Origin of the sequence: Pseudomonas sp. EA_65y_Pfl2_P78, from assembly GCF_963970495.1 — a bacterium.
GTDB classification, from domain to species: Bacteria; Pseudomonadota; Gammaproteobacteria; order Pseudomonadales; family Pseudomonadaceae; genus Aquipseudomonas; species Aquipseudomonas baetica_A.
In genome coordinates this window covers 115,343-173,013 of sequence record NZ_CAXAON010000006.1, presented here as the reverse complement: position 1 = coordinate 173,013, position 57,671 = coordinate 115,343, and the positions used below count along the sequence as shown (strand labels likewise).

At 59.9% G+C, this 57,671-nt stretch carries 51 protein-coding genes and 2 pseudogenes (2 of these 53 running past the window's edge); 15 read left to right on the top strand and 38 right to left on the bottom strand.

Features of this window, described 5'->3' with window-relative positions; translation table 11 throughout:
* The 21 genes from AACY02_RS08405 to tssA all read right to left on the bottom strand — a co-directional run.
* A protein-coding gene (locus AACY02_RS08405) for a type VI secretion system Vgr family protein (RefSeq protein WP_339431531.1) crosses the window boundary here: on the bottom strand, positions 1-839 show its 5' portion. Its footprint begins 1,198 nt before the window's first position; the window shows 839 of its 2,037 coding nt (coding positions 1-839); its start codon is at positions 837-839; its stop codon lies off the left edge, out of view.
* A gap of 28 nt (positions 840-867) precedes the next feature.
* Complete coding sequence (locus AACY02_RS08400) at positions 868-1,869, bottom strand: serine/threonine-protein kinase (protein WP_339431530.1); 1,002 nt, start codon at positions 1,867-1,869, stop codon at positions 868-870.
* Positions 1,866-2,594 carry a PP2C family protein-serine/threonine phosphatase gene (locus AACY02_RS08395; protein WP_339431529.1) on the bottom strand — a complete coding sequence of 243 codons (729 nt, stop codon included), beginning with the start codon at positions 2,592-2,594 and terminating at the stop codon, positions 1,866-1,868. Before AACY02_RS08395 ends, AACY02_RS08400 begins: the two co-directional genes overlap by 4 nt.
* Positions 2,594-6,133, bottom strand: coding sequence for a type VI secretion system membrane subunit TssM (gene tssM, locus AACY02_RS08390; RefSeq protein WP_339431528.1), 3,540 nt, complete (start codon positions 6,131-6,133; stop codon positions 2,594-2,596). Before tssM ends, AACY02_RS08395 begins: the two co-directional genes overlap by 1 nt.
* Before the next feature lie 13 nt (positions 6,134-6,146).
* Positions 6,147-7,022, bottom strand: a complete 876-nt coding sequence (gene icmH, locus AACY02_RS08385; protein WP_221734220.1) for a type IVB secretion system protein IcmH/DotU — start codon at positions 7,020-7,022, stop codon at positions 6,147-6,149.
* 5 nt (positions 7,023-7,027) lie between these two features.
* Positions 7,028-8,359 (bottom strand): type VI secretion system baseplate subunit TssK, encoded by a 1,332-nt coding sequence (gene tssK, locus AACY02_RS08380; RefSeq protein WP_221734221.1) that lies wholly within the window; start codon positions 8,357-8,359, stop codon positions 7,028-7,030.
* Positions 8,360-8,361: 2 nt separating this feature from the next.
* Complete coding sequence (tssJ, locus tag AACY02_RS08375; RefSeq protein WP_221734222.1) at positions 8,362-8,862, bottom strand: type VI secretion system lipoprotein TssJ; 501 nt, start codon at positions 8,860-8,862, stop codon at positions 8,362-8,364.
* Positions 8,863-8,867: 5 nt separating this feature from the next.
* Positions 8,868-10,064 (bottom strand): type VI secretion system-associated FHA domain protein TagH, encoded by a 1,197-nt coding sequence (gene tagH, locus AACY02_RS08370; protein ID WP_221734223.1) that lies wholly within the window; start codon positions 10,062-10,064, stop codon positions 8,868-8,870.
* Between the two features lie 18 nt (positions 10,065-10,082).
* Complete coding sequence (locus AACY02_RS08365; RefSeq protein ID WP_003229566.1) at positions 10,083-10,223, bottom strand: hypothetical protein; 141 nt, start codon at positions 10,221-10,223, stop codon at positions 10,083-10,085.
* Between the two features lie 93 nt (positions 10,224-10,316).
* Positions 10,317-11,837, bottom strand: coding sequence for a sigma-54 interaction domain-containing protein (locus AACY02_RS08360; protein ID WP_339431527.1), 1,521 nt, complete (start codon positions 11,835-11,837; stop codon positions 10,317-10,319).
* A gap of 10 nt (positions 11,838-11,847) precedes the next feature.
* A complete protein-coding gene (gene tssH / locus AACY02_RS08355; RefSeq protein WP_339431526.1) occupies positions 11,848-14,505 on the bottom strand; it encodes a type VI secretion system ATPase TssH in 2,658 nt (885 codons plus the stop codon).
* An 11-nt stretch (positions 14,506-14,516) separates the two neighbouring features.
* Positions 14,517-15,524 carry a type VI secretion system baseplate subunit TssG gene (gene tssG, locus AACY02_RS08350; protein ID WP_221734226.1) on the bottom strand — a complete coding sequence of 336 codons (1,008 nt, stop codon included), beginning with the start codon at positions 15,522-15,524 and terminating at the stop codon, positions 14,517-14,519.
* Entirely contained in the window at positions 15,488-17,275 is a 1,788-nt protein-coding gene (gene tssF, locus AACY02_RS08345) for a type VI secretion system baseplate subunit TssF (protein WP_339431525.1), read from the bottom strand. The genes tssG and tssF overlap by 37 nt, the downstream gene beginning before the upstream one ends.
* A gap of 144 nt (positions 17,276-17,419) precedes the next feature.
* Complete coding sequence (locus AACY02_RS08340; protein ID WP_336347569.1) at positions 17,420-17,797, bottom strand: hypothetical protein; 378 nt, start codon at positions 17,795-17,797, stop codon at positions 17,420-17,422.
* Between the two features lie 100 nt (positions 17,798-17,897).
* The gene (locus AACY02_RS08335) at positions 17,898-18,275 is read right to left on the bottom strand and encodes a hypothetical protein (protein WP_336347657.1); all 378 of its coding nucleotides are present in this window, start codon (positions 18,273-18,275) and stop codon (positions 17,898-17,900) included.
* Positions 18,272-19,123, bottom strand: a complete 852-nt coding sequence (locus AACY02_RS08330) for a hypothetical protein (protein WP_339431524.1) — start codon at positions 19,121-19,123, stop codon at positions 18,272-18,274. The genes AACY02_RS08335 and AACY02_RS08330 overlap by 4 nt, the downstream gene beginning before the upstream one ends.
* A 4-nt stretch (positions 19,124-19,127) precedes the next feature.
* On the bottom strand, positions 19,128-19,634 hold the full coding sequence (locus AACY02_RS08325) for a PAAR domain-containing protein (RefSeq protein ID WP_095137725.1): 507 nt from the start codon (positions 19,632-19,634) through the stop codon (positions 19,128-19,130).
* A gap of 11 nt (positions 19,635-19,645) precedes the next feature.
* Positions 19,646-20,053 (bottom strand): type VI secretion system baseplate subunit TssE, encoded by a 408-nt coding sequence (gene tssE, locus AACY02_RS08320; RefSeq protein ID WP_339431523.1) that lies wholly within the window; start codon positions 20,051-20,053, stop codon positions 19,646-19,648.
* Between the two features lie 9 nt (positions 20,054-20,062).
* Positions 20,063-21,538, bottom strand: a complete 1,476-nt coding sequence (gene tssC, locus AACY02_RS08315) for a type VI secretion system contractile sheath large subunit (protein ID WP_025112673.1) — start codon at positions 21,536-21,538, stop codon at positions 20,063-20,065.
* A gap of 25 nt (positions 21,539-21,563) precedes the next feature.
* Complete coding sequence (gene tssB, locus AACY02_RS08310) at positions 21,564-22,067, bottom strand: type VI secretion system contractile sheath small subunit (RefSeq protein WP_003229587.1); 504 nt, start codon at positions 22,065-22,067, stop codon at positions 21,564-21,566.
* Between the two features lie 32 nt (positions 22,068-22,099).
* On the bottom strand, positions 22,100-23,662 hold the full coding sequence (tssA, locus tag AACY02_RS08305) for a type VI secretion system protein TssA (protein WP_339431522.1): 1,563 nt from the start codon (positions 23,660-23,662) through the stop codon (positions 22,100-22,102).
* 713 nt (positions 23,663-24,375) lie between these two features.
* On the opposite strand from tssA, the pseudogene tssI reads away from it, so the two are divergent.
* From tssI to AACY02_RS08290, 3 genes and pseudogenes are all read left to right on the top strand, one after another.
* Positions 24,376-25,118, top strand: a pseudogene (tssI, locus tag AACY02_RS08300) (type VI secretion system tip protein TssI/VgrG); the annotation flags it as partial.
* Positions 25,109-25,474, top strand: a pseudogene (locus tag AACY02_RS08295) (DUF2931 family protein); the annotation flags it as partial. The pseudogenes tssI and AACY02_RS08295, both read left to right, overlap by 10 nt.
* 13 nt (positions 25,475-25,487) lie before the next feature.
* Positions 25,488-26,567 carry a hypothetical protein gene (locus tag AACY02_RS08290; RefSeq protein ID WP_339431521.1) on the top strand — a complete coding sequence of 360 codons (1,080 nt, stop codon included), beginning with the start codon at positions 25,488-25,490 and terminating at the stop codon, positions 26,565-26,567.
* Between the two features lie 94 nt (positions 26,568-26,661).
* Here the strand turns inward: AACY02_RS08290 and AACY02_RS08285 are convergent, their stop codons facing one another.
* From AACY02_RS08285 to AACY02_RS08275, 3 genes are all read right to left on the bottom strand, one after another.
* Entirely contained in the window at positions 26,662-26,937 is a 276-nt protein-coding gene (locus AACY02_RS08285; protein ID WP_003213368.1) for an HU family DNA-binding protein, read from the bottom strand.
* Between the two features lie 189 nt (positions 26,938-27,126).
* Positions 27,127-28,275, bottom strand: a complete 1,149-nt coding sequence (locus AACY02_RS08280) for an NAD(P)/FAD-dependent oxidoreductase (protein ID WP_339431520.1) — start codon at positions 28,273-28,275, stop codon at positions 27,127-27,129.
* 21 nt (positions 28,276-28,296) lie between these two features.
* Positions 28,297-28,464 carry a rubredoxin gene (locus AACY02_RS08275; protein WP_339431519.1) on the bottom strand — a complete coding sequence of 56 codons (168 nt, stop codon included), beginning with the start codon at positions 28,462-28,464 and terminating at the stop codon, positions 28,297-28,299.
* 201 nt (positions 28,465-28,665) lie between these two features.
* On the opposite strand from AACY02_RS08275, the gene AACY02_RS08270 reads away from it, so the two are divergent.
* Together AACY02_RS08270 and ubiA are read left to right on the top strand one after the other, a co-directional pair.
* Positions 28,666-29,226, top strand: a complete 561-nt coding sequence (locus tag AACY02_RS08270) for a chorismate--pyruvate lyase family protein (protein ID WP_339431518.1) — start codon at positions 28,666-28,668, stop codon at positions 29,224-29,226.
* Positions 29,226-30,116 carry a 4-hydroxybenzoate octaprenyltransferase gene (ubiA, locus tag AACY02_RS08265; protein WP_339431517.1) on the top strand — a complete coding sequence of 297 codons (891 nt, stop codon included), beginning with the start codon at positions 29,226-29,228 and terminating at the stop codon, positions 30,114-30,116. Before AACY02_RS08270 ends, ubiA begins: the two co-directional genes overlap by 1 nt.
* A gap of 49 nt (positions 30,117-30,165) precedes the next feature.
* Here the strand turns inward: ubiA and AACY02_RS08260 are convergent, their stop codons facing one another.
* Positions 30,166-30,552, bottom strand: a complete 387-nt coding sequence (locus AACY02_RS08260; protein WP_339431516.1) for a COG4315 family predicted lipoprotein — start codon at positions 30,550-30,552, stop codon at positions 30,166-30,168.
* 151 nt (positions 30,553-30,703) lie between these two features.
* Between AACY02_RS08260 and phoB the strand changes: the two genes are divergently transcribed.
* The 3 genes from phoB (at position 30,704) to AACY02_RS08245 (ending at position 34,206) form a co-directional block, all read left to right on the top strand.
* Positions 30,704-31,393: a phosphate regulon transcriptional regulator PhoB gene (gene phoB, locus AACY02_RS08255; protein ID WP_007896474.1), complete on the top strand. Its 690-nt coding sequence runs from the start codon at positions 30,704-30,706 to the stop codon at positions 31,391-31,393.
* 74 nt (positions 31,394-31,467) lie between these two features.
* Positions 31,468-32,754: a phosphate regulon sensor histidine kinase PhoR gene (gene phoR / locus AACY02_RS08250; protein WP_260455826.1), complete on the top strand. Its 1,287-nt coding sequence runs from the start codon at positions 31,468-31,470 to the stop codon at positions 32,752-32,754.
* Between the two features lie 111 nt (positions 32,755-32,865).
* On the top strand, positions 32,866-34,206 hold the full coding sequence (locus AACY02_RS08245) for a hemolysin family protein (RefSeq protein ID WP_339431515.1): 1,341 nt from the start codon (positions 32,866-32,868) through the stop codon (positions 34,204-34,206).
* 36 nt (positions 34,207-34,242) lie between these two features.
* On the opposite strand, the gene AACY02_RS08240 is transcribed toward AACY02_RS08245, so the two are convergent.
* The 8 genes from AACY02_RS08240 to AACY02_RS08205 all read right to left on the bottom strand — a co-directional run bounded on the left by AACY02_RS08240 (position 34,243) and on the right by AACY02_RS08205 (position 45,027).
* Positions 34,243-35,139: a M23 family metallopeptidase gene (locus AACY02_RS08240; RefSeq protein ID WP_339431514.1), complete on the bottom strand. Its 897-nt coding sequence runs from the start codon at positions 35,137-35,139 to the stop codon at positions 34,243-34,245.
* A 202-nt stretch (positions 35,140-35,341) separates the two neighbouring features.
* Positions 35,342-36,298: a response regulator gene (locus AACY02_RS08235; protein ID WP_339431513.1), complete on the bottom strand. Its 957-nt coding sequence runs from the start codon at positions 36,296-36,298 to the stop codon at positions 35,342-35,344.
* A gap of 164 nt (positions 36,299-36,462) precedes the next feature.
* Positions 36,463-37,224, bottom strand: a complete 762-nt coding sequence (phoU, locus tag AACY02_RS08230) for a phosphate signaling complex protein PhoU (RefSeq protein WP_221731907.1) — start codon at positions 37,222-37,224, stop codon at positions 36,463-36,465.
* Between the two features lie 120 nt (positions 37,225-37,344).
* Positions 37,345-38,178, bottom strand: coding sequence for a phosphate ABC transporter ATP-binding protein PstB (gene pstB, locus AACY02_RS08225; RefSeq protein WP_221731906.1), 834 nt, complete (start codon positions 38,176-38,178; stop codon positions 37,345-37,347).
* A 161-nt stretch (positions 38,179-38,339) separates the two neighbouring features.
* The gene (gene pstA / locus AACY02_RS08220; RefSeq protein WP_339431512.1) at positions 38,340-40,010 is read right to left on the bottom strand and encodes a phosphate ABC transporter permease PstA; all 1,671 of its coding nucleotides are present in this window, start codon (positions 40,008-40,010) and stop codon (positions 38,340-38,342) included.
* A gap of 16 nt (positions 40,011-40,026) precedes the next feature.
* Complete coding sequence (locus AACY02_RS08215) at positions 40,027-42,312, bottom strand: ABC transporter permease subunit (RefSeq protein WP_221731904.1); 2,286 nt, start codon at positions 42,310-42,312, stop codon at positions 40,027-40,029.
* A 174-nt stretch (positions 42,313-42,486) separates the two neighbouring features.
* Positions 42,487-43,488: a phosphate ABC transporter substrate-binding protein PstS gene (locus AACY02_RS08210; protein WP_221731903.1), complete on the bottom strand. Its 1,002-nt coding sequence runs from the start codon at positions 43,486-43,488 to the stop codon at positions 42,487-42,489.
* A gap of 240 nt (positions 43,489-43,728) precedes the next feature.
* Positions 43,729-45,027, bottom strand: a complete 1,299-nt coding sequence (locus AACY02_RS08205; RefSeq protein WP_339431511.1) for an MFS transporter — start codon at positions 45,025-45,027, stop codon at positions 43,729-43,731.
* Between the two features lie 378 nt (positions 45,028-45,405).
* On the opposite strand from AACY02_RS08205, the gene AACY02_RS08200 reads away from it, so the two are divergent.
* Positions 45,406-45,810, top strand: a complete 405-nt coding sequence (locus AACY02_RS08200; RefSeq protein WP_003229628.1) for an acyl-CoA thioesterase — start codon at positions 45,406-45,408, stop codon at positions 45,808-45,810.
* A gap of 58 nt (positions 45,811-45,868) precedes the next feature.
* Positions 45,869-46,768, top strand: a complete 900-nt coding sequence (locus tag AACY02_RS08195) for a D-hexose-6-phosphate mutarotase (protein ID WP_339431510.1) — start codon at positions 45,869-45,871, stop codon at positions 46,766-46,768.
* Between the two features lie 111 nt (positions 46,769-46,879).
* Here AACY02_RS08195 and AACY02_RS08190 read toward each other — a convergent pair whose 3' ends face one another.
* The 5 genes from AACY02_RS08190 to AACY02_RS08170 all read right to left on the bottom strand — a co-directional run bounded on the left by AACY02_RS08190 (position 46,880) and on the right by AACY02_RS08170 (position 50,599).
* Positions 46,880-47,416 carry a DUF3299 domain-containing protein gene (locus AACY02_RS08190; RefSeq protein ID WP_221731900.1) on the bottom strand — a complete coding sequence of 179 codons (537 nt, stop codon included), beginning with the start codon at positions 47,414-47,416 and terminating at the stop codon, positions 46,880-46,882.
* Positions 47,417-47,502: 86 nt separating this feature from the next.
* The gene (locus AACY02_RS08185) at positions 47,503-47,748 is read right to left on the bottom strand and encodes a GlsB/YeaQ/YmgE family stress response membrane protein (RefSeq protein WP_217829170.1); all 246 of its coding nucleotides are present in this window, start codon (positions 47,746-47,748) and stop codon (positions 47,503-47,505) included.
* A 109-nt stretch (positions 47,749-47,857) separates the two neighbouring features.
* The gene (locus tag AACY02_RS08180; RefSeq protein WP_221731899.1) at positions 47,858-48,940 is read right to left on the bottom strand and encodes a 5-(carboxyamino)imidazole ribonucleotide synthase; all 1,083 of its coding nucleotides are present in this window, start codon (positions 48,938-48,940) and stop codon (positions 47,858-47,860) included.
* Positions 48,941-48,950: 10 nt separating this feature from the next.
* The gene (purE, locus tag AACY02_RS08175; protein ID WP_007920220.1) at positions 48,951-49,442 is read right to left on the bottom strand and encodes a 5-(carboxyamino)imidazole ribonucleotide mutase; all 492 of its coding nucleotides are present in this window, start codon (positions 49,440-49,442) and stop codon (positions 48,951-48,953) included.
* A gap of 248 nt (positions 49,443-49,690) precedes the next feature.
* Positions 49,691-50,599, bottom strand: a complete 909-nt coding sequence (locus tag AACY02_RS08170) for a LysR substrate-binding domain-containing protein (RefSeq protein ID WP_305440537.1) — start codon at positions 50,597-50,599, stop codon at positions 49,691-49,693.
* 180 nt (positions 50,600-50,779) lie between these two features.
* Here AACY02_RS08170 and aspA point away from each other — a divergent pair, with 180 nt between their 5' ends.
* The 5 genes from aspA to AACY02_RS08145 form a co-directional block, all read left to right on the top strand.
* The gene (gene aspA, locus AACY02_RS08165; RefSeq protein WP_221731897.1) at positions 50,780-52,204 is read left to right on the top strand and encodes an aspartate ammonia-lyase; all 1,425 of its coding nucleotides are present in this window, start codon (positions 50,780-50,782) and stop codon (positions 52,202-52,204) included.
* Positions 52,205-52,735: 531 nt separating this feature from the next.
* On the top strand, positions 52,736-54,187 hold the full coding sequence (locus AACY02_RS08160; RefSeq protein ID WP_339431509.1) for an alanine/glycine:cation symporter family protein: 1,452 nt from the start codon (positions 52,736-52,738) through the stop codon (positions 54,185-54,187).
* A gap of 90 nt (positions 54,188-54,277) precedes the next feature.
* Positions 54,278-55,282: an asparaginase gene (locus AACY02_RS08155; protein WP_339431508.1), complete on the top strand. Its 1,005-nt coding sequence runs from the start codon at positions 54,278-54,280 to the stop codon at positions 55,280-55,282.
* Between the two features lie 122 nt (positions 55,283-55,404).
* The gene (locus AACY02_RS08150) at positions 55,405-56,400 is read left to right on the top strand and encodes an AraC family transcriptional regulator (RefSeq protein ID WP_339431507.1); all 996 of its coding nucleotides are present in this window, start codon (positions 55,405-55,407) and stop codon (positions 56,398-56,400) included.
* Positions 56,401-56,728: 328 nt separating this feature from the next.
* Positions 56,729-57,671, top strand: partial view of a histone deacetylase family protein gene (locus AACY02_RS08145; protein ID WP_339431506.1) — the 5' portion only. It continues 83 nt past the right edge of the window; the window shows 943 of its 1,026 coding nt (coding positions 1-943); the start codon lies at positions 56,729-56,731; its stop codon lies off the right edge, out of view.

Genomic DNA, 57,671 nt, shown 5'->3' with positions numbered 1-57,671 from the left:
CGGTGGCGTTCGAGGGCGCGTTGGCTGAGGAACTTGCCGCGCGCGCGGTCGATGAAGCGGCCGGGGTAGTCGTAGTCTTCCAGATCCGGCTCAGTGCTGTCGCCTTCAGGCTTATAAGCAGCTTCCATTTGCAGGCGCGGTTTTTCGAAATCGTAATCGCGGCGGGTGACGCGGCGGGTGCGGGTTTCCAGGCGCAGCTTGAAGCTTTTGATCACCGGTTCGTCGGCGACCATGCCGCTGCCCTGCACGTAAGCGGTCGGCTGACCGAGCTTCGGGAACACGGTCTGGTCGTCGCCGAACACCAGCAGGTGGGCTTTTTCGCTGTGCTGGAAGTGGTAGTGAATGCCCTCCTCCTCGCACAGGCGCTGGACGAAATGCAGGTCGGTTTCGTCGTACTGCACGCAATAGTCGCGATCCGGGCACGGCTGGCTCAGCTGGAAGTTGTAAGCATTGCCCTTAATGCCGTGTTCTTCGAGGATCAGCGCGATGATTTTCGGCGCCGACATTTGCTGGTAGATGCGCTGGTTGGTGCGGTGATGCAGGTATTGCAGTTGCGGCACCATCGACACTTTGTAGCGGGTCAGGCGCTTGCCGGCATCGCCCTGGGCGACGCGGTAGATCTGGCCGTGGATGCCTGAGCCCTGCGGATCGAATGCGAGAAACGCCTGCTTGTGCAGAAGTTTTTCCAGGTCCAGATCCGGGTTCTCGCTGACCAGTTCGAGGTCGAAACGATACGGCTGGCTGATGCCTTCGGTGCCGACAAACGACAGCACTTGCAGGTCGCCCACGTAGTCTTCGACCTTGAGGCTGAAGTGGGTTTCGTTAGCTGAATTGAACATCGTGTGCTCCCTGTTCGAATGTCATCCGTTACGCCCGAAACCGCAGACGTTGTAGCCAGGACGAAGTGGCGCCCAAGGCGTCACGCAATTGGTCGGCAGTGATGGTGCGTGCTGCCGGATCAAAGCTCAGCGCGGTTCGCAGCGCTGGCCAGCCGTGTTTGGGTAAATTCGCCGGTGCTTGCAGTTCGCGCTCCAGGTGCTCGTCGCGGGCCTGGGTCGAGGGCAAGCGGCGGAACGGGTGTTTGCCGCTCGCCAGTTCATAAATCACACAGGCCACGCCGTACACGTCTGCGCTGGCCGACAAGGGTTGGCCCTCAAGCAGTTCGGGGGCGGCGTAGCCCGGGGTCCAGGCGTTGAAGCGTTCGCGGCTCAGGTGCGGCAGGCCGGGCAAGGTGCCCTCTTCTGCCTGGCCCAAACCGAAGTCGAAGAGGCGCAAGCCGTCTTCGCTGAGCATGACGTTGCTCGGTTTCATGTCGCCGTGCAGCACGCCGCGACGGTGGGCGTAGGCCAGCGTGTCGAGCAGCGGCAGGACGATGTCGCGCAGTTCTTTCCACGGCAGGCCCAGTGGCCGCTCGCAGAGCAATTTGTCCAGGGTCAGGCCACGCATGTATTCCATGGTGATGAAGGCCCGCTGGCAATCGGTGTCGACTTCAAAGGTGTGTGCGCGCACAACGTTGTCGTGGCGCAGGCGTCGGGTCAGGGCGAACTCGCCGTAGAGCAAGGCACTGGCGTCCGGCGATTCGGCAAATTCTTCGCTGAGGATTTTCAGCGCGATGTAAGGGTCGGGATCGCCGAACTGTTCGTGCAGCAGATCCCTGGCCCGGTAAACAGCGCCCATGCCGCCCGCCCCGAGCAGACGCTCGAGGTGGTAGCGACCGGCGAGTATGTCTGGCAGTGCACCGATGCTGGCCTTGGTTGGCGCTGGCAAAGGTTCTGCTTTGTGTTCCTTGGCGAAGGCAAAGTAGGTCAGGTTGTTGGCCTGTTCTTCGCTCATCAGCACGTCATCGATGGGTGATTCGATGTTGGTCATTGGCGGATCACCACGGCTGTCAGGTTGTCGCGAGCGGAGCCCCGCAGGGCGCCGTCGAACAAACGTTCCAGCGCCACATGTGGCGCGCTGAGGCTGAGGGCGTTGCCGAGGGCATCGCTGCTCAGGCCTTGGTACAAACCATCGCTGCACAGCAAAAACGCATCGCCCGGATACACCTCAAGTTCCAGTACATCCAGGGTCAGTGTTTCGGCGGCGCCGACGGCTCGGGTCAATGCCTGAGCCGCCGGGTGCGCTGCCGCCTGTTCGACGCTCATTTGCTGTTCGTCAATCAGTTGCTGTTGCAGCGAATGGTCTTTGGACAGTTGATACAAACGCTGCCCGCGCCACAGATAACAACGGCTGTCGCCAGCCCAAATGCAGGCCGCGCGATTGCCGTCCATCAGCAGCGCCACGACGGTGCTGCCCATGATGCTGTCGTGACGTCCGGCGGTGACGGTCAACTCTTGTCCCAAACGCCGATTCAACCAGTGCAGGCACTGGCGAATGGCTTTGAGGCGCTCGTCGAAGTCATCGTGTTGCGGCAAATCAGCCAGGCTGGCGACGATCAACTGGCTGGCGATGTCGCCACCCTGATGACCGCCCATGCCGTCCGCGACCACCCACAGCCCCTGCTGCGGATTGTCGAGGAAGGCATCTTCGTTGCGCGCCCGCACCTTGCCCGGGTCGGTACGGGCCGCGCTGCGCCAGGGACTGGCCACGAGCATCAGAGCTGCACCGGCATACGGAAGGTGCGCAGTACGCCCATGTCGAAAGGGTTCGGCGTGCGTTGGCTGGACAGCAGGTAGTTGGCACGCAGGCCACCCACATTGGCTTTGAGCACCAACACGTCACGACCGCTCAGGTACTCGGTCTGCATCAGGTCGAACAGACGGAACAGCGACCATGGGCCGGAGTTCTTCTCGATACCGATCGGGCGCCCCGCCATCTTGTCCATCACCAGGCTGGTGCGACCGTCTTCAGCATCGGTTGGCCATTTGAACGACATGGGCAGGATCGGGCCGTGACGGTATTCCATGGTCTGGTCGCCGAACTTGAATTCGGAACGGCTGACGGCAGGGTCGAGGGTGTACGGCTCCAGTTTGAACTGCACTTGCGGTTCGGCCGGGTTGATCGAGAAGAAGCTCTTGCGAATCGTCTGCGCAGCGGCCATCTGATCGAGGTAGACCTTGGACACCGGCAGGCTGTGGCCGTCGACGCTGCGCATCCGGTAGTTGCCCGGATCACCGCTGACAAACGGACGCATGTAGTTGTCGAAGAAGCGGTCAACAACGCCTTGCGCCTTGAAGAAATCGCGGAAGTCGCTGATCGCCACGTCGCTGGTGCTGCTGGCGCTGAACGGATAGCGCTTGCTGATGGTTTTGCCATACACGCTGTACAACTCGTTCTGATAACGGCCGTTCAGGTATTGGTAGGCATCGCTGAGCACCAGGCGCCAGGAGTCTTCGGCCAGCACGTTGAACCACACGCTGAGCGGACGCGGCAGACGACCGGAGGCATTGCGCAGGTTGGTCAGCGCATCACGCTGGCCGCCCATGCGGGTTTTCGCCAGTTCGAACGCGGCTTGTTCCGGCGTGCTGGAACGGGCCAGGCTGGCCAGTTGCAGTTGCAGGTCGTTGAGCGCGCTCAGTGCCGGGGTCAGATCAGCGGCCGGGCCGTTGTTGTCATCGAGCAAGCGATGCAGCGGTTCAAAGCGACGTTGCAGCGACTTCTTGGCAGTGTCCGGCAGGTTTTTCGCGACGTTCAGGGCCGAAGCCTTGTCGGCCACCGCCGACGCCAGTTTGCCGACTTTGCCCAGTTTGCCTTTCTGCCCAGCCAAGGCATCGGCAGCATCGCCGGCCTCGTCCACCGGATCAGCGGCCGCCGGGAAGCGGGTGTTTTCACGCACTTCGGTCAGCAATGCCAGCACCGGCGAGTTGGCCGAGGTCAGGCCCGCCAGTTGCTCGGCACCTTCACCGGCGTCGTTGATTGGCGGCAATGCCACCTGACCAACGGCTTCGCTCCAGTAGTTGGCGTAGTCGCGGAAGTACAGTTGCTCCAGTTCGACCATCAGGCGACGCAAGTCCATGTCGCTGATGCCCGCGCCTTCGCCCAGCACCCAGTTGTCACGCAGGATGTCGGTGACCAGTGCCGAGCCCTGCACTGAGAAGTACTGCTGATAGCCCTGTTGGGTGTAGAACCCCGGGATCACGTAGTCGGTGCCGATGAACAGCGAGCCCTGCGGGCCGAGGTGTTGGCTGAAACGGTATTCCGGCAGGTTGCGCGCCTGCTCGCGGAGCATGCGGTAGACCACGGTGGCCAACGATTCGCTGCGCAAGACCTGACGCGCCTGAGCCACCAACTGATCGTTCAGCGGGTAGATGAAAGGCTGTTTCAGCAGGCGTTCGAGGTGGTGGTTCAGGCCGTTCTGCACCGCGGTGTTGCCGGTGTAGCGCTGCGACCAGTCGGTGGCCACCCAGTCCTTGAGCCACGCCGCGTCGCGACGATCCTTCATGTTCAACATCAGGTACGCACGCAGGCTGTTGATCAGGCGTTCGCGGTCCTTCATGTTGGCGCGGATCTGGCCTTCGAGCAGGGTTGCGACGCGGGGCAGCAGTTGCGTTTCAAGCTCGCGTTCGTAAGCCTCCTTGACCACCGGATTAACGTCTTCGCCCTGATACAGGCCGCCACGCTCGTGGTACGACACGTCGCCCTTTTTCGGGAACGCCTGCGTCGCCGCGTAGCTGGTGTCGAGGGTTTTCAGCGCGCCCATCGCGTCATCACGCGGGGACAGCACCGAACGCTGCTGATTCCAGTTCTGCGCCAGATTGCGCAGGTTTTCCAGACGCTCGTAGTTGGCCGAGAAACCGCCCGCCCAGAGCATGCCGAACAACGCCAATGCCGCCAGTGCGCCGACGTACAGCGCACGTTGGCCCCAGTGGATGCGGCTGCGTTCGCGCTTGTCCAGACCGGCCAGATCGGCCTCGGGGAAAATCACCTGGCTGAACAAATGGTGGATGAATCGCGAGCGACCGCTGCGCAAGGTCGGCAATACACCGGCATTGATGCCCAGGTTGGCACCGATAGCGGCAGTGGTCGCATCCATCTCTTGGGTCAGGTGCGGTGCGCTGGTCAGGTAGAAACCACGCAGTTGCGTGGCACGCTGGTAACGGTTGCCGGTGAACGCCATGTCGACGAACAGGCACAGGCGCTCGCCGATCTGCCCCAATTGATGCGGGAAGTCGAGGATGCGGCCACGGCGCTGAGTGTCGCGCTCGGAGTGCATGCGCATGATCACTTGGCTGTTGAGGCGACGCAGCAGTTCTTCGAACTCGTTGCGCAACACCGCCACGTCGGTGCCCTGTTGATCCTTGCGGAAACTGGTACCCAGCACCTGATCGCTTTCTTCGCGGGTCAATTGATCGAAGAACTCGTCAAAACCCAGCAGCTTGTCGGCCTTGCTCAGTACCAGATACACCGGCACGTCGACGTGCAGCTTCTGATAGATCTCTTGCAGGCGACCACGCACCTGGCGCGCCAGGGTGTCGATGTCTTGCTCGCTACCACCGGTGAGGGTTTCCACCGGGATGGTCACCAGCACGCCGTTCAACGGACGACCGCGACGACGTTTGCGCAGCAGTTCCAGCAAGGTGGTCCAGGCACTGCCGTCGACGTCTACTTCGCCCTGGGTCATGTAACGCCCGGCGGTGTCGATCAGCACGCCGTGGTCGGCGAAGTACCAGTCGCAATGACGGGTGCCTTGGGTGTCGCGGGTCAGCTTGCGGTCGATCTTGTTGATCGGGAATTCCAGACCGGAGAAGTCCAGCAGGCTGGTCTTGCCGCTGGACTGCGGGCCGATCAACAGATACCACGGCAGTTCGTTGCGCCAGCGCTCGCTGCGGCCACGATACAGGCTCGAGGTTTTCAGGGTTTTCAGCGCGTCTTTGAAACGCACCTTCAACTCTTTCTGTTCGTCGTCGATCAGCTCTTCGCGGCGGATGCGATCCTGGCCGTCTTCGGTGGCTTCGACTTCTTTCTTGCGTACACCGGCGCGCCAGCTGACGAAGACCATGGTCAGGCCCCAGATCAGGAACAGCACGGCGATGGTCAACAGGCGAGAGGTCGGGCTCTCCCAGAACTTGTAGTCATCAACCGCCAACAACGGGCCAACGAACCACACCAGCAGTGCCACGAACAGCACCAGCAGCAGGGTCCAGACCCAGGTCTGGCGCAGGAAGGCGCCGACTTTCTTGAAAAACTTTTTCATCACACGTCCCTGTTTACGGCTGCGACTGCGGTTGAACCGCGGCTGGATCAAGCGGCTGGTAAGGTTGCAGCACGGTGTCGCGCTGCTCACCCAAGACCCAGGCGAAGCCCGAATACATCACCACCAGACAGACGAAAGTGAACAACACCACCATCCATGCCGGCACGATGCGCACCAGGTTGCGGCGCTGATCGTTCAAGCCTTCCCAATGCGGCGACAACTCACGCGGCACGTCGCCACGCAACTGACGGATCTGCCGGTACAAGGCATCGCGGATGCCTTCAAGCTCGAGCATGCCGCGTGCCTGTACGCGGTACTTGCCCTCGAAACCGAGGGACAGGCACAAGTACATCAGCTCCAGCATTGGCAGGTGTTTGACCGGGTTCTTCGAGAGCCGATCGAGCAGTTGGAAGAACTTCTCGCCCCCGAAGGTTTCGTTGTGGAAGCTGCTGAGCAGGCTCATCTGCGACCATTCGCTTTCGTTGCCCCACGGCGTGGTCACGACGGCTTCGTCGACCACGGTGCAGAGCACGTAACGCGCCGCCATCACCTGGCTGCTTTCGGCGCCGTTGTGCAGGGCGCTCACTTCAAACAGCTTGAGCCCGGCGGTCAGGCGCGCGTTGAGCGCATAAAGGTCTTCGCGGGTTTCGCTGTGCTTGAGGCGCACCACTTCCGAGAGCAACTCGGACGACGCGGCGACCAGCGAATTGAGGCTGATGTTGAACGCTTCCGCCGGGCGCACGCGTGCGGCGTAGATCATGCGTTCTTCCAGTTGCTCGAAACGCGGCGGCGCGGCGAAGTCGGTCAGTGGACTCGACGCCGGTCCGTGGCCCTGACGGTCGAGCAAGACTGTTTTGTCGTCCTGGCTGTATTCCGTTTCCGTGTTCATGTCGGTCAGTTCCTGATGGCCCAGAATTTCAGTTCAAGCTCGGCGAATTCGCCGGACACATGGAACGCGAAGCCGCCGGAGCGCTCGAGTTGTGCCAGATCTTCGGAACTGAGTTCGAGGATGAAATAGGTTTTGTTCGAGTGGAACGCGATCTGCCGTGGAGCGACGGGCAAAGGTTTGACCTTGATCCCCGGCAGGTGCAGGTTGACCAGTTGGCGGATACGCTCCACCGGGCCCACCTTGAGGTGCGCCGGCAAGCGGTGGCGCAGTTCTTCGGAGTCGCAGTTGGCACTGGCCGCCAGCACGAACGACGCCGAGCCCAGCAGTTTGTGGTCGTGCAACGGCGACACGATGATCCCGTACTGCCGCGCTTGCAGGATGAGTTCGATGGCGTGCTGCTCAAGCACCATCGACAGCACCTGACGGATCGCGTCCATCAGTTTGCGAAAGCTCGCGCCCTGGTCGGCGTGGGAGTAGCGGCTGTCCAGACGCGGGCGTTTGCTCTCGCCGGAGAACGTCGCCAGATCGCCGAGCATGGTCAGCAACGTGCGGTACAACTCTTCCGGGTGCACCTGCTCCAGCCCCAGATAGTGGCGCAGCAACAGTTCGGTGCGGTTGATCAGTTGCAGCATCATGAAGTCGCCGACTTCTGCGCCGCCGACCTTGCCGTTGGAGCGAATCCGCTCGGCAATGGTGTCGCCACGGTGGCTGAGCATGCTGATGACTTCTTTCAGGCACGACAGCAAGTAGCTGGAGGCATGAGCCTGAATGTAGGTCGGCACGAAGTCCGGATCGAGGCTGATCACGCCGTCGGGGGTGGTATCGAGTACGTCGCAGATCTTCAGCTTCACGTAAGCCTGATCGCTCTGCTGCTCGCCGAGCAACAGTTTGAAATCGGGGCGACCACAGCTGACCTGGCTGGCCGAGTCGTCGCCGGCGTTGGAGTCAGCGACTTCGGCGTCGTACGCGGTGTAACGCGCCAGCACATCGGATTGCTCCGGACGGCGCGACTCGATGTGGTTGCCGGTGACCAGTGGCAGCGCCAGGTAGATTGGCGTGTTGCCCGTGTTCGGCGGTACGTCCAGCGCCAGCGGTTCGGTGTTGCCACCGAGTTCGAACAGGCTGCCGTCCGGCAGAATCCCCGAGGCTTCACTGATCACCAGTTTGCCCATGTTGAGGAACTGCAAGTCGATCTCCAGATTGAGGAAACCCCAGGTGTAACCGCCCAGCAACTGGGTACGGGTTTTCATCTGGTGATCGTAATAGCGATCGTTGTGCTGGAAGTGCTGCGGACGCAGCAACATGCCTTCCTGCCAAATGACTTTATGGGTATTCATGTTCAGTCATCCGCCTTGGCGAGCACTTGATGGGTGTTGCGAATACCGGCCTGGTCGAGGGTCAGGTCCGCCTCGGTGATTTCCAGCGGGGTGATCTGCACCGTGTAGCGCCACTGGGTTTCCGGCAGGTCACGGTAGGCGGCGAGAACGCCAACATAGCGGCTGCCCTCCTCCACGCTGAGTTTCATTTCCACGGTTTCACCCGGGCGCAGTTCGAGTTCTTCGCTGGCCACCAGATCCGGGTTGAGGGATTCCTTGGCTCGCTCGTAGAGGCTGAAGAAGTCAGCGTTCTCGAAGGTCACCGGGTGCTTGAGTTCGAACAGGCGCACCACGATCGGCGACGGGCGGCCGTTGAGGTCAGGGTTCAACTGATCGCTGCCGGTCAGTTTCAGGTTGATCTTGGTCACTTTCGAGTACGGCGACAGCGACGAGCAACCGGCGAGCAGCACCAGCACGGTGAGCGCAGTCAGCGTCTTGAAAAAAGCGGTCGAGCGGCGAGACATGCGCATCATCCTTGGTGGTCGGTGTGGAGGGTGGAGATCAGGCGGATCTGTTCTTCGTAGGCCTGGGCGAAGTCGCGGGCCAGCAGACGCTCGCTCCAGTCATCGTCCTGACGCAGGGCCTGGTGGTAACGGCCGAACGCTCTCCAGCGCCCGCCCGACGTGGCGATCAACGGCTTGTTGTCGCGCTCGAAACGCAGGGTCAGTTGCTCGGGCGAGAAGTGTTCCAGCGTGCCGCGCACGGCGGCACGGCTGGCGGTCAGCAAAGCCACCTGATGCGCCTGCAAATCGCGGAACGCACGGGAAATCGCCTGTTCGGCCGGCAAATGCCCGGGTTTGCTTGGCTGCAACAGAATCTGCAGCGCTTCGCTCGGGTCGACGGCGAATTTCAGCGGGTTCTTGTTGGTGCCTTGCACGGTGGTCTGGGCCAGACGCAGCTCGTTTTTCAACTCCGAACGGGTGCGCAGGCTCTGCTGCAAACCACCGACGCTTTGACGCAGCAGACGCGCGGCGTTCAGCGCCAGGGCTTCGCGTTCGTCGTGGCTGACGCCTTTGAGATCCACACCCAGCGCGGCGCCGAAATGCTCCCAGAAACCTTCGCTTTGGCGCTCGACGGCTTTGGGTGCCGGAGCAGGCTCAGGTTCGGCGGGCGCGGCGATCAGCTCCGGCACCATCAGGCTTTCCATGTCGATGCGGGCGTAGTCGGCACGCTGACGGGAGTCTTCAGGTTTGGTGTTGGGCGCCAGCAGTTCGTCGATTTCCGAATAGACGCGCTCTTGCTGTTCGAGGGCGTTGAGCGGGTCGAGGTCGAGGAACGCGTCGTCCGGGATGATGCTGCCAGCGGCGCGTGGACGGCCGACTTCGCCGTCGAAGGTCGCCGGGTCACGCACCAGTCGCGCACGGATCTCGAAGTCGCCCAGCACGTAGGTGCTGCCGTGTTCGATGCGAACCGGCTCGCCTTTGTGCAGGCGTGCGCCGCTTGCGCCATCCTGGACACCATTGCTGCTGGTGTCGGTCAGGAAAAACGTGCCCTCACGGTAACTGACAATCACATGATGATTGGACAGATGACGCTTGCGGTCAGGGATGATCCAGTCGCAGTCCTCGCCTCGCCCGATGACGCCGCCAGCCTGTTTGAAGGTCTTCTGGCACAACTCGGTGGGCACGAACTGCTTGGTGTTCAGCATTTCGAAAACCAATTCCATGTTTGATGCTCCTTGCGGTCACTTGCCGCGATTGACCGCTTGCGGATCACCCAACGGGCGATAGTCGTTGTCGTTGAATTTGTAATTGCCGCTACAGCCGCCAAGGCCGCATAGAACGACGAGGGTCAGCAGGACAGCGTGCCAGTGACGAACAGACATCAGAGGGTCTCCAGGGGTAGACAAAGCACAAAGCGCCGACCCTTGCGGGCGGCGCTGAAATAGTTTTTTTGCGGCGAAGTCGATGATCTTGGCCTATCCATCGAAATCTCCAAGATTGATATTCAGGCGCCCGAGGCGGTACAGCAGCGTGCGCCGAGGCAGGCCCAACTCACGGGCGGCGAGGGTCTGGTTGCCGTCGTTCTTGCGCAGGCAATCGAGCAACAACGAGCGCTCGACCTGCTCCATACGCTCGCGCAGATTCAGGCCGCTGTTGTCTTCGAACATGGGTTCCATGCGCAGGGAGAAATGCTCGGCCAGCAACTCGCCGCCCTCGCACAGCAGTACCGCACGCTCGACCAGGGCCTTGAGTTCACGGACGTTGCCGGGGAAGGTGTAACCGCACAGGTGTTCAAGTGCTTCTTCGGACCAGCACACCGGGTCACGCTGCAAGAAAGAGCAGGTCTTCTCGGCAAAATGGCGGGCCAGATCAAGAATGTCGCCTTCGCGCTGACGCAGGGCCGGCAGCACAATCGGAAATTGCGCGAGGCGGTAGTACAAGTCTTCGCGGAATTTGCCTTCGCTGACCAGCACCGCCAGATCACGGTGAGTCGCGGCAATGATGCGCACGTCGATCTTGTGCGTATCGTTGGAGCCTAGCGGACGAATCTCGCCTTCTTGCAACACGCGCAGGATTTTCGCCTGCAACGACAGCGGCATGTCGCCGATTTCGTCGAGCAACAGCGTGCCGCCATTGGCCGCGTCGAACAGCCCGGCGCGGTCGCGATCGGCACCGGTGAATGCACCTTTGCGATAGCCGAACAGCTCGCTTTCCAGCAGGCTCTCCGGGAATGCCGCGCAGTTCTGCACAATGAACGCTTGCGAACGGCGCGGGCCGCAATCGTGAATCGCTCGCGCAACCACTTCCTTGCCGGTGCCGGTTTCGCCGCGCAGCAGCACCGTGTAAGGGCTGTGCAGGACTTTGCTGATCAACGAGTAGGTCTGGCGCATCGCCGCGCTTTTGCCGATCAGCCCATAACCACTGATGCTCGGCACACTGCGCAACACCGGAGCCGAGACGTCCTGAGGTTGACGCAGGCGTTGCAGCAAGTGCAATTGGCCGAGTACGAACGAGCCGAGCTGGCCGAGCGAGTCGGCAAAGCCTTGCAGGTCGGTGCGATGGCGGCTGGCACACAGCAGCAAGCCTTCGACAGCCTTGTGCTGGTTGACCAGCGGCACGCACAGCAGCGACTGCCACGGCGCTGCCACGGCCGGCAGAAAACTGGTTTCGTGCAGGCTGGCGCTCAAATCGTCGAGGCACACCACGCGGTTCTGGCACAGCGCAAATTGCAGCAGTTGCTCACCGTTGTAGTCCGCCGGCAGGCTCGCCGCTTGACGCGGTTGCAGCGCGCCGTCGAGGTATTCGGCGTTCATGCCCAGGCAGGTGTGGGTGGCGTCGAGCAGATACAGTTGCGTCAGTTCGCAACCACTCAGCCCGGCCAGCCCACGCACAAAGTCACTCAATAGCGCAGCACCGTCCGCCGCCCGCGAAAGGCTGGCGAACTGCGCCAGCAACGCTTCGGCATAGACCAGCGGCTGCGGCACTTGAGTGAACATCACGCCCACCTCAGGCAAACTCGCACGTCACGCTGGCGTCGCCGTCGAGCGTGGCATGCACACGCTTGAGGCTTTCACCGGTGGCCATCGCATCGAGCAGACGATCCGCCACCAACGGCAGGACGTGCTGATCAAGCAAGTGGTCGATCAGACGCGCGCCGCTGTCGCTTTGGGTGCAGCGCTCGGACAAATGATCGACGAGATTCTGGCACCAGCTGAAATCCAGTTGACGACGGTTGAGTCGCTCGCCGAGACGACCGAGTTTGATCTCGATCAGCTCGCGCAGCACAGGGCCGCCGACCGGGTAGTACGGCACCACTTTCATCCGTGCCAGCAGCGCCGGTTTGAAGTGTTTGCTGAGTACCGGGCGAATGGTTTCTTCGAGCTGTTCGGCGGTTGGCCGCGCGCCGTCTTCGCAGAGGTCGCTGATACGGTCGCTGCCCAGGTTCGACGTCATCAGGATCAGCGTGTTACGGAAGTCGATCTCGCGCCCTTCGCCGTCATTGGCCACGCCTTTGTCGAAGATTTGGTAGAACAGGTTGAGTACGTCCGGGTCAGCCTTTTCAACTTCATCGAGCAGCACCACCGAGTACGGCTTCTGGCGCACGGCCTCGGTGAGCATGCCGCCTTCGCCGTAACCGACGTAGCCCGGTGGCGCACCGATCAGGCGCGAAACGGTGTGTTTCTCCTGGAACTCGGACATGTTGATGGTGGTGATAAACCGATCACCGCCGTACAACAGGTCGGCGAGGGCCAGCGCGGTTTCGGTTTTGCCGACGCCGCTCGGGCCGACCAGCAGGAACACGCCGACCGGTGCATCCGGTTTGTTCAGGCCAGCCGCGGTGGCACGCATCGAGCGATCCAGTGCGTGGACGGCTTGTTCCTGACCCCGGATGCGCGTGCGCAGGTCGGTGGCGAAACTGGCGACTTTGGCGTTGTGCTCACGGGCCAGTTGCGCCAAAGGTACGCCGGTCCAGGCGCTGATCACTTCAGCCACCAGACGCGGGCAGACTTCGAAGCTGACCAGACGCTCTTTGACCTGAGCGGCGGTCAATGCGCTGTGGGTTTCGTTGAGCTGGGCTTCCAGCGCTTCGACGCTTTGACCTTCCTCGACTTCAGCGGCGAGGGTTTCAATCACGGTGCCTTCGGCGTCTTCTTCGATGTTGACGGTCGGCTCGACGGCTGCGGCTTCACGGGCCTTGGCCAGTTGCTGACGCAGTTCCAGCAGGCGTTCGGCCAGTTGCTTCTGTTCAGTCCACAGGGCTTCCAGTGCAACCATTTCGTTTTCGGCTTCGTCCAGCCGCGCTTCCAGTGCCTCCAGCGCTTCGTGGTCGATCAGCAGACCGGCCTCGGCGTCGCGACGCAGGGCCTGGCGCTGACGGCCACCTTCAGCCAGTTCGCCACGCAGGCGCTCAAGGCTTTCCGGGGCGGCGGCGAGGCTGATGCGCACGCGGGCGCAAGCGGTGTCGAGAACATCGACGGCTTTGTCCGGCAGTTGCCGACCGGCCAGATAACGCGCGGACAACTCAGCAGCAGACACCACCGCGTCATCACGCAGGTAAATGCCGTGGCTCTTCTCGTAGACCTGAGCCAGACCCCGAAGGATGGTCACCGCTTCGCTGACGGTCGGTTCGTGCAGTTGCACCGGCTGGAAACGACGGGCCAGCGCCGGGTCTTTCTCGAAGTATTTCTTGTACTCGGCCCAAGTGGTCGCGGCGATGGTGCGCAACTCGCCACGCGCCAGCGCCGGTTTCAACAGGTTGGCCGCGTCGGAACCGCCGGCATTGCCGCCCGCGCCGATCAGCGTGTGAGCTTCGTCGATGAACAGAATGATTGGCTTCGGCGAGGCTTTGACCTCGTCGATCACGCCTTTGAGGCGACGCTCGAACTCACCTTTGACGCTGGCGCCGGCCTGCAACAGGCCCATGTCCAGCGACAGCAGCTCAACGCCTTTGAGCACTTGCGGCACTTCACCGGCAGCGATGCGCGAGGCCAGGCCTTCGACAATAGCGGTTTTACCGACACCGGCCTCACCAACGACGATCGGGTTGTTCTTGCGGCGACGGGCGAGGATGTCGACCATCTGACGGATCGCGCCGTCACGGCACAGCACCGGGTCGAGTTTGCCGTCGCGGGCCTGTTGGGTCAGGTTGTGGGTGAAGCGCTGCAACAGCGATTCGCCCTGAGCGGCCGGTTTGCCGTTGGCCGCCGGTTGCTCCTGTTGCGACAGGGCAAATTCTTTCAGGCGATCGATGTTCAATTTGGCGAGCAGCGGCTGATAACGGCTGCCGGCATAACGCATCGGGTTGCGCAGCAGCGCGAGGATCAGCGCGGCGTCTTCGACCTGGGTCTGGCCCAGTTCGAGGTTGGCCACGAGCAAGGCGTCTTGCAGCCATTGCACCAGTTCCGGGGCAAACACCGGGTTGCGCGAAGCGCTGTGTTCAACACGCGATTGCAGCGCGGCGCTGAGCTCACCGGCATCGACATCCGCGTCTTGCAACGCGCGGGCAAGCAACCCGTTCGGACGTTCCAGCAGGCCGAGCATCAAGTCTTCGACGAGGATCTTGCTGCCGCCACGGGCGACGCAACGCTCGGCCGAACGCTCCAGGTCACGACGGGTTTCGGCGTCCAGCGCCTGGATGAGTTGTTGCAGGTCTACGTTGATCATGGCTCACGTCCTTAATGAATTTTGCTGCCCAGGGTCACCACGCCGTCCGCTTTCTCGCGGCCCAGCCAACTGGTCCAACCGAGGCGACAGGCGTTCTGCTCACCGATGCGCAGTTCGCGGATTTCTTCCTGGCGCAAAACCAGGCGAATGTCGTAATCGAGCGGGTCACGCAGGGTGAACCGCACCAGCGCGCAGAGCGGCTGGTAACCGAAACCGATCGGCAGGAATTCATGGAATCGCTGCCAATCGAGTTGGGTGATGTGAATGCGGAATTTGCCGCTGCGGTCGCGCACGTGTTCGCCGAGCACCAGGTCTTCGCCGAGCATGCTGTTGGCGCGCCCCAGACGGTTGCGCTGCTCTTCGAGAATTTCCACGCGGCGTTCGATGCACTGCTCGATGACCAGGTCTTCGTGCTTGAAGTAGTAACGCAGCACGGCTTCGATCAGTGCCGCCGAGTGCGCCCGCAAGCTGAGCAGGCCAAGGTAAGGCAGCAGGCGTTTCCAGTTGAGTTCCTTGGCTTTGCGGATTTCTTCGCCGCCCAGACCGATCAACGCAAACAACTGCGACGAGAACGGGTCGATCGCGCCGCTCTGGAAACTCGCGCGGTAGCGGTACTTGCGCCAGATCGGCAGCATCAGCCGTTGCAGGCGATGGTGGAACAGATCGAGGAAGTTGCGCGTCGGGTTGCCGTCTTCGCTGTCGCCCAACGCCTGCTCACCGTAGAACGCCGGCAGCGGCGAACCGGAGCCGACCAGGCCGATCAGGTTGAAACGTACGCGCGCGCGCATCTGCCCGTGCTCTTCGAAAAACTCCACGCGATCGACATCGCTGCGCGGGAATCCGAGGCTCGGGTTGGCCTGGAATTCCACCTGATCGTACAAATCGTCTTCGCTCAGGTGCGGGTGTGCATCGCGCAGTCGGTCGATCACCAGCAGCACGGCCTGAAACAGCGAGTATTCGCGTATTACCCGGGTCAACCCGCTTAAAGCAGGGGTTGCAGACCCATACGTGGTGTCCATTGGTACACCTCTCCCTGTGTGCTTTTTACCCGCAGTTCATGGAATGAATTGAGACTGGCGTAAAGCGCGAAAAACTCGTTAAGAACGGAGGCGAAAACGAACAGGTCGCCTTCACCGATATACCCTTCCGGGTCGATGGTCAGTTCGGTGCGCAAACCGCGCACCGGCAGGCCACGGTGCAGCCGATCGACGTGGTGGTGCTTGATGTGCTTGAGACCACCGAGCAGGCGTTTGCTGACCTTCTCCGCGTGCTGGTCGTAGTAGCGCGGCAGGTCGTAGGTTTCCAGAATCACCTTCAACGCATTGACGTCGGCCAGCGACAGATAGTTAAGCGACATGTTGCTGATCAGCTTCCACAGGAAGTCACGGTTCAGCGGCGGCGCGAAACTCGAGGTGGCCGGGGTGATGTTGCGGAAACTCAAGAACTCCGGCGTCTCCTCGCAAGCCATGCAGATGTCGCCGAGCTTGAGCTTCTTCGGCAGGTTCTGGTTGGTGCACATCAGCTCGATCGACAGCGTTTCGTGGGCCTCGGTGTGGCGGATGCCGAAGCTCAGGTAAGTGTCGAGGCCGTCGTGCAGCAAGGATGAACGCTGGCGGATGCTGTAGTGCGGACGGCTGTTGGGCACGTCGAAACTCGGGTCGTGCTCAAACGATTCGAACGGCACGTACTCCTGATAACCGAGGCCGCCGGGCTTCCAGCCGGTCACGGTTTCCACCGAGAACACGCCGCAGTTTTCCAGATCGTATTCCGCCGGCAGCAGCAGGTACTCGTCCTGCTTGCCATCGAGGCGGATCGGCAGCGCGTCGTGTTCGAACAGGTTGACGATCGGCGTGCAGAACAGCTTCACGTTATCCAGCGTCGGGCGCATGCGCATGATCCCGCTCTTGCGGATATCAAAGCGCAGCTCCAGGCCGCGCATCTGCTTGAGGGTGTCTTCCGGCAACGCTTTGAGAATGTCCAGACCGTTGACGTCGACGAACAGGAACTTGTCCTGGAAGGCGAAATATTCCTGCAGGTAGCGATAGCCACGGAAGGTGTTCAGCGGATACGGAATCAACGCCTCTTCTTCGGCAAAGCCCACCGGTTTGACCCGGTCACCGGGAATCTTGAACGCCATCGGCTTGCCCGCCACGCCATCGATTGGCTTGCCGGCACCGTCGAGCGGGATCAGCTCAATGCCTTCGAGGTTGCGCAGCAGACTCAGGTACAGCATCTGGCTGATGTAGCGCTCGCCGGCAAAGTGCAGACGCAGTTTGCTCAGTTCCAACTCGCCGAGATGGCCATCGGCGCTCATCTCCAGACGCAGGCTGAGCAGCGAACCGTCGCCCTTTACCGAGTAGTTCAGCGCAGCCAGATCCAGCGGCAACACTTCGGTCGGGTAGCAAGTGCGGAAGCGGCAGCGCACGTCTTCGATCGGCTTGCTTTCCACCGGCGTATCGCGCTCGACCACCAGCGCCGGGCCCGAACGTTGAAGCGGATCAAACTGCAAAATGCTGAATGCCGGTAGCGGGCGCATGTAGTTCGGCCACAGCAGTTGCATCAGCGAATGGCTGAGCTCCGGCAGCTCGTCATCGAGCTTCTGGCGCAAGCGTCCGGTCAGGAACGCAAAGCCTTCGAGCAACCGCTCCACGTCCGGATCCCGCCCAGCCTGCCCCAGATACGGAGCCAGCGCCGGACTACGCTCGGCGAAACGGCGACCGAGTTGGCGCAGTGCGGTGAGTTCGCTTTGGTAGTAGTGGTTAAAGGACACGGGTTACCTGCCTGGTAGTGGATCGCATGAAAAACATCCTTTGGAGCACGATTGTCGTTGCGGACATACAGCGTCTCCTGGCGATGCGCTTCCGGGTGTTGATGGCCGAATGAAGGATCGTTTGCGCGACGCGCACGTAGATATTCATCGCTGTGCGGCTCCTTGTTTTTGCGGAGTGATCTCGACGCCCGTATACACATAGAGCTCTTCGCCGCCGTAGCCACCAATTGCTGCAGCGCTGAGTGGATGGCTATCCCGGGTACCATATCGAACCCAGCCTTCTGTCCACATCTGACCATTTTCGTGACGAATCTCCACGTAATAGTCGGGCGCTTCGTGCTTGGTGACCTCGACAAAAACCCCGCCATCCTCGGCGCCAATCCACAACGCATGGGGATGAGCGAAGAGCTTTGGTTCGGTCGAGCTTTCCATTCGCAACAGCAACGCGAAGCCGACCAGAATCGTCAGCAAACCGACCGAGCAGAGGAAAGCGGCAAGGCATTGCCACGCTCTTGATTTCATTGAGCCGTTCCCGCACAAAAACTTCATGGGCAGAAAGAACCATCAGTAATGACCCAAGCAATATTAGGGACCGCCCCCTTTTTCCAGAAAGCAAAAAACTTCATGTCATGACCCGAGCCAACAAAAACTTTTCAAACTTGCCAGCCAGCCATATCGCCAAAATAGTTAGCCCACCCGTTAAAACGCTGTAAGCGGCCGCGCGAACAGGATAAAGCGGCAACAGATAAACCAATATCAATGCAACCATTAGAAAAACAATGCTAACTTTCACCATTCGCTTTGGAATTACAGCAACAACTAAATTTACAAAAATAAACAGATAAAACACCATATACATGGCAATCCCGATGGAAGCACCACGCGAGGTAAGCCCACCAAATAAAACCTTGTACAGCGAAACACCATAGTAATTAACCACGACATAAATGACGCAGGCAAAAAAATGTACCAATAAACCCGCCGCTAGCCTCACCATCATCTTTTCCACTCTCCATACTTATCTACAGAGCCTTGCGTGATGGAGCTTCTTAACTTCTGATCGTATGTGCCAAGATAAACAGTACTGGTCACCACTTTCTCGCGATAGCCCATTCGCCCAGCAAATACTCTTACCGTTTCAGTGCGTAGTTCAAAATTTTCCGAAGCCCATAAAGCCCCACGTAGCACCATATAATTATCGTACTCATTGGTCTTGTCCTCCTTTGGGAATATAGGAATACCATCACCATATTTCATACCGGTTTCAACGGTTTTCTTAATGGCAGCTTCCAAAGACTTGGTTTCTTCCAGATATAAACGATATGTATCGGTCGCGAACGGTATTTGCCCAACCCCGTCAGCCCAATAGGGCTCACCATCAATCATGACCATTAAAAATTCGGCACCACCCTCAGAACTATTTTTCCAATCACCGGGCATTGTCGGGGCAAAGCTAATTGACATCCGGTCAATAATTGCAAATTTAATAATTTGCGACCAACTAAACTGCTTATAGGCATTGTAGGCATCTGTACTGGCAGTTTTAGACTCGGGGTTCACCCAAATTTTCTTCCGATAATTATCAGCCAACGGCTCAAACCACTGAATTGCTTCCGCATACAGTTTCTCAGCTTTCATGATCCTGAACTGAACATCTGGTGCATTCGGTTTTAGAGCAAAAAGAGGCACCCCATTTCCTCTGGTTATTAACCAGACGTGAGGCAATGGAAGCTGTTTCGGTTTTTTATCTTCACTCGGCGTAGTTTCGGCTTTGATTTTCAGTTCCGTTTTTCCATCGGAAGTCTCGAAAATGTGTGCAACGCCGTCGATGACAATAGAGGTTTCCACGCGATTACTCCGACGACACGTAGATGGTAACCATCTCGGCTTGTTTTCCAGTGGAGAAACACCCTGTGCCTCCAGCCGCCGATGAACATCCTGCTTTCTCTAAGCCACTGTCAGAAACCATTCTGTAATTGAGGTTTGCTACTGGTTGTCCGTCCGCTGTATGGAATGAAAAAACACGGTTGAAGACTCCAGGAATGACTAACGGCTCCGGCGGCACAAACGGCGCCGGCGAATGCGAATTGCCGATAATCACCGTGCCAGAACCGGCGGTGACCTTATTGCCATGAGAACCAACCGAACCTACCGTGGCCGCCGGTTTGCCATTGATCAGAACCGTGGTCGCCAGATCGCCAACCATCGCACCACCACACGCCGACGCATCGCCTTGGCGGGCGGCCGCGAGGCCGTCGAAGAACACGTCGCCGGAACCGGCGGCGATCGGGTTGGTGCCGTGGCCGGGGAGCGGGCAAGCGGTGGGGTCGGATACGCGTGCTGCGGGTTTGCCAGACATCGGGGATCTCCTTAGGTGACCTTCACTTGTCCGCTGCCATCCAGGCGCGCGGAAAAACTGACCTGACGCTTGAACCCTTCAACTTCCAGCAGGCCTTCGATACTGAAGGCCAGGCGCAGTTGATCGTGGTCACGCGGCAGGGAAATGACACGCACGTTGCTCAGGCGTGGCTCGTAGGCTTCGATGAAGCTTTCGATGGCCAGACGGGCCTGACTCAGGGAGTCGTGCAGGCTCAGACGCATGTCATTGAGATCGGGCAACCCGTAGTCGGACAGCGTTTGCACGCTGCCGGCCCGGGTGCTGAGCATTTTGGCCAGATGGGCAGCCACTGACGCCATGGCACAAGCCTCAAGGCTGTTGCCCTTGCGTAGTTGCGCATCGCCGTTGAGGCGTTCGAAAAGGCTGCCGTATCCGTCCATGAGTCGCTCTTACTCTTTGTCCAGCTTGCCAACCAGCGACAGGGTGAAATCGGCACCCATGTACTTGAAGTGCGGACGCACGTTCAAGCTCACGCGGTACCAGCCCGGCTCGCCTTCAACGTCGCTGACGATCACTTGCGCAGCGCGCAGCGGACGACGGCCACGCACTTCGGCGCTCGGGTTTTCCTGGTCGGCCACGTACTGACGGATCCACTTGTTGAGTTCCAGCTCGAGGTCGGTACGTTCTTTCCACGAACCGAGTTGCTCGCGCTGCAGCACTTTCAGGTAGTGAGCCAGGCGGTTGACGATCATCATGTATGGCAGTTGGGTGCCGAGCTTGTAGTTCAGCTCTGCAGCCTTGCCTTCTGCGCTGATGCCGAAGAACTTCGGCTTCTGCACCGAGCTTGCGGAGAAGAACGCCGCGTTGTCGGAGCCCTTGCGCATGGTCAGGGAGATGAAGCCTTCCTCGGCCAGTTCGTATTCACGACGGTCGGAAACCAGAACTTCCGTAGGAATCTTGGTTTCGATTTCGCCCATGCTTTCGAAATGGTGCAGAGGCAGGTCTTCAACAGCACCACCGCTCTGTGGGCCGATGATGTTCGGGCACCAGCGGAATTTGGCGAAGCTGTCGGTCAGCTTGGTGCCAAACGCGTAGGCCGTGTTGCCCCACAGGTAGTGCTCGTGGCTGTTGGCAACGGTTTCCTTGTACACGAACGATTTGACCGGGTTTTCTTCCGGGTCGTACGGGTTACGCAGCAGGAAACGCGGCACGGTCAGGCCAACGTAGCGGGAGTCTTCCGAAGTACGGAAGCTCTGCCATTTGGCGAATTGCGGGCCTTCGAAGTGGTCTTTCAGATCTTTCAGATCCGGCAGGCCGGTGAAGCTTTCCAGGCCGAAGAATTTCGGGCCGGCCGCAGCGATGAACGGCGCGTGGGACATGCACGAAACGCTGGCCACGTACTGCATCAGCTTCACGTCTGGCGAGCTTGGGGACATGTAGTAGTTGGCGATGATCGCGCCAACCGGCTGACCACCGAACTGGCCGTATTCTGCGGTGTAGATGTGCTTGTACAGGCCCGACTGCATGACTTCCGGCGAATCTTCGAAATCGTCCAGCAGGTCTTCTTTGGAGACGTTGAGGATTTCGATCTTGATGTTTTCGCGGAAGTTGGTGCGGTCGACCAGCAGTTGCAGACCACGCCACGACGATTCCAGAGCCTGGAAGTCCGGGTGGTGCAGGATTTCGTCCATCTGACGGCTGAGCTTGGCATCGATCTCGGCGATCATGCGGTCAACCATGGCCTTCTTGACTGGCTCACCGTTGTTCTGCGGCTTGAGCAGTTCTTCGATGAACGCCGACACGCCGCGTTTGGCGATGTCGTAGGCTTCGTCGTCCGGCGTCAGACGGGTTTCGGCGATGATGCTGTCGAGAATGCTGTATTCGCCGTTCTCGGCGCTCTTCTCTTGTGCTGCGCTAGTGCTCATTGTGTTGGCTTCCTTGGCTTGAGTCTCAGGCGTCCGGGGCTGCGGCGTTCAAGCCCAGCTCACCGAGTACGCGACCGCGGGATTCGTCGTCGGCGAGCACGCCTTCGATGGCTTTACGGAACGCAGGTGCGTTACCCAGCGGGCCCTTGAGGGCCACCAGCGCATCGCGCAGTTCCATCAGTTTTTTCAGCTCAGGCACTTGCTCGACCAGGCTGGCCGGGTTGAAGTCCTTCATCGAATTGACGCGCAGTTGCACAGCCAGCTCGTCGGCCTCGCCATCTTCCTGAAGACGGTTCGGCACGCTCAGCGTCAGACCCAGTTCTTGCTTGGCCAACACTTCGTCGAAGGTCATCTTGTCGATGCTGATCGGCTTGCGATCTTCGATTTTGCGATCGTCCTTGCGGTGGGTGTAGTCACCGATTGCCAGCAGTTTCAGCGGCAGTTCAATCTCTTCCTGAGCACCGCCGGTGGCGGGTTTGAAGGTGACGTTGATGCGTTCCTTGGGGGCTACCGAGCCTTCTTTGGCCATGGCTTTTCTCCTTGCGGTTGTGGCCCTGGGGCCTATTCGAGTACCACTTCGAGATCGAGGTGGCACAGCCTGCGATAAATCTCTTCCTTGCGTTCACGCACTGCATGGTTCTGCGGTAACAACTCGCAGCAACTGTGCAGCAGGTGCAGCACTTCCAATGCAAGATCGGGCTCCCAGGCGTGCAGGCCTGAGTCCTGTAATGTCTGATCGAGGGTTTCGAGCTGGTTCTTGGCCAGTTCGTATTTCTTGGCCATGAAGCACAGGCGGGCGAGCGCGAACTGCCAGAAGAAGCGCTCGCGTCCGCCGTGGGCCGATTGCAGTCCTTGCTTGAGGATCTGCACGGCAGGCTTCAAGCCTTCCTTGCGCAGCAGTGGCAGCACCTCTTCGAGGGCTTTTTCCCAGGCTGGCTGGGTTTCGACGTTCTCGCTCTCGACCTTGCGCGGTGCACTGGCGCTTTGCAGATGCGGCATGACATTGGCGGCGATCCACGCCCGGGTGGACGGATCGGCAAACGGCGCACCGTCATGGAAACGCAACTCGACAATGCCAGGCAGACGCTGAACCAAAAGCGCGAAGTGGATTTCCACTTCGCGCATTGCCAACTCGGCGTTGAGGTTCTGGAGACATTCCCAGACCATTCGCTGGCCATCGAACCAGAACGGTGCCTTCGCCAGGCTCGCCTCCAGTTCCACCAGCAAGTCGGCGTATTTGCCCTGATCGAAACGGTCCTGGTAGAGCTTGAGTTTTTCCAGTGGCAGACCACGCAACACGGTGATCTGTTCGGCGTTGCGCTCCGGTACCGCGTCGATGGTCATCCACAGCAGCGTGCGATTCAGGCGCAAGGCGCGCAGGTCAGTGGCCTTCTGTTTGAGCCACCAGGCGCACAGTGGCCGCGCGCTGTCCTGCTGGGCGCGCAAGGCTTTGTGAGCGTCTCTTTCGTTGTCAATCGGTGCGCCGGGCGTGAGCAACTGGCTCGCGGCCTGTTTGACCTGTGCCACCGCAGCGCCCACCACACCAGGGGCTGGCTGGTTGTCCGCGGCACGCTGGATCATGGTTTTCAGGCGGCGGGAGAGCGGCAGCAGCAGCGGCGCATCATCACCCAGATGTTCGGTGCAGGCAGCGTCGAGGCCAGCCAGATGCTCGGAGAGCTGCCGGAACATCGGCAACTGCTCTTTGATCGCGATGTTTTCGGTGATGACCTGCTCAAGACGCGGCACCAGCCAGCCAATGGCGGCGGCACGGGTGCGGGGTTTGAGCGGGTGAACGTCGGCCCAGTTGTTTTCCGACAGATGGTGCAGAAGACCGAGGCCGGCCAGCAGCCCGGGGAAGGATTCGCGCTGATACAGCGACCAGGTGAGCCAGGCGCCGACACGCAAATCCTTGGATTGGGTACGCAGAAGGTTTTCGCTGTTTTCGCGAATTTTCAGCCAGTCGATCTGCCCGCTTTCGTGCATCGACGAGGCTTTGGCCAGCTCGCTTTCCAGTGCCTCGAATTCGCTCGAAAAACGAACGTCTTCGCCCGCGAAATTCTCTTTGGAAACAGAGACTTTAGCGAGTTCGAGGTAATGGGCGGAAAGTTTGCTTGAGTAGGACATCCATGGCCTTTAATTGGGATTACAGTCGTGCGCCTATTGGAGTTTCAGGAGCGCTGGACAGTATCGAAGAGCAGTGACATGACTCATCCTATTGAGTGTGTGCTCTTTCAAGTGGGCGCATCGTACTCACGATGATGGCCACTAGCAAGCATCTGATTAAACAACAAGACGAAGTGTTCATTGGTGCTTGTAAGAGATCGCCCTATATGGGACAGGGGATTCCCTGATACCGCTTTAAATTCTCCGCGTTTGCCCAGCACCCTCCAAACCATTGATCCAGAGCATCCAGTGAAGTCAGGCCACTTCATTTCGAACGACCGTCCCAATAAGTGGCGTTAAGCATGACAAAATTTATAAAAAATAAAAGTAGGATTCTTCCGAAATCCAATCGACCTCTATAAACAATTTACCGCCGACAACATCCATCAATAAAAGTGCCATCAATTTGATGGCATTTCACTTTCTGAAAGTTTCACAGGGGCGGCAATACTGTACATCAGTGCCAACTCAATAATTATCGAAGCTCCCTCCTAAGTCTTCTCCTTCAATTTACCCCGCACTTTCACACCCGGAATGCTCTGACAAATGTCAGAGATACTTCTTACATCAATTTATTTCCCGCGTTGCTAGCGTGCCTTGGCAAATTCTCTTCGCGTGGCGATGAAGGATGATCGGACACCGCGCCAAGACTCCCATTGCTTAAGGACAAGCGTATGTTCAGTACGGGCAACTGCGCGCCTTTTACCCTGCAAATCCCAGCCGTTCGTCACGATTTCAAGGTGCTTGCCTTTAACGGCACCGAGGCCATCAGCCAGCTTTACTCCGTCCGAATCGAACTGGTCAGCGAGTATCCGGACTTCGATCTGGAGAGCCTGCTCAGCCAACCCGCGTTTCTACAATTCGGCCTCAACGGCGAAGGTATTCACGGGCGCATCGAAGATGTAATGGTCGCAGAGTCCGGTAAACGCCTGACCCGCTATGAGCTGACGCTGGTGCCAGCGTTGCACTATCTGCAGTTCAGCCAGGATCAGCGAATTTTTCAGCAGCGTACGGTGCCGCAGATCATCGCGCAGGTGCTCGAAAGGCACGGCTTTCAAAGCGATGCATTCACCTTTCACATCAACCCGAATCCGTCGCGTGAGTACTGTACGCAGTACGGCGAAAGCGACTTCATGTTCCTCCAGCGTTTGTGCGCCGAAGATGGAATTGCCTGGCATCACCAGCATTCGGTCGACGGGCATTTACTGGTGCTCACTGACAGCCCAGTGTTCGCCCCCAGTCTGGGTACAGCGCACTTTCAGGCCGACAGCGGCATGGTCGCAATCAGCTGACCATGGGCTTCAACACGCGCACCAGCACGGTGACCCGTCGTGACTACGATCTTCAACGCCCAAGTCTGCTACTGGAGAGCCGCTTCACCACCGAATTCAGTCCCGATCTCAAGGACTACCGATACTGATCTATATACGATGGCAATCCCTGGCTGAACCCCAAACCTATGAGGCTTACATCACCATTTGCGAATCGGCTCGGGAAATCATGCGTAAGCCGGAAAAAGCTTTCTGCAGGGCTGATGGCAAATGGATCACGGACTACCGCGATGACATGGGTATTGGCTTGGCTCCCGGCGGTATTGCAAAGGTCTGGCTAAGGGGCGCTTGCCTCAAGTCTGTCGAGATTACTCGGTTCAAAGGGAGTGTAATGAAGGAAGGCCCGTATCAAGGAAAAAACGAGGGGCGGTACGCACTGTCTCTATCACCTGAATCTAAAGCCTACATCGAAAAATTCGGCATTCCCTTCGGGAGCTGGTAAGGAGCATTACCTCATGGAATTGAAACCGCTGTTGTTCGCAGCGCTGATGTGGCTTCCCGTTACCCAGGCGTTTGCAGACACCTCGCCACTGGACGGCCATTACTACCTGACGGGCGCAATGGAAATGGGCGCCGAGTTGCTGTTGCGTAAGGACGGCACCTTTTCTGCTGGTATCGCCTACGGATCGGCTGGCGGTGTCGCCAAGGGAAACTGGTATGTCGAGGAAAACACTCTCATGCTGGAGCAAGAGCCTGCTGCCCAACCAGCAAAGAAGCTTTCCTACAATCTTTCACACGAGAGAACGCTGATCGAACTAAAGGAATATGCCGACAAAGAAAAAAATGAGTTGGCTAAAGAGAGCTACGTTTTAGAGCTACGGTACGATCACCAACCTGCGCCGCCGCCCCTGAAACCCGTGATGGTCAGTCTCGAGTTCGATTCAGGTCCACCGGGTCAATTGCTCTTGAACTCGAATCAACAAACAGACCTCTGGTTTCCTTACGATCACCAGAGAACTCTGAAAAAAATTGGCTTTGACACAGATCATAATCGTGGAACTTATCAGTGGTTCGATGTCGCGGGGGATAGCCGAGCCTTCAATATTGGCTGGAAGAAACGAAAAAACCAGCCCTTAACATTCGAACAACCAATCGGATTTGATCTGGCGACCACCCGCCAATATCTGGCTCCAGATGAGCGAGAACGAGTTGACCATAACTATTGGTTGACGTTTTATCACTTCGATCCGGTCTCACCACCCGCGATCCATCCAGTGGACGTTCATTGGCAATTCGAAGACGGTTCGACATTGAAGGAGGTTTGGACAGACTCGCAGCGAAACACGCTGACACTGCCGTTCTCCCCAAATAAAGCATTGGCGAAAATCGGTTTGCATACACAAAATTCTCCTGATGAAATCGAGTGGTTCACCGTCATGCCGGAAACTCGATGGGCGACGCTGGACTGGCAAGCCTATCCTGACCCTGCCAACGGCGATCTTTCTGTGTTGTTCAAAGATCTGCAATTAGCCATCGAACCCAACTGCTTGGCCGTCAATTTTGGCAACGGCAAGGCCTGCTTCCGGCGTCAATAAGCCGATTTACAGCCACAAAAAATGGGCACCCGACCGCAATCGGTGTGCCCATTTTTTATTGCGGTTCTCCCCGTGTTCAGGGACTTCGCCGCAATTATGGATTAACGCTGTCTTTCAACGATTTGCCTGGCTTGAAGGCAACGGTGTTGCTGGCCTTGATTTTCACCGGCTCGCCGGTTTGCGGGTTTTTACCGGTGCGGGCGCCGCGGTGGCGTTGCAGGAAGGTGCCGAAGCCCACCAGCGTGACGCTGTCCTTGCGGTGCAGAGCGCCAGTGATTTCTTCGAGAACGGCGTTGAGCACGCGGTTGGCCTGTTCTTTGGTCAGATCTGCTTTTTCAGCGATTGCAGCGGCGAGTTCTGGTTTACGCATTAGTGAAGCCCCTTTGACGGTTTTTTGTTGTTATGTCCGTGCTGTTCTCGTTGGAACAGCGCCCAAGGCGCCGCAGGCTCTACTCTGCGGCAGACGGAGTGAGGATGGCACGCGGATACCGGCGGCGCCAGCCTCCACGCGACCTTTGTAGGGGCAAAAGCGGGGTGATTCCGACAGAACGACCGGTATTTACGCCAGCAAGGGCGGAAGTTGTTTGTTCAGTGCGAGTTTTTCCATCACCGCCGCGCCGGTCAGGGCATAACCGAGCAACTGGCCGTCAGCGCTGTGACACAGGGCCTTGATGTCGGCGCCCTGCCCTTCGACCGCCCACACGCCTTCGCTGCCCCGTGGCGGGGGCGAAACCACCAGTGGGCACACCGGGGTTTTCACGGTGATCGGCATGGGACCATAGCTCACTGCCGTCGGGTTTCCCGCCAGGGTTTGTGCCAGCGCTCGCGCACAACTCATCAGGGGCATGACGTACAGCAGATTCAGCCCGTCGACCTCGGCGCAGTCGCCCAAGGCGTAGATATTGGCGTGAGACGTTTGCAAATGGCGATTGACCACGACGCCGCGATTGACCTGTACACCGGCAGCCGCGGCCAGATCAATGCGTGGACGCAGACCGATGGCCGAGACCACCACATCGCACGCAATGACCTGACCGTCGGACAGGTGCGCCTCCAGACCGTCAGCCACTTTTTGCAGACGGGTCAGCACCGGCCCCAGGTGGAAGCGTGCACCGAGGCTTTCCAGCCCCGCCTGCACGGCTGCCGCAGCGGCCCGGTGCAGCAGCGTCGGCATGACCTGTTCGCACGGGGCGACCAGTTGCACTTCGTAGCCGCCGAGGATCAGGTCATTGGCGAACTCGCAGCCGATCAGGCCGGCCCCGAGTAGCAATACCCGACGCTTACCGGCCGCTGCGGCACGGAAGCGTGCGTAGTCTTCGAGATCGTTGATCGGGAAGACCCGATCCGCACCATCGCCTTCAATCGGCACGCGCACGGTCTCTGCACCCCAGGCGAGGATCAGGTCGCGGTAGGCCACGGCCTCTTCGCCGATCCACAAGCGCTTGTGGCCGGCGTCGATACCGCTGATGCGCGTATGGGTGCGCACTTCGGCCTTCAACTGCTCGGCCATGGCGCCCGGCTCGGCCATACTCAGGCCGTCGGCGTCCTTGTTCTTGCCAAAACCGGTGGAGAGCATCGGTTTGGAGTAGGAACGACCGTCATCGGCGGTAATCAGCAGCAACGGGGTTTCGCTGTCGAGCTTGCGAAACTCACGGGCCAGGTTGTAGCCCGCAAGCCCGGTGCCAACGATGACGACTGGTGCGCTCATGCCTTACTCCTTGGGTTGTGCTTAGTTGATTTCGATCATTTCGAAGTCCATCTTGCCGACGCCGCAGTCAGGGCACAGCCAGTCTTCCGGTACGTCCTGCCAAAGGGTGCCCGGCGCGATGCCGTCATCCGGCCAGCCGTCGGCTTCGTTATAGACCAGGCCGCAAACCACACATTGCCACTTTTTCATTCAGGTACTTCCTCAGGATTCAGGCGTTTTGCCGGCGCGGACGGTCGATGGGTGCTGCGCTGCCATCCGGCTCAGGGCGTTTTGTACTGAGGGTGCCGGGCAGATGCAAGCCTGTTCGGCGCAACGGCGACCCGGTTCCATCAATCTCGCGGCCTGCCATGGTAAGCTCGCCGCCTCATTTGCGGCCAATAATGACTCATTGTGCAACATTCAAATTCCTCTCCGGCCCCGCTCTGGCTGACTCAGAGCCAACTGACGCCCCTCCCCGATTCGTTGACCCTGAACTGGTTGTTCGACGAAGGTTCGCTGACTCGCCGCCTGACCCGTCTGTCGAACGACGGCTTCAGCGTAACGCCGCTGTTTGAAGGCTGGGACACTTTGCGAACCGACGAATGCACCGCGCTGGATCTGGCCGAAGGCAGTGAAGGCTGGGTGCGTGAGGTGTATCTGCGCGGCCATGGCGAAGCCTGGGTGTTTGCCCGCAGCGTGGCTTCGCGCCGCGCGTTGCAGGGCGATGGTTTGCACATGGACGAACTGGGCAGCCGCTCGCTGGGCGAGTTGCTGTTTTGCGATCATGCCTTCCAGCGCCGCGCCATCGAAGTCTGTGAGTACCCGGAACATTGGCTGCCACAAGCGTCCCGCTCGCCCGACCTGTGGGGCCGTCGCTCGCGTTTCGACCGTGGCGCACTGAGCGTGCTGGTAGCGGAAATTTTCCTGCCGAGCCTGTGGAACGCTGCCCGCGCCCATCCGGAGACCTGCTGATGTATCAGAGCCTGCTCAAGTCCCTGAACCGTTTGAATCCGCGCGCCTGGGATTTCATTCAGTTGACCCGCATGGATAAGCCGATCGGCATTTACTTGCTGCTGTGGCCAACGCTGTGGGCGCTGTGGATTGCCGGCAAGGGCTCGCCATCGCTGGCCAACGTGGTGATTTTTGTCCTCGGCGTGGTGCTGACCCGCGCCGGTGGCTGCGTGATCAACGACTGGGCCGACCGCAAGGTCGACGGCCATGTCAAACGCACGGCGCAACGACCGTTGGCCAGCGGCAAGATCAGCTCGAAAGAGGCGCTGGTGTTCTTCGCGCTGCTGATGGGCGTGAGTTTCCTGCTCGTACTGTGCACCAATGCGCCGACGATCTGGCTGTCGCTGGGTGGTTTGGCGCTGGCGTTCACGTATCCGTTCATGAAGCGCTACACCTATTACCCGCAGGTGGTGCTGGGTGCGGCGTTTTCCTGGGGCATGCCGATGGCGTTCACCGCCGAAACCGGCGAAGTGCCCGCTGCGGCGTGGTTGCTGTGGATCGCCAACCTGCTGTGGACGGTGGGTTACGACACCTATTACGCGATGACCGATCGGGATGACGACCTGAAGATCGGGGTGAAATCCACGGCGATCCTGTTTGGCGAGGCGGACCGGGTGATCATCCTGACGTTGCAGGCGCTGTCGCTGGGCTGCCTGTTGCTGGCCGGGTCGAGATTCGAGCTGGGGGGCTGGTTCCATCTCGGTCTGCTGGCGGCTGCCGGCTGTTATGCGTGGCAATTCTGGTACACCCGCAGCAAGGACCGGTTGCGCTGCTTCCAGGCGTTTTTACACAACCACTGGGCCGGGCTGGCGATTTTTGTCGGGATCGTGCTGGATTACGCGTTGCGTTGAGACAATACGGCCCCGCAGACCGGGGCCGATGTTCAAGCACTCAAGCCCGTTATTTCTGTGACATGTGGACGACATGCCACATGTTATTCATCATGTCGCCTTTCATTTCTCCAGGTTTTTCGTCCTTCATGAACGTGTACAGCGGTTTGCCGTCGTAGGCGTATTGCATCATGCCGTCATCGCGCTTGATGACACTCCATTTGCCCTCAGCCTTGGCGTCCGCTGGCGCCATCATCGGTGGCCAGTTCTTGGCGCAATCGGCGTTGCACATCGACTTGCCGTCGGCGTCCTTATCGAACGTGTAAACGGTCATGCCTTTGTGATCGACCATCATGCCGTCCTTCATCATGGCCGGCTCGGCCGCCATCGCTAATCCAGGCAGAGTCAGAGCAGCAGCCATCAGCAGGGCTTTAAAGGAAAAATTCATTTGAGTCATGGAAACCTTCTTTTGTGGTTGTCAGGATTCGGACTTAGAGCGTAGTTCAGGATCCGCACAACCGCTGGCGGACTAAAATACTGTCACACGACTGCAATAATTCCGTTATCTAATGCGGCGCAAGACAGTTAAATGACAAGAGGATTAAGGCATGGTTGGCAGGAGCATTCTGATCGTTGACGACGAAGCGCCCATTCGCGAAATGATCGCCGTTGCGTTGGAAATGGCCGGCTATGACTGCCTCGAGGCGGAGAACTCGCAGCAGGCGCACGCCATCATCGTCGACCGCAAGCCGGACCTGATCCTGCTCGACTGGATGCTGCCCGGCACCTCCGGCATCGAACTGGCCCGCCGCCTCAAGCGTGACGAACTGACCGGGGACATCCCGATCATCATGCTCACCGCCAAGGGCGAAGAAGACAACAAGATCCAGGGTCTGGAAGTCGGCGCTGACGACTACATCACCAAACCGTTTTCCCCACGCGAGCTGGTGGCGCGCCTCAAGGCAGTGCTGCGTCGCGCCGGTCCGACGGACGGCGAAGCACCGATCGAAGTCGGTGGGCTGCTGCTCGACCCGATCAGCCACCGCGTGACCATCGATGGCAAGCCGGCCGAGATGGGCCCGACCGAATATCGCCTGCTGCAATTCTTCATGACCCACCAGGAACGCGCCTACACCCGTGGCCAATTGTTGGATCAGGTCTGGGGCGGCAACGTCTATGTTGAAGAGCGCACCGTCGACGTGCACATACGTCGTCTGCGCAAGGCCCTCGGCGACGCCTACGAAAATCTGGTACAAACCGTGCGCGGCACTGGCTACCGGTTTTCCACCAAGGCCTGACCCGACCGCCAGACTCGCTGACAAGGACCGTACTTCCCGTGAATCAAAACTGGCATGGCACCCTGATTCGCCACATGCTGCTGCTGGTCACCGCTTGTCTGGTGATCGGCCTGATCACCGGCTATTACGGCTGGAGCCTTGCCGCGGGCCTGGGTATTTATCTGGCCTGGACGCTCAAGCAATTGCTGCGTCTGCACGAATGGCTACGCCTGCACCAACCCGATGAAGCACCGCCCGACGGCTACGGCCTGTGGGGCGAGGTGTTCGACAGCATCTATCACCTGCAACGCCGCGACCAACGGGTGCGCGGGCGCCTGCAAGCGGTGATCGACCGGGTGCAGGAATCCACCGCCGCGCTGAAAGACGCGGTGATCATGCTCGACAGCGATGGCAACCTGGAATGGTGGAACCGCGCCGCCGAAACCCTGCTCGGCCTCAAGACCCCGCAAGACAGCGGCCAACCGGTGACCAACCTGGTCCGCCATCCGCGCTTCAAGGAATACTTCGAGCAGGAAAGCTATGCCGAGCCGCTGGAAATCCCCTCGCCGACCAATGATCGCGTGCGCATTCAGCTGTACCTGACCCGCTACGGCAACAACGAACACTTGATGCTGGTGCGCGACGTCACGCGCATCCATCAGTTGGAGCAGATGCGCAAAGATTTCGTCGCCAACGTTTCCCACGAGTTGCGCACGCCGCTGACGGTGATCTGCGGCTATCTGGAAACCCTGCTCGACAACGTCGAGGAAGTGAACCCGCGCTGGAGCCGTGCCCTGCAGCAGATGCAGCAACAGGGCGGGCGCATGCAGACGTTGCTCAACGACCTGCTGTTGCTGGCCAAACTGGAAGCCACCGATTATCCGTCCGACAACCATCCGGTGCCCGTCGACACGCTGCTGCAATCGATCAAGAGCGACGCGCAGCAACTGTCCGGATCAAAAAACCAGCACATCACGCTGGAAGCCGACACCAGCCTCATGCTCAAGGGCAGCGAGGCAGAACTGCGCAGCGCGTTCTCCAATCTGGTGTTCAACGCGGTGAAATACACGCCGGCCGAGGGCAACATTCGCATTCGCTGGTGGAGTGATGAGCAAGGCGCACACCTGAGCGTGCAGGACTCGGGCATGGGGATCGACAGCAAACACCTGCCGCGCCTGACCGAACGCTTCTACCGCGTCGACTCCAGCCGCAATTCCAACACGGGCGGCACCGGACTGGGGCTGGCGATCGTCAAACATGTGTTGCTGCGCCACCGCGCGCGCATGGAAATCAGCAGCGTGCCCGGTCATGGCAGCACGTTCACCTGCCATTTCGCCCCGGCTCAAGTGGCTCAAGTACGGGCAATTAGCGCCGCTGAGTAATGCCGGACTAGGCAATCGCCAGGTCAGCCGCTACATTGGCTGACTTGCGCCTGCCTTTCAGGCGCGACTTATTCTCTCTTACGAATTACACGGAACCCGCAAAACTCCATCATGGACCCTTCCCCTGGCTTGTCCCTCGCTACAATATTTGCCGATTTCGGCATGATTCTTTTTGCTTTGATCCTGGTGTTGCTCAACGGCTTTTTCGTTGCAGCGGAATTCGCCATGGTCAAACTGCGCTCGACCCGGGTCGAGGCCATCGCTGACAAGAACGGCTGGCGCGGGCACATCCTGCGCACCGTACACAGTCAGCTCGATGCGTATCTCTCGGCGTGCCAGCTAGGTATCACCCTCGCCTCCCTCGGCCTGGGCTGGGTGGGTGAGCCGGCGTTTGCGCACATTCTCGAGCCCTTGCTGGAAAGCGTTGGCGTGCAGTCGCCGGAAGTGATCAAGGGCGTGTCGTTCTTCGCTGCGTTCTTCGTTATTTCGTACCTGCACATCGTCGTTGGCGAACTGGCACCCAAGTCGTGGGCAATCCGCAAACCCGAACTGCTGTCACTGTGGACTGCGGTGCCGCTGTACCTGTTCTACTGGGCGATGTACCCGGCGATCTACCTGCTCAATGCCAGCGCCAACGCAATTCTGCGGATCGCCGGACAAGGCGAACCCGGCCCGCACCACGAACACCACTACAGCCGCGAAGAACTGAAACTGATCCTGCACTCCAGCCGTGGGCAGGATCCGAGCGACCAAGGCATGCGCGTATTGGCGTCTGCGGTGGAAATGGGCGAACTGGAAGTGGTCGACTGGGCCAACTCCCGGGAAGACCTGGTCACGCTGGAATTCAACGCGCCGCTGAAGGAAATCCTGGCGATGTTCCGTCGCCATAAGTTCAGCCGTTATCCGGTGTACGACAGTGAGCGCCAGGAGTTCGTCGGCCTGCTGCACATCAAGGATCTGCTGCTGGAACTGGCGGCGCTGGATCACATTCCCGAGTCGTTCAACCTGGCTGAACTGACCCGTCCGCTGGAACGCGTGTCACGGCACATGCCGCTGTCGCAACTGCTGGAGCAGTTCCGCAAGGGCGGCTCGCACTTCGCTGTGGTCGAGGAGGCAGACGGCAACATCATCGGTTACCTGACCATGGAAGACGTGCTGGAAGTGCTGGTCGGCGACATTCAGGACGAACACCGCAAGGCCGAGCGCGGGATTCTCGCGTATCAGCCGGGCAAGTTGCTGGTGCGCGGCGATACGCCGTTGTTCAAGGTCGAGCGCCTGCTGGGCATCGATCTGGACCACATCGAAGCCGAAACCCTCGCCGGCCTGGTCTACGAAACGCTCAAACGCGTGCCGGAAGAGGAAGAGGCGCTGGAAGTCGAAGGTCTGCGGATCATCATCAAGAAGATGAAAGGGCCGAAGATTGTGCTGGCCAAGGTGTTGATGCTGGATTGATGGACTGATCCCGAAGGTGTCAGATCAGACACCTCATCACTGCTTGCCCAACGCAAAGTTGGGCAATGCCCCCAGCGGCTGGTTGAACTGATACGGAATCGACACCAGCCCCGCCCCGCTATTGCGTTGCACCACAAAGTGCAGGTGCGGGCCGCTGCTGTTACCGGTGTTGCCCGACAGCGCCAACGGACTGCCCACCGTCACTCGTTGCCCTTCGCGTACCCTCACCGAGCCTTGCTTGAGATGCAGGTACACGCCCATCGTGCCGTCATCGTGCAGCACACGCACGAAATTGCCGGAAGGATCAGTGCCACGTCCACTCTGGGAGTTCTCGGTTTTCACCACCACGCCAGCCCGCGCGGCGATGATCGGTGTACCCACCGGCATGGCGATGTCCATCGCGTACTTGTTCTTCGGCCCATAGTGGCTGTATTGGCCATTGGCGCCCTGACTCAAGCGAAACGGCCCGCCACGCCACGGCAGCGGATAGCGATAGCCCTGCGCCGTCCCGGCAGGGTCGCCAAGGGCGTAATGGAACTGCGGCGTATACACCAGAGGCCTGGCGCCGGAAACCGCCGTCAGCAACGCCAAGCGCGTATTGCTGCGTGCCGGCAGCACCCGGCGGATCGTTTGAGCGGGCGCGCCACGCACATTGCTCATCCCGGTAAACGCCAGTGCAACCTCGACCGGCGCATACAAATCATTGCGCACGAATACCACGTCGACACCCTTGTGCTTCTTGATGTCGAGGTACACCTGCCGCTCAAGGCGTTCGACCATGCGATCCTGAAACACGAACACCTGCGAGCCTTTGCTCGGCCGGTCGCTGTAGGAGACCACGCCGTTGGCATCGGTGGATTTGTAAATAGTCATGGCCACAGCCGAGGTGGAGGCCATGAAGAGACCACAGAAAAACAGCAGGCGCGCGAGCATGGGCAAAGGTTCTGTCGAGTAAGGCCTGGAAATGAGCCTAGCAGGTCAAGCAGACCAGGCTAGTCGACAGATGTTTCAATTGGGCAGCCTGGAAAATCGCTGTCGTGTGTGATGACCCCTTCGCGAGCAAGCTCGCTCCACATTTGAAATACATTCCAATGTGCGGGCTTGCTCGCGAAGTCGGACGGTCAGGCGATGAAGATCAGGCGCCGGGTACGAAGTGCTTCTGCGCCGTGCCGCGGGCGATCAGGCGGGAGATGTAGTCGAGTTTCTGCGCGTCCTGGTCGACGAAGCGAAAGGTCAGTTGCAGCCAGTCGCTGTCGGCTTTCTGCTCAAAGGCAACGATGGCATGCAGGTAGCCATTGAGGCGGGCGATTTCGGCGTTGTCGCCCTGTTCCAGGTCGAGCACGGCGCTGTCGAGGATCTGCGGCAGGGTGTCGGTGCGCTTCACCACCAACAGCGCTTCCTTGATGCTCAGGGCCTTGATCACGCATTGCTGGTTGCCGCTCGGCAGGCGCAACTGGCCCTGACCCCGACCGCCAGCCGGCGCTGCCGAGGCGGCGGGCGCTTTGACCGGCGGGCTGTTGAGCAAACCACGGGATGGCGCGGCGGCTGGCGCGGGTGCAGCAGCGGCGGGTTTGGCAAACGGGTTGACCGCAGCGGCCGTCGGAGCACCACCGACCACGGCAGGTTTGCCGCCGGTCAGTGCGCTCAGGGAGTCGTTGCCGAACGCCGAGTTCATCTTGGTCGGTGCGCTGTTCATCAGGGTATCGAGCTTGCCGACCTTGTTCAGCGCCTGCTTGACCTTGGTCAGCAGTTGCTCGTTGGTGAACGGCTTGCTGACATAGCCCGAAACGCCAGCCTGAATCGCCTGCACCACGTTCTCTTTGTCGCCACGGCTGGTCACCATGACAAACGGCATGGTTTTGAGATTGTCCTGTTGACGGCACCAGGTCAGCAGTTCGAGACCGGACATTTCCGGCATTTCCCAGTCGCACAGAACCAGGTCGAAGGCTTCCTTGGCCAGCATGGCCTGAGCCTTTTTACCGTTGACGGCATCCTCGGTGCGGATCCCGGGGAAGTAATTACGCAGGCACTTTTTCACCAGGTCACGAATGAACGACGCATCGTCCACGACCAACACACTGATTTTGCTCATCCAACACCCCTATAAAAATCCCGGCAAGCATAACGCTGGCTGATGGCACATTGCCAAAACTCTTCAGTCACGCCGGGACTTTTCGTTCGCGGGTGCTGCTTTTTTATCCGAACCCCTAAATAAAAACGCCCGGCCAAAGGGCCGGGCGCTTTTCTCAGGCAATCTTACTTATCGTCAGCAACGCCCGGAACATTAGCGGTTTCGCCGCTTGTGCCCTGAACTTCTTCCTTCATGCGCTTGAGGCCCATGTGGCGAACGTCGGTGCCGCGCACCAGATAGATCACCAGTTCCGAGATGTTGCGCGCGTGGTCACCGATGCGCTCCAGCGAACGCAACACCCAGATGATGCTCAAGACCCGCGAGATAGAGCGTGGGTCTTCCATCATGTAGGTTGCCAGTTCGCGCAGTGCCGTTTTGTATTCGCGGTCGATGACTTTGTCGTACTGCGCCACCGACAACGCCAGATCGGCGTCGAAACGAGCAAACGCATCCAGGGCATCACGCACCATGTTGCGCACCTGGTCACCGATGTGGCGTACCTCGACGTAACCGCGCGGCGCCTCGCCCTCTTCGCACAGCTGGATGGCGCGGCGGGCAATCTTGGTGGCCTCGTCGCCGATGCGCTCCAGGTCGATCACCGACTTGGAGATGCTGATGATCAGACGCAGGTCGGAGGCCGCTGGCTGACGACGGGCCAGAATGCGCAGGCATTCTTCGTCGATGTTGCGCTCCATCTGGTTGATCTGATCGTCGATTTCACGCACCTGCTGGGCCAGGCCGGAGTCGGCTTCGATCAGCGCCGTGACGGCGTCGTTGACCTGTTTCTCGACCAGTCCGCCCATGGCCAGGAGGTGGCTGCGCACTTCCTCCAGTTCAGCGTTGAACTGCGCGGAAATGTGATGAGTGAGGCCTTCCTTAGAAATCATTGTGTTCGCTCCGCAAAAGCTTTTACCAAGAGCTGCAAGCTACAAGCTGCAAGCTGATTTGTGTCGTACTCGAACCGCTCTCGCTTGCCGCTTGAAGCTCGCGGCTCGCAGCTGCCTCAATCAACCATAACGACCGGTAATGTAGTCTTCGGTCTGCTTCTTCGCCGGGTTGGTGAACAGCGTATCGGTGTCGCCGAATTCCACCAGTTTGCCCATGTACATGAAGGCCGTGTAGTCGGACACCCGCGCCGCCTGCTGCATGTTGTGGGTCACGATGACGATGGTGAATTTGGATTTCAATTCGTAGATCAGCTCTTCGACTTTGAGGGTCGAGATCGGATCCAGAGCCGAGCACGGTTCGTCGAGCAGCAGTACTTCGGGCTCAACCGCGATGGTGCGGGCAATCACCAGACGCTGCTGCTGACCACCGGACAGGCCCAGTGCCGATTCGTGCAGACGGTCTTTGACTTCGTCCCACAGCGCCGCGCCTTTCAACGCCCACTCAACGGCTTCGTCGAGGATGCGCTTCTTGTTGATCCCTTGAATGCGCAGGCCGTAAACCACGTTTTCATAGATGGTTTTCGGGAACGGGTTCGGCTTCTGGAACACCATGCCGACGCGACGACGCAGTTCGGCAACGTCTTCGCCCTTGCGATAGATGTTGTTGCCGTACAGGTTGATCGCGCCTTCTACGCGGCAACCGTCAACCAGGTCGTTCATGCGATTGAAGGTACGCAGCAACGTCGACTTGCCACAGCCGGACGGGCCGATGAAGGCCGTCACGCGCTGTTTCGGGATGTTCATGCTGACGTCGAACAATGCTTGTTTGTCGCCGTAGTACAGGCTCAGGCCCGGCACTTCGATGGCAACGGTTTCCTGCTCGAGGCTCAGGCTCTGCTTGTCGCGGCCCAGGGCAGACATGTTGATGCCGTGGGTATGTGTTTCGTGCTGCATGGGAGGCTCCCTGTGCTAACAAATTCGGTTCGGTTAGCCGCTGGGTGCGGCTGTACTCAATCTTGGGTGGCAGCGTGCTTGCTCGCGAAGAGGTCGGCACATTCAACATCAATGTCGCCTGACCCACCGCTTTCGCGAGCAAGCCCGCTCCCACAGGAATATCAACTGTCCAACGCTTTGTACTTTTCGCGCAGGTGGTTACGAATCCACACCGCCGACAGGTTCAAAGTGGCGATCACCAACACCAGCAACAGCGCCGTGGCGTACACCAGCGGGCGGGCCGCTTCGACGTTCGGGCTCTGGAAGCCGACGTCATAAATGTGGAAGCCCAAGTGCATGATCTTCTGATCCAGGTGCAGGTACGGGTAGTTGCCGTCAACCGGCAGCGACGGCGCCAGTTTCACCACACCCACCAGCATCAGCGGCGCCACTTCACCAGCGGCGCGAGCCACGGCGAGGATCATGCCGGTCATCATGGCCGGGCTGGCCATTGGCAGGACGATCTTCCACAAGGTTTCAGCCTTGGTCGCGCCAAGCGCCAGCGAGCCTTCGCGCACCGTGCGTGGAATCCGCGCCAGCCCTTCTTCGGTCGCCACGATCACCACCGGCACTGCCAGCAGCGCCAGGGTCAACGAAGCCCAGAGCAGGCCCGGCGTACCGAAGGTCGGTGCCGGCAGCGCTTCGGGGAAGAACAAGCGGTCAACCGAGCCACCCAGTACATAAACAAAGAAGCCCAGACCAAACACGCCGTAAACGATCGCCGGTACGCCGGCGAGGTTGTTCACCGCGATACGGATGATCCGCGTCAGGGCGTTCTGCTTGGCGTATTCACGCAGGTACACCGCCGCCAACACGCCGAACGGGGTCACGATCATCGCCATGATGAGGGTCATCATCACGGTGCCGAAAATCGCCGGGAAAATCCCGCCTTCGGTGTTCGCTTCACGCGGGTCTTCCGACAGGAATTCCCAGACCTTGGCGAAGTAGAAGCGGATTTTGGTGAACGTACCCATCGCGTTCGGCTGGTAGGCATGAACCACTTTGCCCAGACCGATTTCAATCTCTTTGCCGTTGGCATCGCGAGCGGTCAAGGCATCACGGTTGAACTGGGCATGCAGATCGGACAGGCGTGCTTCAACGTCCTGATAACGAGCGTTAAGTTCGGCGCGCTCGGATTCCATGTCCGCTTGTGCGGTGGCGTCGAGTTTGCCTTCCAGTTCCAGTTTGCGGCCGTGCAGACGGATGCGCTCCAACCCTGCGTTGATCGCGCCGATGTCAGTCTTTTCCAGCGACTTCAGTTGCTTGGCAAGCCCGCTCACGCGGTCGATCCGCGCCTGCAGCTCAGGCCATGCAGCCTCGCCCTCAGCGATCACCTTACCGTCCTGTTTGACGTTGACCAGGTAGCCGTAGAAATTGCCCCACTCACGACGCTCGATCGCCATCAGCTCCGGCGGCGACGTCTGGTTGGTCAGCCACTCGCCGACGATCCAGGTGAAGTCGTTGCCGTTCAGATCACGGTTACCGACCTTGATCAGCTCACGGGTCATGAACTCCGGGCCCTGGTCAGGCACCGGCAAACCTGCGCTCTTGAGGCGGGCTCGCGGCACTTCTTCTTTCTGCACCACTTCGCCGATGACCAGGTGATTGGCCTGGCCCGGCACGTCGTAGTTGGCACGGATCAGATCCGCCGGCCAGAAGTGACCCAGACCGCGCACGGCAATCACCGCCAGCAGGCCAATGGTCATGATGACCGCGATGGACACCGCGCCACCGCTGATCCAGACGCCAGGGGCGCCGCTCTTGAACCATCCATTCAGGGAGTTCTGTTTCACAGACTTCTACCTTTGCTTAAAGCGACGAGTATTTCTTGCGCAGACGCTGACGAATCAGTTCTGCCAGGGTGTTCATGATGAAGGTGAACAACAGCAGCACCAGCGCCGAGAGGAACAGCACGCGGTAGTGGCTGCCGCCGACTTCCGACTCCGGCATTTCCACTGCCACGTTGGCCGCCAGCGTACGCAGACCTTCGAACAGGTTCAGTTCCATGACCGGGGTGTTACCGGTGGCCATCAGCACGATCATGGTTTCCCCGACCGCACGGCCCATGCCGATCATCAATGCCGAGAAGATGCCCGGGCTTGCGGTGAGGATGACCACGCGGGTCATGGTCTGCCACGGTGTGGCACCCAGCGCCAGCGAGCCAAGGGTCAAGCCGCGCGGCACGCTGAACACGGCATCTTCAGCAATCGAGTAGATGTTCGGGATCACCGCGAAACCCATGGCCAGACCGACCACCAGTGCGTTGCGCTGGTCGTAGGTGATGCCCAGGTCGTGGGAGATCCACATGCGCATGTCACCGCCAAAGAACCAGTTCTCCATGAACGGGCTCATGTACAGCGACAGCCAGCCCACAAACAGGATCACCGGAATCAGCAGCGCACTTTCCCAGCCGTCCGGCACTTTCAGGCGGATGGCTTCAGGCAGACGGCTGAAGGTGAACCCGGCCACCAGAATGCCGATCGGTAGCAGCATCAGCAGGCTGAAGATGCCCGGTAAATGCCCTTCCACATACGGGGCGAGAAACAGACCGGCGAAGAAACCGAGGATCACCGTCGGCATCGCTTCCATCAACTCGATCACCGGTTTGACCTTGCGGCGCAAGCTCGGGGCCATGAAGTACGCGGTGTAGATCGCAGCGGCAACGGCCAGCGGTGCCGCCAGCAACATGGCGTAGAACGCTGCCTTGAGCGTACCGAAGGTCAGTGGCGCCAGGCTCATCTTGGGTTCGAAATCAGTGTTGGCGGCGGTCGATTGCCAGACGTATTTAGGCTCGTCGTAGTTTTCGTACCAAACCTTGCTCCACAACGCGCTCCAGGACACCTCCGGGTGCGGGTTGTCGAGCAGCAGCGGTTGCAGCTTGCCGCCCGCTTCGACAATCACACGGTTGGCGCGAGGCGACAGACCGAACAGGCCTTGGCCGTCGACCACCTGATCGACCAGCAAAGTGCGGTGTGCGGTGCTGTGGAACACGCCGAGCTTGCCGCTGGCATCCAGGGCGAGAAAGCCCTTGCGACGCTCTTCAGCGGTGATTTCAACGATCGGTGCAGTGCCCATCTGGAAGGTGCGAATCTGCTTAAGGCGCAGTTCACCGTCGGTGTCGCGAGCCATGAACCACTGGGCCAGACCACCATTGGAATCACCGACGATCAGCGAAATACCGCCCACCAACTGGGCCGTCGCAGTCACTTGCGCATCGCCGTTTTCCAGCAGTTTGTAACGACCATTGAGACTCTTGTCGCGCAGGCTGAACACGTCGGCCTGGGCACGCCCGTTGACCACGTACAGCCACTGCTGGCGCGGGTCGACGAAAATGTTTTTCACCGGCTCAGTCATCTGCGGCAGATCGATACGCTTCTGCTCGTTGGTGACTTCGCCGGTCATCATGTTTTCTTCGCTGGTCAGCGACAGCACATTGAGTTGCGAACCGGTGGAGCCGACCAGCATCAAGGTCGAATCGGAGGCATTGAGGCTGACGTGCTCCAGCGCACCGCCGCTTTCGTTCAGCGCGATCGGCGTGTCGCCATAGGGATATTCGATGGCTGGGGTGATGGTTTTCTTGCCATCGGGGTAGCTGACTTTATAGGTGTGGCGGAACACCAGCACCTGGCCGTTGGACAGGCCCACGGCGACCAGAGGATGACCTGGCTGGTCTTTGGCGATGGACGTCACCGTTGCACCTGCCGGCACCGGCAGATCGACACGCTTCAACTCAGCGCCACTGTCGATATCGAAGAACAGCGCCTGACCTTTGTCGGAAACGCGCATGGCCACCTTATTCTGCTCTTCGAGCGAAATCATCAGTGGCTTGCCAGCGTCCTGCATCCAGGCTGGGGTGATTGCATCTTTCGCGGTCAGGTCGGCACCCTTGAACAGCGGGGCAACCACATAGGCGAGGAAGAAGAAAATCAGCGTGATGGCCGCCAGCACTGCCAGGCCGCCAATCAGGACGTACCAGCGAGTGAGGCGATCCTTGAGCGCGCGAATACGGCGCTTGCGTTGCAGCTCAGGCGTATTGAAATCAATGCGCTTGGGAGGGGAAGTCGTAGTCATTGTGGAGTTGGCCAGATCATTCATGCGCTCACCCTAGCGATCCTGTATGACAGAAAGATGACAATGCAGTGACGCACCAAATCCACCCCCAGCGGGTACTGGAGGCGGATCGAAAATTTGAGGTGTGTAAAAGGCCGGTCTGCGGGCAGATCCGGCCTTTCACTTGAGCCCGGTGGGGTTCACCCCGGGCTCAATTTGTTACTTCTTGGCGACAGCGCCGCCTTCTTGCAGACCCAGGTCAGCCAGTGCTTTTGCAGCAACCTTGGCCGGCAGCGGGATGTAACCGTCTTTCACAACCACTTCCTGGCCTTGTTTGGACAGCACCAGTTTCACGAACTCAGCTTCCAGCGGGGCCAAAGGCTTGTTCGGGGCTTTGTTGACGTAAACGTAGAGGAAACGCGACAGCGGATACTTGCCGTTCAGGGCGTTTTCTTCACTGTCTTCGATGAAGTCAGTGCTGCCTTTCTTGGCCAGGGCTACGGTTTTCACGCTAGCGGTTTTGTAGCCGATGCCCGAGTAACCGATGCCGTTCAGCGAGGAGCTGATCGACTGCACGACCGAAGCCGAGCCTGGTTGTTCGTTGACGTTTGGCTTGTAGTCGCCTTTGCACAGGGCTTCTTCTTTGAAGTAGCCGTAGGTGCCGGATACCGAGTTACGACCGAACAGTTGCACTGGCTTGTTGGCCAGGTCGCCGGTCACGCCCAGGTCGCCCCAGGTTTTGACGTCGGCTTTGGCGCCGCACAGACGGGTAGACGAGAAGATCGCGTCAACCTGTTCCATGGTCAGGTGCTGGATCGGGTTGTCCTTGTGAACGAAGACCGCCAGGGCATCCACAGCAACCGGGATAGCGGTTGGCTTGTAGCCGTACTTCTGCTCGAAGGCAGCCAGTTCGGTGTCCTTCATCTTGCGGCTCATAGGGCCCAGGTTCGAAGTCCCTTCAGTCAGCGCAGGTGGCGCTGTAGCGGAACCGGCAGCCTGAATCTGGATGTTGACGTTCGGGTATTCTTTTTTGTAGTTCTCAGCCCAGAGGGTCATGAGGTTAGCCAGGGTATCGGAGCCAACGCTGGACAGGTTGCCCGAGACACCGGTGACTTTGCTGTACGCCGGAATTGCCGGGTCAACGCCAGCGGCTACCGCGTGGGCAGTCGCTACGCCAGCAGCGACAAAAGTCATTGCCGCCATCAAACGCTTCAGTTTCATGCCTTACTCCTAGCAGATAGGGGGTGTTAAGTCGGGGCCAAGTATCAGCAGGCCGTGTGAACACTCTATGGCTGAAATATGACAATTGGATGAAAGGCCAGCATTGGTTTTTTAGTGAGTGATTCGCGGCGCCCCCTTGGCGAGCAAGCCCGCCCCCACACGTTGAAATGCATTCCAAATGTGGGAGCGGCGGTGCGACTTGCTCGCGAAGGCGTCAGAACAATCGATGAGGTGTCGGGATCAGCGGCCCTTCTTCCAGAGCCACGCGCCCACCACAATCCCCACCGCGCAGAGCACCACCACATAATAAGCCGGGCCCATCGCGCTTTCTTTCAGCAGCAGGCTGACCACCATCGGCGTCAGACCACCGAAGATCGCGTACGCCACGTTGTACGAGAACGACAGGCCACTGAAGCGCACCGCCGGCGGGAACGCTTTGACCATCACATAGGGCACCGCACCGATGGTGCCGACCAGCAATCCGGTCAACGCGTACAGCGGGAACAACCAGTCAGGGTGATCCGCGAGGCTGTGATAGAAGGTCCAGGAGCTGACCAACAAGCCCAGGCAACCGAAGACAAACACACGGCCGGCGCCAAAACGATCCGCCAGGGCGCCGGAAATGATGCAACCGATGCTCAGGAACACGATGGCCAGGCTGTTCGATTGCAACGCTGTGGTCGGCGAGAAGTGATAGACCGTTTGCAGTACGGTCGGGGTCATCAGGATCACCACGACGACCCCGGCGGACAACAGCCAGGTCAGCAGCATCGAGATTGCAATCGCCCCGCGATGATCACGCAGCACCGCACGCAACGGCACTTCTTCGGCCAGCGCCTTGCGCAGTTGCAACTCGGCGAACACCGGGGTCTCGTGCAGCCAGCGGCGCAGGTAAACCGAGAACAGGCCGAACACGCCACCGAGCAGGAACGGAATCCGCCAGGCGTAATCCGCGACTTCCACGGGCGTATAAAGGCTGTTGATCGCGGTGGCGACCAGCGAACCGAGCAGGATGCCGGCGGTCAAGCCGCTGGTCAGGGTGCCGCAGGCATAGCCGATGTGCTTTTGCGGCACGTGTTCGGAAACGAAGACCCACGCCCCAGGCACCTCACCGCCAATCGCCGCGCCTTGAATCACGCGCATCAGCAGCAACAGGATCGGCGCCCACAAGCCGATTTGCGCGTAGGTTGGCAGGAGGCCCATGATCAGGGTCGGCACAGCCATCATGAATATGCTCAGGGTGAACATCTTCTTGCGACCCAACAGATCGCCGAAATGCGCCATGACGATGCCGCCCAACGGCCGCGCCAGGTAGCCGGCGGCGAAGATGCCGAAGGTCTGCATCAGGCGCAGCCACTCTGGCATGTCGGCGGGGAAGAACAGTTTGCCGACCACGGTGGCAAAGAAAACGAAGATGATGAAATCGTAGAACTCCAGCGCGCCCCCCAGGGCAGACAGCGACAGAGTCTTGTAATCATTGCGGGTCAACGGTCGTGCGGGTTGCTCGGACTGCGCGAGGCTCGAAGGCGCTGTGGTCATGGCAAGGGCTTCTCTTATTAGGCGGATCTACCGCCACAACAACGCTGGCTGTGGCTTGAGCAGGTTCGGCACCATAGCAAATTGTTCGAAAAAGCACATAGAGGTGCGTATTTGGCGGTCAAAATCAGAACCGGATGGTCGTCGCGGAGTCTACCGACCGATATACTCGCAACCTTGCTCCGGTTTGTAGGGGGTTGCTGTGCGAAAACGTCGTTGGTCCGCCCTTTGCCTGGGAGCAGCCGATTTCGCAGAGTTTCCCTTTTAGTTGCCTGATGGAAAACGTGACGAACGCAATATGTTCGGTGCTGAATCGTTTTTCCTGAAGACGGCTACCACCCGCAATACCCACAAAGAGTCACGGGTCAGAGGCCCCTCGGCATGATAGAGCTCGAACAAGAAGATCCGATCCCGCAGGGCGATCTGGCCCTGCAAATCACCGCGCTACCGCGTGAAACCAATGGCTTTGGCGATATTTTCGGCGGCTGGCTGGTCGCGCAAATGGACCTGGCCGGCACCGCAATGGCCAGCCGTGTGGCCGGAGGCCGCGTCGCGACCGTCGCCATTGATCGCATGGCGTTCCTGGTGCCAGTGGCCGTTGGCGCGCAATTGTCCTTTTATACACAGACCCTGGAAATCGGCCGCAGCTCGATCCAGATGATGGTCGAAGTGTGGAGCGACGATCCGCTGTCCAGCGAGTGGCGTAAAGTCACTGAAGCGGTGTTCGTCTTCGTCGCCATCGACGGCAGCGGCCGCACCCGTTCGGTACCGCCACGCGCACGTTAAACCTCGCGACCGTTTTGCGGTCGATAGTCGTCCCAAGTGTCTGATCGAGAGCTGTCCCATGAACCCGCCCAACGTTGAAGCCGTGAAACTGGATGAACTGAACTGCTGGCGCATTCGCCACGGTCAGGCCGAAGTGCTGGTGGCCCAGCAAGGCGCACACATCCTCAGTTATCAGATCGACGGCCAGCCGCCGATCATCTGGCTCAACGACAAGGCCGATTTCAAGACCGGCAAGAGCATCCGCGCAGGTGTGCCGGTGTGCTGGCCGTGGTTCGGCAAGTTCGAACGCAATCCGCAGAGCGTAAAAGCCATGCGCATCAGTGACGAACCGGCGCCGGCGCATGGTTTGGTAAGGGCGATGGATTGGGCGCTGGGCGGTATCGAAGCCGAGGCCAACGGCCTCAAGGTCGAGTTCAAGCTGCCCTGCCCCGAAGGCGGATTGCCGGGCTGGCCCCATGAAGTGGATCTGACCCTGACCCTGCGCCTGGATGATCAATTGCACTTCAGCCTGACCAGCCACAACCGGGGTGCCGAGACCGTCAGCCTCAGCCAGGCCCTGCACACGTACTTCGCCGTCAGCGATGTGCGCAATGTGCACGTCGACGGTGTCGATGGCCTGAATTACATCGAGACGCTGGATGACTGGAAGACCGTCACCCAGCAAGGTGATCTGCACTTTGCCGGCGAAACCGACCGCATCTACCTCGACGCCCCGCCACAGCTAAGCATCATCGACCCGACGTGGGAGCGGCGTATCGTGCTGACCGCGACGGGTTCGCGCACCGCGGTAATCTGGAACCCGTGGATCGACCGCGCGGCAGCACTCAGCGATATGGACAACGATGGCTGGCAGCGCATGCTGTGCATCGAGACCGCGAATGTGATGGATGACGTGGTGACTTTAGCGTCGGGTGCGAGCCACACCATGGGCGTCAGCGTCGGCAGCAAACCGCTCTAGACCCTGGCGCAAAGGCTTGCTCGCGAAAGCGTCGTATCAGGCAACATCAATGTGACTGAGAGACCACATTCGCGAGCAAGCCCGCCCCTACCTTGGGTTCTGCGCCAACTCTTAGAGATCGGACTCCTGCACCACCCGCACCTTGTCCGCTTCCAGCGCATACGCGGCGTCAGCCAGATCATTGCTGACCTTCTCGATCTTCAGCGTGCCGGTCACCCACAGCGGCGTATAGATGTCATCGAGCTTCAGACCTTTGGGGTAGCGCACCAGCAACAGTTGATTCGGCGGCGGTGGCGGCACATGGATGCAGGCGCCCGGATATGGCACAAGGAAGAACAGCGTACTGCGACCCTTGGCGTCGGACTCAAGCGGCACCGGGTATCCGCCAATGCGGATGTGTTTGCCATTCATCGCCGCCACAGTCTTGGTCGAATACATCACCGCCGGCAGACCCTTGGCCTGTTTCATGCCGCCCTTCTCGGTGAAGGTGCCAGTGGCTTCGGGGGAGTTATGGTCGATTTCGGGCATGGCCTCAAGGGCCTTTTGATCCGACTTGGGCATCAGTTCCAGCCAGTCGGTTTCCGGCAGTTCGCCGGCGTGGGCCAAACCACTGCCCAGGAAAAGGAGAGTCAACAGAAGACGGCGCATGAAGGTGCTCGGAAAAAGAAAGGAATGAATCGCCGAGCATTCTAGCCCTCCCTGCCGGTTTGGCAGAGAGGGCTTTGTCGCCTGGATCAGTTCTTTTTGATCAGGCCGTAGATCACCAGCAACACGATCGCGCCGACCAGCGCGCCGAAGAACCCTGCGCCCTGACCTGCCTGATAGATGCCCAAAGCCTGGCCGCCGTAGGTGGCTGCCAGCGAACCGCCGATACCGAGCAGGATGGTCATGATCCAGCCCATGCTGTCATCGCCCGGTTTCAGGAACCGCGCCAGCAGGCCGACGATCAAGCCGATAAAGATGGTTCCGATAATTCCCATGGCACTTCCCTCTTGATGGTCAATATGCGAAGCCTAGTCAGACTTGCGCATCCTGCCATGAGAGAACGGCGGCCCCTGAATGGTTCCGCCGCTGCCACATGAAACTGTTTTACTCGGCGATCAGCGCTTGGACCTTGACGATCTGTGCCTGGAGCGTGGCCATGTCGGCGCAACGCAGGTTGGCGTGACCGACCTTGCGCCCAGCCTTGAACGCTTTGCCGTAGTGATGCAGGTGGCAATCTTCGATGGCGATGACTTTCTCCACCGGCGGTACGACACCGATGAAGTTGAGCATCGCGCTCTCGCCGACTTTAGCGGTCGACCCCAGCGGCAGGCCGGCAACGGCGCGCAGGTGGTTTTCGAACTGGCTGCACTCGGCGCCTTCGGTGGTCCAGTGCCCGGAGTTGTGCACGCGCGGGGCGATTTCGTTGGCCTTCAGGCCACCGTCGACTTCAAAGAACTCGAACGCCATCACGCCGACGTAATCCAGTTGCTTGAGCACGCGGCTGGAATAGTCTTCGGCCAGCGCTTGCAACGGGTGATCGGTGCTGGCAACGGACAGCTTGAGGATGCCGCTGTCGTGGGTGTTGTGCACCAACGGGTAGAACCTGGTTTCGCCATCGCGAGCGCGCACGGCGATCAGCGAGACTTCACCGGTGAACGGCACGAAGCCTTCCAGCAAACAGGCGACGCTACCGAGTTCGGCGAAAGTGCCGACCACATCTTCAGGCTTGCGCAGGACTTTCTGGCCCTTGCCGTCGTAACCCAGCGTGCGGGTTTTCAGCACGGCCGGCAGACCGATGGACGCCACGGCGGCGTCCAGATCGGCTTGCGATTGGATGTCGGCGAAGGCTGGGGTTGGAATCCCCAGATCCTTGAACATGCTCTTCTCGAACCAGCGGTCGCGAGCAATGCGCAGGGCTTCAGCGCTCGGGTAGACCGGCACGAATTGCGAGAGGAACGCTACGGTTTCAGCCGGGACGCTTTCGAACTCGAAGGTCACCAGATCGACTTCATCGGCCAACTGGCGCAGATGATCCTGATCGCCGTAATCGGCCCGCAGGTGTTCACCCAACGCCGCGGCGCAAGCGTCCGGCGCAGGGTCGAGAAAAGCGAAGTTCATGCCCAGCGGAGTCCCCGCCAGGGCCAACATGCGACCCAACTGGCCGCCACCGATTACACCGATCTTCATCTCAACAACCTCAGGCAATACGTGGGTCTGGATTGTCCAGGACGCTGTCTGTCTGCTCGGCACGGAAGGTTTTCAGTACCGCGTGGAACTGTGGATGCTTGGCGCCAAGGATGCTCGCCGAGAGCAGGGCCGCGTTGATCGCGCCTGCTTTGCCGATGGCCAGAGTGGCGACCGGAATACCGGCGGGCATCTGCACGATCGACAGCAGCGAATCGACGCCCGAGAGCATGGCCGACTGCACCGGAACGCCCAGTACCGGCAGGTGGGTCTTGGCCGCACACATGCCTGGCAAGTGAGCTGCGCCACCGGCACCGGCGATAATCACCTCGATGCCGCGGCTTTCAGCCTCTTCGGCGTACTGGAACAGCAAATCCGGGGTGCGGTGGGCAGAGACCACTTTGACCTCGTACGGGATGCCGAGCTTTTCCAGCATATCGGCGGTGTGGCTAAGGGTGGACCAATCGGACTTGGAGCCCATGATCACGCCAACCAGTGCACTCATCGTCGCGCCTCTTCTCTCTGGGCGCCCGCAGGCGCGTCAAAAACAACAAGCCACGCAGAATGCGTGGCTTGTTGTAGGAAAAATGACCGGACGTACCGGCCGAAGGCCGCGCAGTATACCGCAAAGAAGCCAATAAACAGCCCCCTGGGCGACCATCTGTCAAATGACGCAAAGGCCCGTTTTTATTGACTTGAAGGTCAGCGCCGCAACACCACAAATCCCCCTCCCACCATTGGATCGGCGGTGAGTCAGGACGCTTGTGCAGCGCCGCCTTCGAGCTTGCGCCAGAGCAACCGCACATTGGCCTTGCGCACCAGTGCGCAGCGATACAGGCGAATCTCCAGCGGTACATGCCACTGCGCACCGCCGCAAACGACGAGTTCCCCCCGGGCCAATTCGGCCCGCACGCTCAGTTGCGGCACCCAGGCGATTCCCAGACCTTCCAGGGCCATGCTTTTCAGGCTGTCGGCCATGGCCGTTTCGTAAATAGTGGTGAAACGTAGTTGGCGCTGGCGCAACAAGCCGTTTACCGAACGCCCGAGAAACGCCCCGGCGCTATAAGCGAGCAACGGTACGCTGGCATCGCCTTCCAGATCGAACAACGGCTTGCCATCGGCATCCGCCGCGCACACCGGGAGCATCTCCGTCTGGCCCAGATGCAGCGACGGGAAGATTTCCGGGTCCATCTGCATCGCCGCGTCCGGGTCGTAGAACGCCAGCATCAAATCGCAGCCCCCTTCACGCAACGCATGCACAGCGTCGCCGACGTTGGTCGCCACCAACCGCGTGGCAATGTTCAGCCCTTCGTTGCGTAACTGCGCGATCCAGCGCGGAAAGAAGCCCAACGCCAGCGAGTGAGCGGCAGCAACCTGCATCACCTCGCCCTGCCCGCCTTCCAGGTGATGCAAATGGCGCAGCACTTCGCCGAGTTGTTCAACCACGGTACGCGCGGTCACCAGAAACAACTGCCCCGCCGCTGTCAGCTCGACCGGCGTGCGCGAGCGATTGACCAACGTCAGCCCCAGCGCCGCCTCGAGGCTGCGGATCCGTCGACTGAAGGCCGGCTGGGTCACGAAGCGCCGCTCGGCGGCCTGCGAGAAGCTGCGGGTGGCGGCCAGAGCACTGAAGTCCTCAAGCCATTTGCTTTCCAGATTCATCACGTCCTCCCGGACACGCACCAAAACAGGTCACACGTCTGCCGCGCACGCGGCGTCACACCGGCATTATGCCGAATGTGCATAGGCCAGTGCTGAACAGCATTGGCCCAAAATTTCCCACAAGCCTAGCATTCGCAGCGTTCCGGCACAGACCGGGTCCATATTGAGATGATTTCTATCATGTCCTCCGCTGCATCTTTCCGCACAGAAAACGACCTGCTTGGCGCCCTCGAAGTACCGGCTCAAGCGTATTACGGCATCCAGACCCTGCGAGCGGTGAACAACTTCCGCCTCTCGGGCGTTCCGATTTCGCATTACCCGAAACTGGTTGTCGGTCTGGCGATGGTCAAACAGGCCGCCGCTGACGCCAACCGTGAACTGGGTCATCTGAGCGAAGCCAAGCACGCTGCCATCAGCGAAGCCTGTGCCCGATTGATCCGCGGTGATTTCCACGAAGAGTTCGTGGTCGACATGATTCAAGGTGGCGCCGGCACTTCCACCAACATGAACGCCAACGAAGTGATCGCCAACATTGCGCTCGAAGCAATGGGTCACCAGAAAGGCGAGTACCAGTACCTGCACCCCAACGATGACGTGAACATGGCGCAGTCGACCAACGACGCCTACCCGACCGCGATCCGTCTGGGTCTGCTGCTGGGCCACGACTCGCTGCTGGCCAGCCTCGACAGCCTGATCAAGGCATTCGCAGCCAAGGGTGAAGAATTCAACCACGTCCTGAAAATGGGCCGCACCCAACTGCAAGACGCCGTGCCGATGACCCTCGGCCAGGAATTCCGTGCCTTCGCCACCACCATGGGCGAAGACCTGGCCCGTCTGAAGACGCTGGCCCCGGAACTGCTGACTGAAGTGAACCTGGGCGGTACCGCCATTGGTACCGGCATCAACGCCGACCCACGCTATCAGGCCCTGGCTGTCCAGCGTCTGGCGCTGATCAGCGGTCAACCGCTGGTGCCCGCCGCCGACCTGATCGAAGCCACCTCCGACATGGGCGCCTTCGTGCTGTTCTCCGGCATGCTCAAGCGCACCGCGGTCAAGCTGTCGAAGATCTGCAACGACCTGCGCCTGCTGTCCAGCGGCCCGCGTACCGGCATCAATGAAATCAACCTGCCGGCGCGTCAGCCAGGCAGTTCGATCATGCCCGGCAAGGTCAACCCGGTGATTCCGGAAGCCGTTAACCAGGTTGCTTTCCAGGTCATCGGTAACGACTTGGCGCTGACCATGGCAGCCGAAGGCGGCCAACTGCAACTGAACGTGATGGAGCCGCTGATCGCTTTCAAGATCCTCGACTCGATCCGCCTGCTGCAGCGCGCCATGGACATGCTCCGCGAGCACTGCATCGTCGGCATCACCGCCAACGAAGCGCGCTGCCGCGAACTGGTCGAACACTCGATCGGTCTGGTCACCGCACTGAACCCGTACATCGGCTACAAAAACGCCACCCGCATTGCCCGTATCGCCCTTGAAAGCGGCCGCGGCGTGCTGGAACTGGTGCGCGAGGAAGGTCTGCTCGACGAAGCCATGCTCGCCGACATCCTGCGCCCGGAAAACATGATTGCTCCACGTCTGGTTCCGCTGAAGGGCTGAACCAACATGTTGTTTGTAGCACCGCTCACCAGGTCGAGGGACTAGACACCTCTCACCTTTTGAGGGCCTGGGGATCAGTCCCCAGGCCCTTTTTTTTAACGCTCTGACCCTGAGACCCGTATGTCTGGGGGTTGCTTCATGGGGGAGCGGGCTTGCTCGCGCAGGCGTCGTGTCAGTCGACCAAAATGAACCTGACACACCGCATTCGCGAGCAAGCCCGCCCCCACAGACAGCAGTCCCTGCACAAGCCCGGCGCCGGTAACGTCGGGTGTTTCAAAGCTTCGTTTCGTCGCTTGCACCACAACCGTGCAGACGGGCGCCGCACTGATAGGTATAGTGCCGCCCCTCTTCGCGTGAGCGGTCGTCGGTAACGAGGCCATAACCCATGCGAAACCCGAACTAATAACAAACCCGCGAAATGGATCCGGGACGAAATCATCGCCTCACCCGTCGTGCCGTATGCACGCCTGTGTAACACGATGTTTCTACCATCCAGTATTTGCTTACACAAAAAACAGCGAGGATAAATCCATGCTCGAAGTCATCAACGACTTCCTCTCAGGGAAAGTACTGATCGTGCTCATTGTCGGGCTCGGTAGCTACTTCACGATTCGCTCGCGTTTCGTTCAATTTCGTCACTTCTTCCACATGTTCGCGGTGTTCCGCGACAGCCTGAAAAGCAGCGCCGGGCAACTCAGCTCGTTCCAGGCCCTGATGCTCAGCCTCGCCGGCCGCGTCGGTGCAGGCAACATCGCGGGTGTCGGCATCGCCGTGACCCTGGGTGGGCCGGGTGCGGTGTTCTGGATGTGGGTCACCGCCCTGGTCGGCATGTCCAGCAGCTTCTTTGAATGCTCGCTCGGTCAGCTCTACAAACGTACCGACTCCGATGGCACCTACCGTGGCGGCCCGTCCTACTACATCCAGCACGGTCTGCAGAAGCGCTGGCTGGGTATGGTCATGGCGTTCCTGTTGCTGGTGACCTTCGGTTTCGCCTTCAACGGCCTGCAAGCCCACGCCGTGACCCACTCGCTGAACAATGCCTTCGGCTTCGACACCACCTACACAGGCATCGGCCTGGCGGTGTTGCTGGGCCTGGTGTTCATCGGTGGGATCAAACGCATCGCCAAGGTCGCTGACCTGCTGGTGCCGGTGAAAACCCTGATCTACATCGGCGTGACCATCTACGTGATCGTGCTGCAAATCGACCAAGTACCCGCCATGCTGATGACCATCGTCAAGAGCGCCTTCGGTCTCGACCAGGCCTTCGGCGGCCTGATCGGCACCGCGATCGTGATGGGCGTGAAGCGTGGTGTGTTCGCCAACGAAGCCGGTCTGGGCAGTGCACCGAACGTGGCGGCTGTGGCGTCGGTCGAGCACCCGGTGGCACAAGGTGTGGTGCAAGCGTTCAGCGTGTTCCTCGATACCTTCGTGATCTGCACCTGCACCGCGCTGCTGATCCTGCTCTCGGGTTTCTACACCCCGGGCTTCGAAGGCGACGGCATTGCCCTGACCCAGAACTCGCTGGCCGCCGTGGTCGGTGACTGGGGCCGGATGTTCATCTCGGTGGCCCTGGCGCTGTTCGTGTTCACCTCGATTCTCTACAACTACTACCTGGGCGAAAGCAATCTGCGCTTCCTGATCGGTGAAAACCGCAAGGCGCTGATCGGCTACCGCGCGCTGGTACTGGTGTTGATCTTCTGGGGTGCCATCGAGAACCTCAGCACCGTGTTCGCCTTCGCCGACATCACCATGACCCTGCTGGCGTTCGTGAACCTGATCGCGCTGTTCCTGCTGTTCAAGGTCGGCATGCGCATCCTGCGGGACTACGATGACCAGCGTTCGGCCGGCATCAAGACCCCGGTATTCGATTCGAGCAAGTTCCCGGATCTGGACCTGGACCGCAAAGCCTGGCCGGCCAACCCGTCTGCCGCTACCGGCAAGACGCAAGCCGAGCCGCAAGGCGTCCCTGCAGCGCAACGCTGATAGGTGAATGACGGGCGCATCCTCTGCGCCCGTCAGTTATTGTGATGCAATGCCTGCTCCCACAAGGAACTCATCGTTTCGGAGAATCCTATGAACCCTTCGACTTATCCTGCCGCCCAGCACGTCATGGTGTTGTACACCGGTGGCACCATCGGCATGCAGGCCAGCGCCAATGGCCTGGCCCCGGCGTCCGGTTTCGAAGCGCGGATGCGCGAGTACCTGCACAGCCAGCCTGAACTGGTCGTGCCGCAGTGGCGCTTTCGCGAGATGTCGCCGCTGATCGACAGCGCCAACATGACCCCGGCCTATTGGCAGCAACTGCGTGAAGCGGTGGTCGACGCCGTTGATGGGCAAGGCTGCGACAGCGTGCTGATCCTGCACGGCACCGACACTCTGGCTTACAGCGCGGCGGCGATGAGCTTCCAGTTGCTCGGCCTGCACGCTCGCGTGTGCTTCACCGGCTCGATGCTGCCGGCCGGCGTTACTGACAGCGATGCCTGGGAAAACCTCAGCGGCGCACTGGTTGCCCTCGGCCAAGGCCTGGCGCCGGGTGTGCACTTGTACTTCCACGGCGAACGGCTGGCACCGACCCGTTGCGCAAAAGTGCGCAGCTTCGGCCGTCATCCATTCAAGCGTCTGGAGCGTCAGGGCGGCGGCGTGAAAGCCACCTCGATTCCAGCGGCGTTGAATTACAACCAGCCAAAACAACTGGCGAATGTTGCCGTGTTGCCACTGTTCCCAGGCATCGGTGCGCAAATCCTCGATGGCCTGCTCGACAGCGGCATTCAGGGCTTGGTGCTGGAGTGCTACGGCAGCGGTACCGGGCCGAGCGACAATCCGGCGTTCCTCGCCAGCCTCGCCCGCGCGCGGGACAACGGCGTGGTCGTGGTGGCGGTCACGCAGTGCCATGAAGGCGGCGTCGAACTGGACGTTTACGAGGCGGGCAGTCGCTTGCGGGGCGTTGGTGTGTTGTCCGGTGGCGGCATGACCCGTGAGGCCGCGTTCGGCAAGTTGAACGGATTGCTCGGTGCAGGCCTGGAAACCGCTGAAGTCCGCCGACTGGTCGAACTCGACCTGTGTGGTGAGCTGGTCTGAGCATGGCGTTGGACCGCCCCTCACCCTCTCCCAGAGGGTGAGGGCTGGACCGGACTGACACCACAAGCGTCGCGGCACACAACTTGCTCTCTTTTCCAGCATCCCCTGGCTGGAAGACACTGATGCTCCACTCCCACCTCACCACCCTCAACGCCGTCTCCCTGATACTCAACACCTTCAACGCCGAAGGCCTGTCGAGCCAGGCGCTGCTGGCCGGCAGCGGCATCAGTGCGGCGGATCTGAGCCGAGCCGATACGCGCATCACCACCAATCAGGAGATGCAGGTCTGCGCCAACGCGGTCGCACTCAAGCACGACATCGGCCTGGAACTGGGCCGGCGCATGCACGTTTCCTGCTACGGCATGCTTGGTTACGCACTCCTGACCTGTGCCACCTTCGGTGACGCTTTGCATTTGGCGATCCGTTATCCGGCGTTGCTGGGAACACTTTTCGAGCTGAACCTTGAGGACGACGGCGAGCGCGTCTGGTTCGTTGCGGCCGATTATCGCGAGAGTCCGGCGATGGCCGCGTTCAATGCCGAATTCTGTCTGGTGTCACTGAAAGTCATCTGTGACGACTTGCTCGGTCATCCGCTACCGCTGCTCGCCACACGCTTTGAACACGCGGCGCCGGATTACCGTGACAGCTACGCCGAGCATTTCGCCAGCCCGTTGCACTTCGCCGCCAAGGACAACGCCTTTGCGTTCGAAAAGCACTGGCTCGATCAACCGTTACCCCTGGCCGACAGCATTACTCATCAGGCCATGGCCGAACGCTGCCGCAAACAGAATCTCGAGTTCACAGGGCGTCAGGCATGGCTGGGAAGAATTCGCCAATTGCTCAGCGCCCAGTTGAACGCCGCGCCTGGGCTTGAGGGGCTGGCGCAGCAAATGAAGTGCTCACCGCGCACCTTGCGTCGGCACCTCAAAGACATGGGCAGCAGCTACCAGGAGCTGCTCGACGAATTGCGTTTCGAACGAGCCAAACAAATGCTCTGTGAAGATCAACTGCCGATCTACCGCATCGCTGAACACCTGGGTTTCAGCGAGACCGCGAGTTTCCGCCATGCGTTCGTCCGCTGGAGCGGCGTGGCGCCGAGTCAGTTCAGGCCGCACTGAGATTCCAGTGTGCAGGCTTGCTCGCGAAGAGGCCGTGTCAGTCACCTGATGCATAAACTGACACCCCGCCTTCGCGAGCAAGCCCGCTCCCACAGGTTTTTCGCCATGCTCAGTGAACCGGCGAGCAACCGTGTGCTGGACAACCTCGTCCCAACCGCTTGAACACAAATCTCTGTGGGATCGCATTTTTCTGATGCAGGCTTGAGGGGCCAATTGCGGTCATGATTTTTGGCCATATCAATCCCCTTTTGGCCTTTCCTGCCGTTCTCCGAATCGTTGTACGCCGCAACACTTGAGGCCACCGAACCAGCCCTGCGGAGAACAACAAATGCTGACGATCTACTCGGACGATCACCACCTGCACCATGGCCGCTGCGAACTGATCGATGGCCAGCTCAAGCCTTGCTTCGAGATGCCCTCGCGCGCCGACCACGTGCTGCAACGCGTGCAGAACCAACACCTGGGCCCGGTCCGAGCCCCCCAGGATTTCGGCCTTGAACCCATCGCACGCATCCACAGCCGCGATTACCTCGAGTTTTTCAAGGGTGCGTGGGCGCGCTGGACCGAGTTCAACACCGACGGCGATCTGCTGCCCTACACCTGGCCTGCCCGCACATTGCGCGCAATCAAACCGACCAGCCTGCACGGCCAACTCGGCTATTACAGCTTCGACGGCGGCGCGCCGATCACCGCCGGCACCTGGCAGGCCGCCTATAGCGCAGCGCAAGTGGCACTGACCGCGCAAGCGGCGATTCAGGGGGGGGCGCGCGGTGCCTTTGCCCTGTGCCGCCCACCGGGACACCACGCCGCCAGCGACTTGATGGGCGGTTATTGCTACCTCAACAACGCCGCCATCGCCGCGCAGGCGTTCCTCGATCAGGGCCACGAAAAAGTCGCGATCCTCGACGTCGACTATCACCACGGCAACGGCACCCAGTCGATTTTCTACGAGCGCAGCGACGTACTGTTCACCTCGATCCACGGCCACCCGGAAGCGGAGTTTCCGTTTTTCCTCGGCTACGATGATGAACGCGGCGAAGGCCCCGGTGAGGGTTTCAACTTCAACTACCCGCTGCCCGCCGGTTCAGGCTGGGACATGTGGAGCGCTGCGCTGGAACAGGCCTGCAACGAGATCGACCGCTACGGCGCCGACATCATCGTGGTGTCGCTCGGTGTCGACACATTCAAGGACGATCCGATCTCGCAATTCAAACTCGATAGCCCCGACTACGTGGCGATGGGCAAGCGTATTGCCGCCCTCGGCAAACCAA

Bases quoted from the DNA above. Each gene is read 5' to 3' on its own strand.
- AACY02_RS08400 (WP_339431530.1), bottom strand. From the start codon at position 1,869: ATGACCAACATCGAATCACCCATCGATGACGTGCTGATGAGCGAAGAA.
- AACY02_RS08395 (WP_339431529.1), bottom strand. From the start codon at position 2,594: ATGCTCGTGGCCAGTCCCTGGCGCAGCGCGGCCCGTACCGACCCGGGC.
- tssM (WP_339431528.1), bottom strand. From the start codon at position 6,133: ATGAAAAAGTTTTTCAAGAAAGTCGGCGCCTTCCTGCGCCAGACCTGG.
- icmH (WP_221734220.1), bottom strand. From the start codon at position 7,022: ATGAACACGGAAACGGAATACAGCCAGGACGACAAAACAGTCTTGCTC.
- tssK (WP_221734221.1), bottom strand. From the start codon at position 8,359: ATGAATACCCATAAAGTCATTTGGCAGGAAGGCATGTTGCTGCGTCCG.
- tssJ (WP_221734222.1), bottom strand. From the start codon at position 8,862: ATGTCTCGCCGCTCGACCGCTTTTTTCAAGACGCTGACTGCGCTCACC.
- tagH (WP_221734223.1), bottom strand. From the start codon at position 10,064: ATGGAATTGGTTTTCGAAATGCTGAACACCAAGCAGTTCGTGCCCACC.
- AACY02_RS08365 (WP_003229566.1), bottom strand. From the start codon at position 10,223: ATGTCTGTTCGTCACTGGCACGCTGTCCTGCTGACCCTCGTCGTTCTA.
- AACY02_RS08360 (WP_339431527.1), bottom strand. From the start codon at position 11,837: ATGTTCACTCAAGTGCCGCAGCCGCTGGTCTATGCCGAAGCGTTGCTG.
- tssH (WP_339431526.1), bottom strand. From the start codon at position 14,505: ATGATCAACGTAGACCTGCAACAACTCATCCAGGCGCTGGACGCCGAA.
- tssG (WP_221734226.1), bottom strand. From the start codon at position 15,524: ATGGACACCACGTATGGGTCTGCAACCCCTGCTTTAAGCGGGTTGACC.
- AACY02_RS08340 (WP_336347569.1), bottom strand. From the start codon at position 17,797: ATGAAATCAAGAGCGTGGCAATGCCTTGCCGCTTTCCTCTGCTCGGTC.
- AACY02_RS08335 (WP_336347657.1), bottom strand. From the start codon at position 18,275: ATGATGGTGAGGCTAGCGGCGGGTTTATTGGTACATTTTTTTGCCTGC.
- AACY02_RS08325 (WP_095137725.1), bottom strand. From the start codon at position 19,634: ATGTCTGGCAAACCCGCAGCACGCGTATCCGACCCCACCGCTTGCCCG.
- tssE (WP_339431523.1), bottom strand. From the start codon at position 20,053: ATGGACGGATACGGCAGCCTTTTCGAACGCCTCAACGGCGATGCGCAA.
- tssC (WP_025112673.1), bottom strand. From the start codon at position 21,538: ATGAGCACTAGCGCAGCACAAGAGAAGAGCGCCGAGAACGGCGAATAC.
- tssB (WP_003229587.1), bottom strand. From the start codon at position 22,067: ATGGCCAAAGAAGGCTCGGTAGCCCCCAAGGAACGCATCAACGTCACC.
- tssA (WP_339431522.1), bottom strand. From the start codon at position 23,662: ATGTCCTACTCAAGCAAACTTTCCGCCCATTACCTCGAACTCGCTAAA.
- AACY02_RS08290 (WP_339431521.1), top strand. From the start codon at position 25,488: ATGGAATTGAAACCGCTGTTGTTCGCAGCGCTGATGTGGCTTCCCGTT.
- AACY02_RS08285 (WP_003213368.1), bottom strand. From the start codon at position 26,937: ATGCGTAAACCAGAACTCGCCGCTGCAATCGCTGAAAAAGCAGATCTG.
- AACY02_RS08280 (WP_339431520.1), bottom strand. From the start codon at position 28,275: ATGAGCGCACCAGTCGTCATCGTTGGCACCGGGCTTGCGGGCTACAAC.
- AACY02_RS08275 (WP_339431519.1), bottom strand. From the start codon at position 28,464: ATGAAAAAGTGGCAATGTGTGGTTTGCGGCCTGGTCTATAACGAAGCC.
- ubiA (WP_339431517.1), top strand. From the start codon at position 29,226: ATGTATCAGAGCCTGCTCAAGTCCCTGAACCGTTTGAATCCGCGCGCC.
- AACY02_RS08260 (WP_339431516.1), bottom strand. From the start codon at position 30,552: ATGACTCAAATGAATTTTTCCTTTAAAGCCCTGCTGATGGCTGCTGCT.
- phoB (WP_007896474.1), top strand. From the start codon at position 30,704: ATGGTTGGCAGGAGCATTCTGATCGTTGACGACGAAGCGCCCATTCGC.
- phoR (WP_260455826.1), top strand. From the start codon at position 31,468: ATGCTGCTGCTGGTCACCGCTTGTCTGGTGATCGGCCTGATCACCGGC.
- AACY02_RS08245 (WP_339431515.1), top strand. From the start codon at position 32,866: ATGGACCCTTCCCCTGGCTTGTCCCTCGCTACAATATTTGCCGATTTC.
- AACY02_RS08240 (WP_339431514.1), bottom strand. From the start codon at position 35,139: ATGCTCGCGCGCCTGCTGTTTTTCTGTGGTCTCTTCATGGCCTCCACC.
- AACY02_RS08235 (WP_339431513.1), bottom strand. From the start codon at position 36,298: ATGAGCAAAATCAGTGTGTTGGTCGTGGACGATGCGTCGTTCATTCGT.
- phoU (WP_221731907.1), bottom strand. From the start codon at position 37,224: ATGATTTCTAAGGAAGGCCTCACTCATCACATTTCCGCGCAGTTCAAC.
- pstB (WP_221731906.1), bottom strand. From the start codon at position 38,178: ATGCAGCACGAAACACATACCCACGGCATCAACATGTCTGCCCTGGGC.
- AACY02_RS08215 (WP_221731904.1), bottom strand. From the start codon at position 42,312: ATGAATGATCTGGCCAACTCCACAATGACTACGACTTCCCCTCCCAAG.
- AACY02_RS08210 (WP_221731903.1), bottom strand. From the start codon at position 43,488: ATGAAACTGAAGCGTTTGATGGCGGCAATGACTTTTGTCGCTGCTGGC.
- AACY02_RS08205 (WP_339431511.1), bottom strand. From the start codon at position 45,027: ATGACCACAGCGCCTTCGAGCCTCGCGCAGTCCGAGCAACCCGCACGA.
- AACY02_RS08200 (WP_003229628.1), top strand. From the start codon at position 45,406: ATGATAGAGCTCGAACAAGAAGATCCGATCCCGCAGGGCGATCTGGCC.
- AACY02_RS08195 (WP_339431510.1), top strand. From the start codon at position 45,869: ATGAACCCGCCCAACGTTGAAGCCGTGAAACTGGATGAACTGAACTGC.
- AACY02_RS08190 (WP_221731900.1), bottom strand. From the start codon at position 47,416: ATGCGCCGTCTTCTGTTGACTCTCCTTTTCCTGGGCAGTGGTTTGGCC.
- AACY02_RS08185 (WP_217829170.1), bottom strand. From the start codon at position 47,748: ATGGGAATTATCGGAACCATCTTTATCGGCTTGATCGTCGGCCTGCTG.
- AACY02_RS08180 (WP_221731899.1), bottom strand. From the start codon at position 48,940: ATGAAGATCGGTGTAATCGGTGGCGGCCAGTTGGGTCGCATGTTGGCC.
- purE (WP_007920220.1), bottom strand. From the start codon at position 49,442: ATGAGTGCACTGGTTGGCGTGATCATGGGCTCCAAGTCCGATTGGTCC.
- AACY02_RS08170 (WP_305440537.1), bottom strand. From the start codon at position 50,599: ATGAATCTGGAAAGCAAATGGCTTGAGGACTTCAGTGCTCTGGCCGCC.
- aspA (WP_221731897.1), top strand. From the start codon at position 50,780: ATGTCCTCCGCTGCATCTTTCCGCACAGAAAACGACCTGCTTGGCGCC.
- AACY02_RS08160 (WP_339431509.1), top strand. From the start codon at position 52,736: ATGCTCGAAGTCATCAACGACTTCCTCTCAGGGAAAGTACTGATCGTG.
- AACY02_RS08155 (WP_339431508.1), top strand. From the start codon at position 54,278: ATGAACCCTTCGACTTATCCTGCCGCCCAGCACGTCATGGTGTTGTAC.
- AACY02_RS08150 (WP_339431507.1), top strand. From the start codon at position 55,405: ATGCTCCACTCCCACCTCACCACCCTCAACGCCGTCTCCCTGATACTC.